The sequence below is a fragment of the Streptococcus sp. 151470009-6 genome, from assembly GCF_053628175.1.
The window spans coordinates 1-57,671 of sequence record NZ_JBSEZF010000003.1; the positions used below are offsets into that span (position 1 = coordinate 1).

The 57,671-nt window shown below is 43.5% G+C and carries 43 protein-coding genes (1 of these 43 running past the window's edge); 35 read left to right on the forward strand and 8 right to left on the reverse strand.

Annotated elements, in window-relative coordinates:
- The 13 genes from ACUW6H_RS05105 to ACUW6H_RS05165 all read left to right on the forward strand — a co-directional run.
- A partial coding sequence (locus ACUW6H_RS05105; protein WP_454362107.1) for an SIALI-17 repeat-containing surface protein occupies window positions 1-1,248 on the forward strand: 1,248 nt, incomplete at its 5' end.
- Window positions 1,249-1,376: 128 nt separating this feature from the next.
- Entirely contained in the window at window positions 1,377-4,010 is a 2,634-nt protein-coding gene (gene polA, locus ACUW6H_RS05110; RefSeq protein ID WP_454362109.1) for a DNA polymerase I, read from the forward strand.
- Between the two features lie 276 nt (window positions 4,011-4,286).
- The gene (locus ACUW6H_RS05115) at window positions 4,287-4,577 is read left to right on the forward strand and encodes a thiamine-binding protein (protein WP_000647687.1); all 291 of its coding nucleotides are present in this window, start codon (window positions 4,287-4,289) and stop codon (window positions 4,575-4,577) included.
- Window positions 4,540-5,298 (forward strand): ABC transporter permease, encoded by a 759-nt coding sequence (locus ACUW6H_RS05120; RefSeq protein WP_001245135.1) that lies wholly within the window; start codon window positions 4,540-4,542, stop codon window positions 5,296-5,298. Before ACUW6H_RS05115 ends, ACUW6H_RS05120 begins: the two co-directional genes overlap by 38 nt.
- Before the next feature lie 38 nt (window positions 5,299-5,336).
- Window positions 5,337-6,344 carry an ABC transporter substrate-binding protein gene (locus ACUW6H_RS05125; protein WP_084944249.1) on the forward strand — a complete coding sequence of 336 codons (1,008 nt, stop codon included), beginning with the start codon at window positions 5,337-5,339 and terminating at the stop codon, window positions 6,342-6,344.
- The gene (locus ACUW6H_RS05130; RefSeq protein ID WP_454362113.1) at window positions 6,344-7,072 is read left to right on the forward strand and encodes an ABC transporter ATP-binding protein; all 729 of its coding nucleotides are present in this window, start codon (window positions 6,344-6,346) and stop codon (window positions 7,070-7,072) included. Before ACUW6H_RS05125 ends, ACUW6H_RS05130 begins: the two co-directional genes overlap by 1 nt.
- Before the next feature lie 203 nt (window positions 7,073-7,275).
- Window positions 7,276-11,085, forward strand: coding sequence for a Spy0128 family protein (locus ACUW6H_RS05135; protein ID WP_454363034.1), 3,810 nt, complete (start codon window positions 7,276-7,278; stop codon window positions 11,083-11,085).
- A gap of 172 nt (window positions 11,086-11,257) precedes the next feature.
- Window positions 11,258-11,716, forward strand: a complete 459-nt coding sequence (locus ACUW6H_RS05140; protein WP_001211258.1) for a CtsR family transcriptional regulator — start codon at window positions 11,258-11,260, stop codon at window positions 11,714-11,716.
- Between the two features lies 1 nt (window position 11,717).
- Window positions 11,718-14,150 carry an ATP-dependent Clp protease ATP-binding subunit gene (locus ACUW6H_RS05145; RefSeq protein ID WP_454362116.1) on the forward strand — a complete coding sequence of 811 codons (2,433 nt, stop codon included), beginning with the start codon at window positions 11,718-11,720 and terminating at the stop codon, window positions 14,148-14,150.
- Window positions 14,151-14,295: 145 nt separating this feature from the next.
- Window positions 14,296-15,354: an AAA family ATPase gene (locus tag ACUW6H_RS05150; RefSeq protein ID WP_454362118.1), complete on the forward strand. Its 1,059-nt coding sequence runs from the start codon at window positions 14,296-14,298 to the stop codon at window positions 15,352-15,354.
- A gap of 9 nt (window positions 15,355-15,363) precedes the next feature.
- Complete coding sequence (pnuC, locus tag ACUW6H_RS05155; protein ID WP_454362120.1) at window positions 15,364-16,143, forward strand: nicotinamide riboside transporter PnuC; 780 nt, start codon at window positions 15,364-15,366, stop codon at window positions 16,141-16,143.
- Between the two features lies 1 nt (window position 16,144).
- Window positions 16,145-16,918 (forward strand): NUDIX domain-containing protein, encoded by a 774-nt coding sequence (locus ACUW6H_RS05160; protein WP_454362122.1) that lies wholly within the window; start codon window positions 16,145-16,147, stop codon window positions 16,916-16,918.
- Between the two features lie 292 nt (window positions 16,919-17,210).
- Window positions 17,211-17,894, forward strand: a complete 684-nt coding sequence (locus ACUW6H_RS05165) for a hypothetical protein (protein ID WP_278275841.1) — start codon at window positions 17,211-17,213, stop codon at window positions 17,892-17,894.
- Window positions 17,895-17,960: 66 nt separating this feature from the next.
- Here ACUW6H_RS05165 and dusB read toward each other — a convergent pair whose 3' ends face one another.
- Together dusB and hslO are read right to left on the reverse strand one after the other, a co-directional pair.
- Window positions 17,961-18,941 carry a tRNA dihydrouridine synthase DusB gene (dusB, locus tag ACUW6H_RS05170; protein WP_000183317.1) on the reverse strand — a complete coding sequence of 327 codons (981 nt, stop codon included), beginning with the start codon at window positions 18,939-18,941 and terminating at the stop codon, window positions 17,961-17,963.
- Window positions 18,928-19,800 carry an Hsp33 family molecular chaperone HslO gene (gene hslO / locus ACUW6H_RS05175; protein ID WP_096408673.1) on the reverse strand — a complete coding sequence of 291 codons (873 nt, stop codon included), beginning with the start codon at window positions 19,798-19,800 and terminating at the stop codon, window positions 18,928-18,930. Before hslO ends, dusB begins: the two co-directional genes overlap by 14 nt.
- A 164-nt stretch (window positions 19,801-19,964) precedes the next feature.
- Here hslO and ACUW6H_RS05180 point away from each other — a divergent pair, with 164 nt between their 5' ends.
- From ACUW6H_RS05180 to ACUW6H_RS05245, 14 genes are all read left to right on the forward strand, one after another.
- Window positions 19,965-21,392, forward strand: a complete 1,428-nt coding sequence (locus tag ACUW6H_RS05180; protein WP_454362127.1) for a helix-turn-helix domain-containing protein — start codon at window positions 19,965-19,967, stop codon at window positions 21,390-21,392.
- A 156-nt stretch (window positions 21,393-21,548) separates the two neighbouring features.
- Entirely contained in the window at window positions 21,549-23,057 is a 1,509-nt protein-coding gene (gene glpK / locus ACUW6H_RS05185; protein ID WP_454362129.1) for a glycerol kinase GlpK, read from the forward strand.
- A gap of 63 nt (window positions 23,058-23,120) precedes the next feature.
- Complete coding sequence (gene glpO / locus ACUW6H_RS05190) at window positions 23,121-24,947, forward strand: type 1 glycerol-3-phosphate oxidase (protein WP_454362131.1); 1,827 nt, start codon at window positions 23,121-23,123, stop codon at window positions 24,945-24,947.
- Between the two features lie 70 nt (window positions 24,948-25,017).
- The gene (locus ACUW6H_RS05195) at window positions 25,018-25,722 is read left to right on the forward strand and encodes an MIP/aquaporin family protein (RefSeq protein ID WP_061407651.1); all 705 of its coding nucleotides are present in this window, start codon (window positions 25,018-25,020) and stop codon (window positions 25,720-25,722) included.
- Between the two features lie 226 nt (window positions 25,723-25,948).
- Window positions 25,949-26,080, forward strand: a complete 132-nt coding sequence (locus ACUW6H_RS05200; RefSeq protein WP_000730286.1) for a teichoic acid D-Ala incorporation-associated protein DltX — start codon at window positions 25,949-25,951, stop codon at window positions 26,078-26,080.
- Between the two features lie 20 nt (window positions 26,081-26,100).
- Window positions 26,101-27,651: a D-alanine--poly(phosphoribitol) ligase subunit DltA gene (dltA, locus tag ACUW6H_RS05205; protein WP_454362135.1), complete on the forward strand. Its 1,551-nt coding sequence runs from the start codon at window positions 26,101-26,103 to the stop codon at window positions 27,649-27,651.
- Window positions 27,648-28,892, forward strand: a complete 1,245-nt coding sequence (gene dltB, locus ACUW6H_RS05210; RefSeq protein ID WP_454362137.1) for a D-alanyl-lipoteichoic acid biosynthesis protein DltB — start codon at window positions 27,648-27,650, stop codon at window positions 28,890-28,892. The genes dltA and dltB overlap by 4 nt, the downstream gene beginning before the upstream one ends.
- 13 nt (window positions 28,893-28,905) lie before the next feature.
- The gene (gene dltC, locus ACUW6H_RS05215; RefSeq protein WP_061853292.1) at window positions 28,906-29,145 is read left to right on the forward strand and encodes a D-alanine--poly(phosphoribitol) ligase subunit DltC; all 240 of its coding nucleotides are present in this window, start codon (window positions 28,906-28,908) and stop codon (window positions 29,143-29,145) included.
- Window positions 29,138-30,406, forward strand: coding sequence for a D-alanyl-lipoteichoic acid biosynthesis protein DltD (gene dltD, locus ACUW6H_RS05220; protein ID WP_454362140.1), 1,269 nt, complete (start codon window positions 29,138-29,140; stop codon window positions 30,404-30,406). Before dltC ends, dltD begins: the two co-directional genes overlap by 8 nt.
- Before the next feature lie 141 nt (window positions 30,407-30,547).
- Window positions 30,548-32,584, forward strand: a complete 2,037-nt coding sequence (gene nt5e, locus ACUW6H_RS05225) for a cell surface ecto-5'-nucleotidase Nt5e (RefSeq protein WP_454362142.1) — start codon at window positions 30,548-30,550, stop codon at window positions 32,582-32,584.
- Between the two features lie 149 nt (window positions 32,585-32,733).
- Entirely contained in the window at window positions 32,734-33,174 is a 441-nt protein-coding gene (gene adcR / locus ACUW6H_RS05230) for a zinc-dependent transcriptional regulator AdcR (protein ID WP_001249325.1), read from the forward strand.
- The gene (locus ACUW6H_RS05235; RefSeq protein WP_001269480.1) at window positions 33,174-33,878 is read left to right on the forward strand and encodes a metal ABC transporter ATP-binding protein; all 705 of its coding nucleotides are present in this window, start codon (window positions 33,174-33,176) and stop codon (window positions 33,876-33,878) included. Before adcR ends, ACUW6H_RS05235 begins: the two co-directional genes overlap by 1 nt.
- The gene (locus ACUW6H_RS05240) at window positions 33,871-34,677 is read left to right on the forward strand and encodes a metal ABC transporter permease (protein WP_061407629.1); all 807 of its coding nucleotides are present in this window, start codon (window positions 33,871-33,873) and stop codon (window positions 34,675-34,677) included. Before ACUW6H_RS05235 ends, ACUW6H_RS05240 begins: the two co-directional genes overlap by 8 nt.
- 9 nt (window positions 34,678-34,686) lie before the next feature.
- On the forward strand, window positions 34,687-36,192 hold the full coding sequence (locus ACUW6H_RS05245) for a zinc ABC transporter substrate-binding protein AdcA (RefSeq protein ID WP_454362146.1): 1,506 nt from the start codon (window positions 34,687-34,689) through the stop codon (window positions 36,190-36,192).
- Between the two features lie 55 nt (window positions 36,193-36,247).
- Here the strand turns inward: ACUW6H_RS05245 and ACUW6H_RS05250 are convergent, their stop codons facing one another.
- The 5 genes from ACUW6H_RS05250 to arcA all read right to left on the reverse strand — a co-directional run bounded on the left by ACUW6H_RS05250 (window position 36,248) and on the right by arcA (window position 42,779).
- Window positions 36,248-37,576, reverse strand: a complete 1,329-nt coding sequence (locus ACUW6H_RS05250; protein WP_454362148.1) for a dipeptidase — start codon at window positions 37,574-37,576, stop codon at window positions 36,248-36,250.
- Between the two features lie 20 nt (window positions 37,577-37,596).
- Window positions 37,597-39,108 carry a YfcC family protein gene (locus ACUW6H_RS05255; RefSeq protein ID WP_049538025.1) on the reverse strand — a complete coding sequence of 504 codons (1,512 nt, stop codon included), beginning with the start codon at window positions 39,106-39,108 and terminating at the stop codon, window positions 37,597-37,599.
- A 90-nt stretch (window positions 39,109-39,198) separates the two neighbouring features.
- Entirely contained in the window at window positions 39,199-40,146 is a 948-nt protein-coding gene (gene arcC / locus ACUW6H_RS05260) for a carbamate kinase (RefSeq protein ID WP_096408642.1), read from the reverse strand.
- 312 nt (window positions 40,147-40,458) lie between these two features.
- Window positions 40,459-41,475: an ornithine carbamoyltransferase gene (gene argF / locus ACUW6H_RS05265; protein ID WP_049538027.1), complete on the reverse strand. Its 1,017-nt coding sequence runs from the start codon at window positions 41,473-41,475 to the stop codon at window positions 40,459-40,461.
- Window positions 41,476-41,552: 77 nt separating this feature from the next.
- A complete protein-coding gene (gene arcA / locus ACUW6H_RS05270; RefSeq protein ID WP_000094628.1) occupies window positions 41,553-42,779 on the reverse strand; it encodes an arginine deiminase in 1,227 nt (408 codons plus the stop codon).
- A gap of 752 nt (window positions 42,780-43,531) precedes the next feature.
- Here arcA and ACUW6H_RS05275 point away from each other — a divergent pair.
- Window positions 43,532-45,211 (forward strand): alpha-L-fucosidase, encoded by a 1,680-nt coding sequence (locus tag ACUW6H_RS05275; protein WP_454363036.1) that lies wholly within the window; start codon window positions 43,532-43,534, stop codon window positions 45,209-45,211.
- A 39-nt stretch (window positions 45,212-45,250) separates the two neighbouring features.
- On the opposite strand, the gene ACUW6H_RS05280 is transcribed toward ACUW6H_RS05275, so the two are convergent.
- Window positions 45,251-47,335, reverse strand: coding sequence for a GH92 family glycosyl hydrolase (locus tag ACUW6H_RS05280; RefSeq protein ID WP_454362152.1), 2,085 nt, complete (start codon window positions 47,333-47,335; stop codon window positions 45,251-45,253).
- A gap of 170 nt (window positions 47,336-47,505) precedes the next feature.
- Between ACUW6H_RS05280 and ACUW6H_RS05285 the strand changes: the two genes are divergently transcribed.
- From ACUW6H_RS05285 to ACUW6H_RS05315, 7 genes are all read left to right on the forward strand, one after another.
- Entirely contained in the window at window positions 47,506-48,786 is a 1,281-nt protein-coding gene (locus ACUW6H_RS05285) for a glycoside hydrolase family 125 protein (RefSeq protein ID WP_454362154.1), read from the forward strand.
- Between the two features lie 56 nt (window positions 48,787-48,842).
- Complete coding sequence (locus ACUW6H_RS05290) at window positions 48,843-51,488, forward strand: alpha-mannosidase (RefSeq protein ID WP_454362156.1); 2,646 nt, start codon at window positions 48,843-48,845, stop codon at window positions 51,486-51,488.
- A 99-nt stretch (window positions 51,489-51,587) separates the two neighbouring features.
- The gene (locus ACUW6H_RS05295; RefSeq protein ID WP_454362158.1) at window positions 51,588-52,457 is read left to right on the forward strand and encodes an ROK family protein; all 870 of its coding nucleotides are present in this window, start codon (window positions 51,588-51,590) and stop codon (window positions 52,455-52,457) included.
- Window positions 52,451-54,331 (forward strand): beta-N-acetylhexosaminidase, encoded by a 1,881-nt coding sequence (locus ACUW6H_RS05300; RefSeq protein WP_454362160.1) that lies wholly within the window; start codon window positions 52,451-52,453, stop codon window positions 54,329-54,331. Before ACUW6H_RS05295 ends, ACUW6H_RS05300 begins: the two co-directional genes overlap by 7 nt.
- 402 nt (window positions 54,332-54,733) lie before the next feature.
- A complete protein-coding gene (locus tag ACUW6H_RS05305) occupies window positions 54,734-55,663 on the forward strand; it encodes an ABC transporter permease (RefSeq protein WP_000714574.1) in 930 nt (309 codons plus the stop codon).
- Window positions 55,664-55,676: 13 nt separating this feature from the next.
- A complete protein-coding gene (locus tag ACUW6H_RS05310; protein ID WP_000818291.1) occupies window positions 55,677-56,597 on the forward strand; it encodes a carbohydrate ABC transporter permease in 921 nt (306 codons plus the stop codon).
- 107 nt (window positions 56,598-56,704) lie between these two features.
- A protein-coding gene (locus ACUW6H_RS05315; protein ID WP_454362163.1) for an ABC transporter substrate-binding protein crosses the window boundary here: on the forward strand, window positions 56,705-57,671 show its 5' portion. It continues 518 nt past the right edge of the window; 967 of the gene's 1,485 nt are visible here — the first part of the coding sequence; the start codon lies at window positions 56,705-56,707; its stop codon lies beyond the right edge, outside the window.

Genomic DNA, 57,671 nt, shown 5'->3' on the forward strand with positions numbered 1-57,671 from the left:
CATTCTCAACTTTCTAGCCAAGACCAAGCTACACTTGCTGCAGCGGACAAGGAAGCAGCCGAGGAAGCTAAGAAAGAGGAAGAAGCTAAGAAGGCGGCAGAAGCCAAAGCCCACAGCGAATTGTTGACAACCCTTGAGAGTATCGAACAATCAACAATCGAAGACATCAACAAAGACGCCTCTATTACTGACAAAGAAGCTGCGATTAAGGCAGCTAAAGAATTGATTGGCAAGGACGCTATCTTGAAAGCCATTGAAGATGGCGATATCGAAGCGTCAGACTTGTTAGCTGACTTCTTGGCAGAAGAGAGCGATCAGGTAACCCCAGCTGAAGCGAAGACTCATTCTCAACTTTCTAGCCAAGACCAAGCTACACTTGCTGCAGCGGACAAGGAAGCAGCCGAGGAAGCTAAGAAAGAGGAAGAAGCTAAGAAGGCAGAGGAGGCTAAGCGTCCAGAAACAAATACCAAGAAACAAGAACTTTTGAAATTAGAGAAAAAAGTTATTAAAATTAAAGAACAAATCTCTATTTCAAAAATGAATGGTGTTGAAAATAATCAAGTAAAAGAATTGCAACAAGCATTGGCAGACTATGAGGATGCCATTAAGACTCTAAGTAGTGTCATGTCGGCTGTTCTTGAAATTGAAGACTTTAAAGGTGGAGTGAATGCAGTTGAAGCTGCGACTACAGAATTGCCAGAATACAAGCAAGGTGTAAACGCGGTAGAAGCTGCAGTAAATGAACTCCCAGTCTATGCAGAAAGCGGTGCTCCAGCAGTAGCGAATGTTCCAGTCTATGCAGAAAGCGGTGCTCCAGCAGTAGCGAATGTTCCAGTTTATCCAGAAAGCGGTGCTCCAGCAGTAACGAATGTCCCAGTTTATGCAGAAAGTGGTGCTCCAGCAGTAGCGAATGTCCCAGTTTATGCAGAAAGTGGTGCTCCAGCAGTAGTGAATGTCCCAGTTTATGCAGAAAGCGGTGCTCCAGCAGTAGCCAATATTCCAGCCTATGCTGAAAAGATTGAACCAGCAGTAAACGACGTTCCAGAATATACTGGCAGTGCGGTTCCTTTGGATACAAATTCTACTCTCGGTACGAAACAAGATCGTACCTACAAAGCCCCTGCAGCAACGGATGAGCAGCTCCTTCCAAATACTGGAAGCCAGGACACCTCAGCAGTCGGATCGCTCGGATTTATCGGTCTCCTTCTTGGTTTGCTACCATTTGCAAAGAGAAGATTGAACAAATAAATTGCCTAACATTGATACAAGAAAAGGATTCGTAGGATCCTTTTCTTTTTATGGAGAAATAGGGACAAGTCCAAGTTTTTCAGCTCTTTCCGATGGTATTTTTCCTCGCTTTCCTTTATAATGGGTGTATGGACAAGAAAAAATTATTATTAATTGATGGATCTTCTGTTGCCTTTCGAGCTTTTTTTGCGCTTTATCAGCAACTAGATCGGTTTAAAAATGCTAATGGTCTTCATACCAATGCAATTTACGGTTTTCAACTCATGTTGAATCATGTCTTAGAGCGGGTTGAGCCTAGTCATGTTTTGGTAGCCTTTGATGCAGGTAAGACGACTTTCCGAACAGAGATGTATGCAGACTACAAGGGTGGTCGCGCGAAAACTCCAGATGAGTTTCGTGAGCAATTTCCCTTCATTCGTGAGTTGCTAGACCATCTTGGAATTCGCCATTATGAGTTGCCACAGTATGAAGCGGATGATATCATCGGGACTCTAGGCCGTTTGGCTGAGAAAGATTCTTTTGATGTGACAATCGTCAGCGGAGATAAGGATTTGATCCAGTTGACGGATGAGCATACGGTGGTTGAGATTTCCAAGAAAGGTGTGGCTGAGTTTGAGGCCTTTACGCCGGACTATCTTATGGAAAAGATGGGTCTCACGCCAGCTCAGTTCATTGATCTTAAGGCCCTCATGGGGGATAAGTCTGATAATATCCCTGGTGTCACGAAAATCGGTGAAAAGACGGGTATCAAGCTCTTGCTGGAACATGGTTCGCTTGAGGGTATTTATGAACATATCGATGGGATGAAGGCTTCTAAGATGAAGGAAAATCTCATCAAAGACAAGGAACAGGCCTTTTTATCGAAAATACTAGCGACCATTGAGACTCAGGCACCGATTGAGATTGGCCTTGATGATTTGGTCTATAGTGGACCAGATGTGGAAAATCTCGGAAAATTCTATGATGAGATGGGCTTCAAACAACTCAAGCAAGCTTTAAATGTTTCATCAACGGATGCGCCTGAGAGCTTGGATTTCACTATTGTTGACCAAGTCAGTCAAGACATGCTGAGTGCCGACTCTATCTTCCACTTTGAACTCTTTGGTGAAAATTACCATACAGATGATTTGGTTGGTTTTGCCTGGTCCTGTGGGGATAAACTTTACACTACAGATAAACTTGAGCTCTTGCAGGAGCCGATTCTCAAGGATTTTCTAGAAAAAACACCTCTGAAAGTGTATGACTTTAAGAAAGCGAAGGTTCTTTTAAATCGCTTGGGTTTGAACCTCCAGGCACCTGCTTTTGACAGTCGTTTGGCAAAATACTTACTCTCAACAGTCGAGAACAATGAAATCTCAACTATTGCGAGTCTCTATGGCCAGACTTATCTGACTGATGATGAGACTTTCTACGGTAAGGGGGTCAAGAAAGCCATCCCTGAGAGAGAGAAATTCTTGGAGCATTTGGCTCGCAAGGTTGCTGTATTGGTTGAGACGGAACCGGTTTTACTTGAAAAACTCAGTGAACATGGGCAGTTAGACCTTCTCTATGACATGGAGCAACCTCTGGCTTTTGTCCTTGCCAAGATGGAAATCGCTGGAATTACAGTCAAGAAAGAGACCTTGCTTGAGATGCAGGCTGAAAATGAACTTGTCATTGAAAAATTAACTCAGGAGATTTATGAACTGGCTGGTGAGGAGTTTAATATCAATTCCCCTAAGCAGTTGGGCGTGCTTCTCTTTGAAAAGCTCGGTCTTCCTCTGGAATATACCAAGAAAACCAAGACAGGTTACTCGACAGCTGTGGATGTGCTAGAGCGTCTAGCTCCCATTGCTCCGATTGTTAAAAAAATCCTAGACTACCGTCAGATTGCTAAGATTCAATCTACCTATGTGATTGGTTTGCAAGACTGGATTTTGGATGATGGCAAGATCCACACGCGCTATGTGCAGGATTTGACTCAGACTGGGCGTCTGTCTAGTGTAGATCCAAACTTGCAAAATATTCCTGTGCGTTTGGAGCAAGGCCGTCTCATTCGTAAGGCTTTTGTGCCTGAGTGGGAGGATAGCGTTCTTCTTAGCTCGGATTATTCGCAGATTGAGTTGCGCGTCTTGGCGCATATCTCTAAGGATGAGCACTTAATTAAGGCCTTCCAAGAGGGGGCTGATATCCATACCTCGACGGCCATGCGGGTCTTTGGTATTGAACGTCCTGAAGATGTGACTCCAAACGACCGTCGTAATGCCAAGGCGGTAAACTTTGGAGTGGTTTACGGGATTTCAGACTTTGGTTTGTCTAATAATCTGGGCATCAGCCGTAAAGAGGCTAAAGCCTACATCGACACTTACTTTGAACGCTTCCCAGGTATTAAAAACTACATGGATGAAGTGGTGCGTGAGGCGCGTGATAAGGGTTATGTAGAGACTCTCTTCAAGCGTCGTCGTGAGTTACCAGATATTAATTCGCGCAACTTTAACATTCGTGGTTTTGCAGAGCGGACAGCTATCAACTCTCCTATCCAGGGATCTGCAGCAGATATTCTCAAGATTGCAATGATCCAGCTAGACAAAGCTCTAGTGGAAGGTGGCTATCAGACCAAGATGCTCTTGCAAGTGCATGATGAAATCGTCCTCGAGGTTCCGAAATCAGAACTAGCAGCCGTCAAAGCTCTAGTGAAACAAACCATGGAAGAAGCCATCCAGCTCAGTGTTCCCCTTATCGCAGATGAAAATGAAGGAGCAACCTGGTACGAGGCTAAATAAGAAAGTTATGAAAGAGTTTGAAGCGCGTGCCTTCAAACTCTTTTTCATAGTTTTCTGTAAGCAGTTTCCTTGACTTTTCCTAGTATTTGCGTTACTATATTTCCATATAAGATATGGGAGTCTGTGTACAGTCTGAGAGGAAGTGTTAAACTTCGACCGCACCTGATCTGGGTAATGCCAGCGTAGGGAACGATACTTAGCCGAATTCTGCACCTTTTCCATATATGGAAGAGGTTTTCTTTTTGTCAAAGGGAAACCTGAGAAAAGGAGGTTTTTATGAAAGCAAGCATTGCCTTGCAAGTCTTGCCCCTATCACAGGGGATTAATCGAATTGCTATTATCGATCAGGTTATTGCTTATCTGCAGGCGCAGTCCGTGACCATGGTGGTGACACCTTTTGAAACGGTCTTGGAAGGGGAGTTTGATGAGCTCATGCGTATTCTCAAAGACGCGCTAGAAGTGGCAGGGCAGGAAGCAGATAATGTCTTTGCCAATGTCAAAATAAATGTAGGAGAAATTTTAAGTATTGATGAGAAACTTGAAAAGTATACTGAGACGACATATTAGTCTATTGGGTTTTCTAGGAGTCTTGTCAATCTGGCAGTTAGCAGGAATATTCAAACTTTTACCCAAGTTTATCCTACCAACTCCCTTTGAAATTCTCCAGGCCTTTGTTCGTGACAGAGAATTTCTCTGGCACCATAGCTGGGCGACCTTGAGAGTGGCTTTGCTAGGTCTAGTCTTGGGAGTCTTGATTGCCTGTATCATGGCGGTGCTTATGGACAGTCTGACTTGGCTCAATGATCTTATCTACCCTATGATGGTGGTTGTTCAGACCATTCCGACCATTGCTATAGCCCCTATCCTGGTCTTGTGGCTAGGCTATGGAATTTTGCCCAAGATTGTCTTGATTATCCTGACGACAACCTTCCCTATCATCGTCAGTATTTTGGATGGATTTAGGCATTGTGACAAGGATATGCTGACCTTGTTTAGTCTGATGCGAGCCAAGCCCTGGCAAATCCTGTGGCATTTTAAAATCCCGGTCAGCCTGCCTTACTTTTATGCAGGTCTGAGGGTCAGTGTCTCCTACGCCTTTATCACAACCGTGGTGTCCGAGTGGCTAGGAGGTTTTGAAGGTCTTGGTGTTTATATGATTCAGTCTAAAAAACTGTTTCAGTATGATACCATGTTTGCCATTATTATTCTGGTGTCGATTATCAGCCTTTTGGGTATGAAGTTGGTCGATATTAGTGAAAAATATGTGATTAAATGGAAACGTCCCTAAGATAAGGATGTTTTAGAAAAAGAAAAGAGGAAATGAAAATGAAGAAAACATGGAAAGTGTTTTTAACGCTTGTGACAGCTCTTGTAGCTGTCGTGCTGGTGGCTTGTGGTCAAGGGACTGCTTCTAAGGACAATAAAGAAGCAGAACTCAAGAAGATTGACTTTATCCTAGACTGGACGCCAAATACTAACCACACAGGGCTATACGTTGCCAAGGAAAAAGGTTATTTCAAAGAAGCTGGAGTGGATGTTGATTTGAAATTGCCACCAGAAGAAAGCTCGTCTGACTTGGTGATCAATGGCAAGGCACCATTTGCTATCTATTTCCAAGACTACATGGCTAAGAAATTAGAAAAAGGAGCAGGGATTACTGCCGTTGCCGCTATCGTAGAACACAATACATCAGGAATCATCTCACGTAAATCGGACAATGTCAGCAGTCCAAAGGACTTGGTTGGTAAGAAATACGGAACTTGGAATGACCCAACGGAACTAGCTATGTTGAAAACCTTGGTAGAATCTCAAGGTGGAGACTTTGAGAAGGTCGAAAAAGTACCAAACAACGACTCAAACTCGATTACACCAATTGCCAATGGTGTCTTTGATACTGCTTGGATCTACTACGGTTGGGACGGTATCCTTGCCAAATCTCAAGGTGTAGACGCCAACTTCATGTACTTGAAAGACTATGTGAAAGAGTTTGACTACTACTCACCAGTTATCATCGCAAACAACGACTATCTCAAAGACAATAAAGAAGAAGCTCGTAAAGTCATCCAAGCCATCAAAAAAGGCTACCAATATGCCATGGAACATCCAGAAGAAGCTGCGGATATTCTCATCAAGAATGCACCTGAACTCAAGGAAAAACGTGACTTTGTCATCGAATCTCAAAAATACTTGTCAAAAGAATACGCAAGTGACAAGGAAAAATGGGGACAATTTGACGCAGCTCGCTGGAATGCCTTCTACAAATGGGACCAAGAAAATGGTATCCTTAAAGAAGACTTGACAGACAAAGGCTTCACTAATGAATTTGTAAAGTAATGACAGAAATTAGACTAGAACACGTAAGCTATGCCTATGGCGATGAAAAGATTTTAGAGGACATCAACCTGCAGGTGACTTCAGGTGAAGTAGTTTCTATCCTAGGTCCAAGTGGTGTTGGAAAGACCACCCTCTTTAATCTGATTGCAGGAATTTTAGAAGTCCAGTCGGGAAGAATTGTTCTTGATGGCGAGGAAAATCCCAAGGGGCGCGTGAGTTATATGTTGCAAAAGGATCTCCTCTTGGAGCACAAGACGGTGCTTGGCAATATCATCCTGCCCCTCTTGATTCAAAAGGTGGATAAGGCAGAAGCCGTTGCCCGAGCGGATGACATCCTTGCGACCTTCCAGTTGACAGCTGTACGGGACAAGTATCCTCACGAACTCAGTGGAGGGATGCGTCAGCGTGTAGCCTTGCTTCGTACCCACCTTTTCGGGCACAAGCTCTTTCTCTTGGATGAGGCCTTTAGTGCCTTGGATGAGATGACAAAGATGGAACTCCACGCTTGGTATCTGGAGATTCACAAGCAGTTGCAGCTGACGACCTTGATCATCACGCATAGTATCGAAGAGGCCCTCAATCTCAGTGACCGCATCTATATCCTAAAAAATCGGCCTGGGCAGATTGTTTCAGAAGTTAAACTAGATTGGTCCCAGAGCGAAGACAAGGAAGTTCAAAAAATTGCCTATAAACGTCAAATATTAGCAGAATTGGGATTAAATACGTAGCCTTTTAAGAAATTAGTATATATTAAATACAAGCGAAATCCTTGCTTGTATTTTTTGTTTCAAAGCTGATGAACATGCATGATTAGGCTTATTATTTAAAGAAATGGTAAGTTAATATAAAAATAATTAAATTTTAGTTGACATTTTGTAATGGAACTGTATAATATAATTGAACCATTATAGACAATAAGGAGGATAATGTGGTGAAAAAGAGAACTAGCAAACTCTTTCATGGCTTGATGGCCTTGCTACTAGTAGTGTCGGTCTTTGTACCTTTGCTAAGATTGAATAGCGTTGTTAGTGCTGCCGAAAAAACTGAATCAGAGTACACTTTGACTACAGAGCCGACGATTAATACAAACCGATTAGTCGATCATGCCAAATATGGTGAAGGTAAGTTCTATCTTAAAACAACTTACGCATTCCCAGACAATGTAACTCTGAAAAACGGTGATTTCATGGTTTATCACGTTCCAAATGAGTTTAAAATCGAAGTAGATTCTACTACAGATTTGAAAGCTCCGAACGGTGAAACGATTGCAACACTGACAACTGAGAAAGCAACCAATACTGCTAAGATTACAGTAACAAACGAAGAGTACTTTAAGAAGTTTAATGAGAACAAGCAAATTGTTGCATCATTTACTGTAGTGTGGGCAGACCATGTTGAAAAGAATAGGGAATATGAAATCAACATTCCTGGTGCAGGAGTTTATCATTTGACTCGTATCGTTCCAGACGTTGACCCAACTGGATTTACTAAATGGGGAGTTCAAGACTCAGACGATCCTAATTATGTAAACTGGCGTATCCGTGTTAACCGCTATGCAAAATCTTACACTGGAGTTAATATCCAAGATACTATTCCAGATGGGCAAGTTCTTGCAAGTGACATTACAGGATACTACTTCCCAGATTGGGAAAATGGTTATGGAAGAACAAAATTGGATAAGGCTCATGTACAAGTAACCGATAAAAATCATTTTACAATTACACCTAATGGTGATGGAACCTTAGATCATAAAGGGCTTTATATCATGTATCGTACTCGTTTGACTAAACCAGTCAATCCAGTTACTAAACGTGTATTGAACAATGTAACTGTCACTACAAACGAGGAAGCCCAACCAATAGAATTTGAAGGTTTTGCACCAATTACAACTACTGACGGTATTGGTGTAGGTACCAAATCGGATGAGGTTGCTCTAGAAGTGACTAAGAAACTTAATGGTAAAACTCTTGAAAAAGATGCATTTAGTTTCCAACTGCTAGATGATCAGGGGAATGTTTTACAAACTGTCAAAAATGATGAAAATGGTAAAGTGAAGTTTGAGGCAATCAAATACAAAGAAGCAGGAACTTTTAAATATACCATTAAAGAAGTTAATGATAACAAACCTGGATACACTTATGATGCGAACGTCCTTAAAGCGACTGTAACAGTAGAAGATGTTTTGGGTGAAAAATTAGCGAGCGTCAAATTTGAAGATTCTAAGAAAGAATTTACCAACACATACGCTGTTAAAGAAGCAAAACTTCAACTTGAAGCCAATAAAGTCTTGAAGGGTAAAGCTATTGAGGCTGGCCAATTTGAATTTGAGTTGAAAGAAAAAGAAAACGGAGCAGTTCTCCACACTGTTTCAAACGATGCAAACGGTAAGATTCAATTTCCAAAACTTACGTTCACAAAAGAAGAAACTCGTACATTCACTATCTCTGAAAAAGCAGGTGATGTAGCCGGAGTTGAATACGATCCAAATGCTTATGAAGTAACAGTAGTCGTTAAAGATAACGGCCAAGGTCAACTCGTTGCAACTCCAACAGGTGCTGAAAACCTTACTTTCACAAACGTTTATAAAGCTAAACCAGCTAAAGAAACTATCACAGCTACTAAAGTCTTGAACGGTAAAGCGCTTGAAGCAGATAAATACGAGTTCGAACTTAAAGAAGGTGACAAAGTCGTTGACACAGCTACAAATGCTGCAGACGGTACTGTGACTTTCAAAGAAATTGAGTTCAAAACAGCAGGTGACTACACTTACACTATCACTGAAAAAGCAGGTAGTGAAGGGGGTGTGACATACGACACTGCTAAACACGAAGTTAAGGTAAAAGTTACAGATAACGGTCAAGGCCAACTTGTTGCAGCTGTTACAGGTGACAACCCAACCTTCACCAACACTTATAAAGCAGCTACAACAAGTGCTACTATCACGGCTACTAAAGTCTTGAATGGTAAAGCCCTTGAAGCAGGTAAATATGAGTTTGAACTTAAAGAAGGTGACAAAGTAATCGGAACAGCGACAAACGCAGCAGACGGTACTGTTACTTTCGAAGATATCAAGTACGCAGCAGCAGGCAACCACACATACACTATCACTGAAAAAGCAGGTAGTGAAAAAGGTGTGACATATGACACTGCTAAACACGAAGTTAAGGTAGCAGTTACAGATAACGGTGCAGGCCAACTTGTTGCGACTGTAACTGATAACAACCCAACTTTCACCAATACTTATAAAGCAGCTACAACAAGTGCAACTATTACAGCTAAGAAAGTCTTGGATGGTAAAGCTCTAGAAGCTGACAAATATGAGTTTGAACTTAAAGAAGGTGACGAAGTCGTCGCAACAGCTAAAAATGCTGCAGACGGTACGGTTACTTTCAAAGATATTGAGTACAAAGAAGCAGGCGACCACACATACACTATCACTGAAAAAGCAGGTAGCGAAGCAGGTGTGACATACTCAACAGAATCTCACACAGTTAAAGTGACTGTAGTAGATAACGGTCAAGGTCAATTGGTTGCGACTGTAGAAAATGCGGATGCAGAACGTGTCTTCACTAACACTTATAAAGCAGCTTCAACAAGCGCGACAATCAAAGCTAAGAAAGTCTTGAATGGTAAAGAACTTGTAGCTGATGCATATACTTTCGAATTGAAAGAAAAAGATGCAGTTGTAGCTACGGCTAAGAATACTGCTTCAGGCGAAGTTGCCTTTAAGGTTGACTACACAGAAGCAGGCGAGCACACTTACACTATCACTGAAAAATCAGGAACAGAAGCAGGTGTGACTTACTCAACTGAATCTTACACAGTTAAAGTGAATGTAGTAGATAACGGTCGAGGTCAATTGGTTGCGACTGTAGAAAATGCGGATGCAGAACGTCCATTCACAAACGTTTATAAAGCCGCTGAAACAGATGCTGTAATCAAAGCAACTAAGAAGATTACAGGTAAAGAACTTGTAGCTGATGCTTATACTTTCGAATTGAAAGAAAACGATGCAGTTGTAGCTACGGCTACGAATACTGCTTCAGGAGAAGTTGCCTTTAAGGTTACCTATACAGAAGCAGGAGAGCACACTTACACTATCACTGAAAAAGAAGGTAGCGAAGCAGGTGTGACATACGATACTGCTACACATAAAGTGACAGTTGAAGTTGTTGATAACGGTGCAGGCAAACTTGTTGCGACTGTAACTGACAACAACCCAACCTTCACAAACACTTATGTTGCGTCTTCAACACAAGTAACTTTCACAGCTAAGAAAGTCTTGAACGGTAAAGGTAAAGAACTTGCAGCAGGTCAGTTTAAGTTTGAACTTAAACAAGGTGACACAGTCGTTGAGACAGCTACAAATGCTGCAGACGGTACTGTTACTTTCAAAGCAATTGATTTCGCAACAGCAGGAGAGCACACTTACACTATTACTGAAGTAAAAGGTGACGATACGAATATCAAATATGATGAAAATTCTTACAAAGTGACAGTAACAGTGACAGATAATGGTGCAGGTCAACTTGTAACAGAAGTTACAGGTAACAACCCAACAATCACTAACACGTATACTGAACCGAAAAAAGAAGAACCTAAGGAAGAACCTAAGGGTGAACAACCTAAGGGAGATTTGCCAAACACTGGTGGAGCAGACTTTACAGCATTCTCTACTATTCTTGGTCTAGTTCTTGCAGCTTTGGCAGGACTTGTATACCGTGCTAAAAAAGTTGACTAATCTTAACTTTGAATAAAGCAAAATGATGGTGACCGTTTTACGGTCCCATCTTTTTGTTTTTGGATATTTTATAATAATCTTCGCAACTTGCTCCCTTTTCCTTTAAAAAAATCAAAAATTTCGGTATAATAGTCAAAGATAGTCAAGGTTCAAAGAAGGAGTTTGATTTACTATGAGATTTAAAAATACATCAGATCATATCGAAGCCTATATCAAGGCAATTTTAGACCAATCTGGTATCGTGGAATTGCAGCGGAGTCAGTTGGCGGATACCTTTCAGGTTGTGCCGAGTCAGATCAACTATGTCATCAAGACACGTTTTACTGAAAGCAGAGGATACTTGGTTGAGAGTAAGCGTGGTGGCGGAGGCTACATTCGCATAGGACGGATTGAGTTTTCCAATCATCATGAGATGCTCCGCGATTTGCTGTACTCGATTGGTGAGCGAGTTAGTCAGGAGATTTATGAGGATATTCTCCAGCTTTTGGTGGAGCAGGACTTGATGACCAAGCAGGAGATGACCTTGCTGACTTCTGTAGCAACGGATCGTGTCCTAGGGGAAGAATCCTCAGTTGTCCGTGCCAATATGCTCCGACAGCTATTACAAGAGGTAGATAGAAAAGAGAAGTAAGATGAACTATTCAAAAGCATTGAATGAATGTATCGAGAGTGCCTACATGGTTGCGGGCCATTTTGGAGCTCGTTACCTAGAGTCTTGGCATCTATTGATTGCCATGTCTAATCACAGTTACAGTGTGGCAGGGGCGACTCTAAATGATTATCCTTATGAAATGGACCGTTTAGAAGAGGTTGCTTTAGAACTGACTGAAACGGACTATAGCCAAGACGAAACCTTTACGGAATTGCCCTTTTCCCATCGTTTGGAGGTTCTCTTTGCAGAAGCAGAGTATGTGGCCTCAGTGGTCCATGCTAAGGTGCTAGGGACAGAGCATGTCCTCTATGCGATTTTGCATGATGGCAATGCCTTGGCAACTCGCATTTTGGAGAGAGCAGGCTTTTCTTATGAAGACCAGAAAGATCAGGTCAGAATTGCTGCTCTTCGTCGCAATTTAGAGGAACGTGCAGGTTGGACAAGAGAAGACCTTAAGGCTTTGCGTCAACGCCATCGCACGGTAGCAGACAAGCAAAATTCCATGGCCAATATGATGGGCATGCCTCAGAATCCAAGTGGCGGTCTAGAGGACTACACGCATGACCTGACGGAGCAAGCGCGCTCTGGCAAGTTAGAGCCAGTTATCGGTCGTGACAAGGAAATCTCACGTATGATTCAGATTTTGAGTCGGAAGACCAAGAACAATCCTGTCTTGGTTGGAGATGCTGGTGTCGGAAAAACAGCTCTGGCCCTTGGCCTTGCCCAGCGTATTGCTAGTGGGGATGTACCTGCGGAAATGGCCAAGATGCGCGTTTTGGAGCTTGATTTGATGAATGTTGTTGCGGGGACACGTTTCCGTGGAGATTTTGAAGAGCGCATGAACAATATCATCAAGGATATCGAAGAAGATGGTAAAGTAATCCTCTTTATTGATGAACTTCACACCATCATGGGTTCTGGTAGCGGTATTGATTCGACTCTAGATGCGGCCAATATCTTGAAGCCAGCCTTGGCACGTGGAACTTTGAGAACGGTTGGTGCAACTACTCAGGAAGAATACCAAAAACACATCGAAAAGGATGCTGCCCTTTCTCGTCGTTTTGCCAAAGTGACGATTGATGAGCCAAGTCTAGCTGATAGCATGACTATTTTGCAAGGTTTGAAGGCTACCTATGAGAAACACCACCGTGTGAAAATCACAGATGAAGCTGTCGAAACAGCTGTTAAGATGGCACATCGTTACCTGACCAGTCGTCACTTGCCAGACTCTGCTATCGACCTCTTGGATGAGGCAGCAGCAACTGTGCAAAACAAATCCAAGCATGTGATAATGGACGAATCCGACTTGAGTCCAGCTGACAAGGCCTTGATGGATGGCAAGTGGAAACAAGCAGGCCAGCTAATCGCAAAAGAGCAGGAAGTCCCTGTCTATAAAGACTTGGTAACAGAATCTGATATTTTAACCACTTTGAGCCGTTTGTCAGGAATTCCAGTTCAAAAACTGACACAAACGGATGCCAAGAAATACCTGAATTTGGAAGCGGAACTGCACAAACGTGTCATCGGTCAAGATCAAGCTGTTTCAAGTATTAGCCGTGCCATTCGCCGCAATCAGTCTGGTATTCGCAGTCACAAGCGTCCGATTGGTTCCTTTATGTTCCTAGGGCCGACAGGAGTCGGCAAGACCGAATTGGCAAAGGCTCTGGCAGAAGTTCTCTTTGATGACGAATCAGCCCTTATCCGCTTTGATATGAGTGAGTATATGGAGAAATTTGCGGCCAGCCGTCTCAATGGAGCTCCTCCAGGCTATGTGGGCTACGAAGAAGGTGGGGAGTTGACTGAGAAGGTTCGCAACAAACCATACTCCGTTCTCCTCTTTGATGAGGTAGAGAAGGCCCACCCAGACATCTTTAATGTCCTCTTGCAGGTTCTGGACGACGGTGTCTTGACAGATAGCAAGGGACGCAAGGTGGACTTTTCAAATACTATTATCATCATGACGTCAAACCTTGGTGCGACGGCTCTTCGTGATGACAAGACTGTTGGCTTTGGCGCTAAAGACATTCGTTTTGACCAGGAAAATATGGAAAAACGAATCTTTGAAGAGTTGAAAAAAGCTTATCGACCAGAGTTTATTAACCGTATTGATGAAAAGGTGGTCTTCCACAGCTTAGATAGCAAACACATGCAAGAAATTGTCAAGATTATGGTTAAACCATTGATTGCTAGCCTAGCAGAGAAAGGCATCGACTTGAAACTGCAAGCTTCAGCGTTGAAGTTACTGGCAAGCCAAGGTTATAATCCAGAAATGGGAGCTCGCCCACTTCGCAGAACACTGCAAACAGAGGTGGAAGACAAGCTAGCTGAGCTCCTCCTCAAGGGAGAACTGGTAGCAGGCAAGACTCTCAAGATTGGTGTCAAAGCTGGTCAATTAAAATTTGATATTGCTTAAAACTAGAGAATCAGGAGGAATCCTGATTCTTTTTTGCTACTTTTTTATAAAAAATGATAAAAAACTATTGACAAAACAAAAATATAGTATATAATAAAAACATAGAAAACAAAAATATCAAAAAGTATAAAAAGGTAAAACGTTTATGAAAAAGAAAACAGCAGTGGTATTTGGGACCTTTGCCCCTCTCCATCAAGGGCATATCGATCTGATCCATCGAGCGAAGCGTCAGTGTGACCAGGTCTGGGTAGTCGTTTCAGGCTACGAGGGAGACCGAGGGGAGCAGGTAGGTTTAAGTCTTCAAAAACGATTTCGCTATATCAGAGAGGCTTTTCGTGACGATGAGTTGACCTCTGTCTGCAAACTGGATGAGACCAACCTTCCCCGTTACCCTATGGGCTGGCAGGAGTGGTTGGACCAGATGTTAGTGGAGATTTCCTATGATGAAACCCAGCAAGAACTGACTTTCTTTGTGGGAGAACGTGACTACCAGCAAGAATTATCTAATCATGGCTTTGAGACCGTTTTGCAAGAAAGAAAGTTTGTTATCTCAGCGACTATGATTCGAAAAAATCCAAGCAAATATTGGAAATATATTGCTCAACCCTTCCGCCGTCAATTTACAAAGAAAGTGTTGATTATGGGAAGTGCCAGCAATGGGAAGACCACTCTGGCCAAGGATTTGGCAAGGTATTACGATGCGCCGGTCAGCCTGGAATACGCACGTGAGTACCAGATCAAAAACAATATCCGCGACGATGAATTGACTCCAAAGGATTACTACTATCTCCTTTTAGGGCAGTATGACCAGACCTCTAAGTTAATTGACAGTAATGCCAATCGAGGCCTAGTGATAGCTGACACAAACTCTTTAGTAACCAAGGGCTACTATGACTATTACATGGAGGCTGAGGATCAAGAGGATTTATCAGGAGAAACCTTTGACAATCTCTTTGTTTCGATCTTGGCTAAGGAAAAATGGGACTTGATTCTCTTTGTGCAACCTGTCGGCTCCTATGTCAATGACGGGTTTAGAGATATGACCATGGCGGAAGACCATATTCGTCACAGTTTTTCCCAGCATTTGGATCAGATGAGAGAGCGATATTTAACCACCATTCCACTAGTTTATCTAGCTGAGGATTACCTAGGAAATTATGAAGCAGCCAAAGTGGCTATCGATACTATTTACCAAGCAGATTAGGAGAAAATGATGAAAACAGTAACTAAAAAAATCACACAATTTATCGAAAACTTTAAAAATGTCCATGCAGAAGCCCGCAAGATCGGTTTTGTAGGAATCATGCGCCTGCTCTGGAAAGATCTCTTTGTCGGTCGTAGTCTTTTCCAGTGGTTGTATCTCATCGCCTTGTCGAGTGTTCCCTTGATCTTAGAGTTCACGCAAAATACAGAAAGCCATGACTGGTTGAGCTTGTTTGCATCCTGGACTGGGATTGTCTGTGTTATCTTGGTAGCAGAAGGGCGTGCAAGCAATTATCTCTTTGGGGCTATTAACTCGGCTATCTACTTGATCTTGGCAATGAATGCGACTTTTTATGGCGAAGTCTTGACGACCGTTTACTTCTTTGTCATGCAGCCGATTGGTCTCTATGCTTGGTTGTCCAATCGTATCAATGACCAAGGAAAACCAGAAGAATCCCACTTTGAAGCTAAGAAATTATCTGTTCTTGACTGGCTCAAGTACTTGGTCTTGACTGCTATTATCTGGATTGGCATGGGCTTGGCTTATCAAAGTATCCATAGTGCTCGACCTTTCCGTGATAGTGTAACCGATGCGACCAATGGTGTTGGTCAGCTCTTGATGACACGTCTTTACCGCGAGCAATGGATTTTCTGGATTGCAACCAATCTCTTTAGTATCTACCTCTGGTGGGGTGAAAATATCCACATTCAAGGAATGTACTGGGTTTACACACTGAACAGTCTAGTGGGATGGTACCAATGGACCAAGGCAGTTCGAAAGGAGGCTTAAAATGGTAGACACGAAGATTCCAGCGGGGATGACGGAAAAAGAATATTATGAAATTCATGCCAGTCAGGAGGAGTTTTTAGACTGGTACTACAGGCAGGAACTCCCTCAATATGAAAAACCAAGTGTGACAGTAGATATGGTGGCCTACTGCTTTGTCGAAGGAAAAATCAAGCTCTTACTGATCCGTCGCAAGGCCCACCCTTATCAAAACTGTTTGGCTCTGGTTGGAGGCTTTATGGACAAGGGAGAAGATGCTGCACATGCCTGTCAGCGCGAAGTGAGAGAAGAAGTCAATCTGGATCTTCCTTTGGAAAAAATCGAGCAATTGATGACCGTATCGACTCCTGGTCGTGATCCACGTGGCTGGACGGTGACCATTGCCCACTTGGTGTACCTACCTAGTCGTGCCTTAGATCTCGTTCAGGCTGGAGATGATGCTAAGGATGTGGTTTTTGTAGATGTCGATTTCCAGACAGGCAAATGCTACCTTGAGGGAGTCGAGCTGGACGAGAGTGCCTTCGCCTTTGACCATTATGCCATTATCCAAGAATCCATCAAACGAATCCAAGGCCGTCTCGACTGGAATCCGACTTTCCTTTATCTGCTGGAGGAGGAGTTCACTGTCTACGAAGGAACCGAACTAGTCAATCTCATCAATCCCGGTCGCCCAATCGTCAGCAATAACTTTCTCGTAAAATACGGCGAATATGTAGAAGAAGTCGGACTCAAACGAGTTCCTAAAAAGAAACCAAGAAAAACCTATCGATTGAAATAAAGAGGCCGGGATCAAAATCCCGACCTCTTTGTTTGTCCTTATTAGGTTACTTTGCTGTTGCGACTGTTTTTATTTTAGAACAATGCAAGCGACTATATAAAGTAGGATGTAAAAAAATAGTTCTAATCTAGGAAATTTTCCTATTTTTTCGTTTCGATTACGAATAGAGATAGTGGAGAGAAATTTTTTAAAATAGTTTCTCTAAATAGTTGACAGATTTAAAGCTCAATGTTACAATTATATTACAAAAAGATTTCTTAACATTTCAAAAATGTTACAAAGGAGTAGAAAAATGAAAAAGAAAACCTATATCAAATTGATGGCAGCGACTGTATTGGCTTCTACCTTGCTACTAGGAGCTTGTGGAAATAAAAACGAAACCACTCAAACTAGCAGCTCTGCAAAGACAAGCCAATCATCAAGTTCTAAAGCAGCTTCTTCTAACAAAGAAAGCAAGACTCAAAAATCTTCAAGCTCAGCTTCATCTGAAAAAGCTCAAGCATCTTCTGATCAGTCTTCTACAACGGCAGATCAGTCACAAGCGAAACCAGCACCTGAATCAAGACAAGAACAAGCAACTCCTAGTCAGCCAGCCCCTTCTCAGGCTCCGTCAACTCAGCAAGGTTCTCAAGCCCAGTCTAACCAGTCAACTTATGATCCAACAACTGACCGCAAACTTCAGGACAAGCAAGCTGAACACAACAAACGCTATAAGGGAGTTTTAACCATGGTGGATGGTGACTTCTCAGCTGCAGCAGGCAACTGGAAGGGAGCGAATGGTGAAACCATTACAGTTTCATCAGGGGGCCAATTTACAGTAGAAACTGCAGATGGAAAGAAAGAAAACTATTCTATCAGAGGCTACTCTTACACTCTTGATGATGGTAAGTATAATGCCAAAATCGGTGGAGGAAAAATCATCCAAATTACAACAGGTGCGGATGGTAAAGTTTCAAGCGTTGCCTTGATTCAATAATAGTATCTAGGTTTTCCTAGAATCTAAAAAACCGTAAACTCCAAGCGAGTTACGGTTTTTTGTGTATTAAGCTTTATCTAATTGCAATAGAGCTTCAATCTCTGCCAGGGTGCTAGCTTGGGAAATGGCTCCACGAAGTTTGGCAGCGCCAGATGTTCCTCGGAGATAGTGAGGAGCGAGGCCGCGGAATTCACGAACGGCTACGTTTTCCCCTTTGAGGTTAATCAAGCGTTTCAAATGTTCGTAGGCGATTTTCATCTTGTCTTCAAATGTCAAGTCAGGGAGAATTTCTCCTGTTTCAAAGTAGTGATTGATCTGATTGAAGAGGTAGGGATTTCCCATGGCTGCACGGCCAATCATAACAGCGTCAGCCCCGACTTCTTCGATACGCTGTTTGGCTTCTTGGACCGTACGGATATCACCGTTGGCGATGAATGGAATCTTGGTCAAAGCTTGAGCAACCTTGTGAAGGGTCTCGAGGTCTGCGTGACCTGTGTACATTTGTTCACGGGTACGGCCATGCATAGCGAGGGCAGAGACACCTGCAGCCTCTGCAGCGAGGGCATTTTCCACGGCTAGGGATGGATCAGACCAGCCAGTGCGCATTTTGACAGTGAGGGGGATATCAAGGACAGATTGGACCTTGTTGATAATAGAGTAGATCTTGTCTGGATCCTTGAGCCACATAGCGCCAGCTTCGTTTTTCACGATTTTGTTAACTGGGCAGCCCATGTTGATATCGACGATATCAGTCTTGGTGTTTTCTTGGATGAATTCTGCTGCGCGTGCGAGGCTGTCTTCGTCGCTACCAAAGAGTTGGATAGAAACGGGGTTTTCGCCTTCATCGATATGAAGCATATGTAGGGTTTTTTCGTTGTTGTATTGGATACCCTTGTCAGAGACCATTTCCATGACAACGAGTCCAGCTCCGAGCTCTTTTGCGATGGTACGAAAGGCTGAGTTGGTGACACCAGCCATGGGTGCTAAAACAGTACGATTGGGAATCTCAACATTGCCAATCATAAAAGGTGTATTAAGATTTGTCACGAATGAGTTCCTCCAGGTCGTTTTCATCAAAGTTATAAGTTGTTTGGCAGAATTGACAAGTGATTTCTGCCCCGTGGTCTTCCTCTTTCATTTCTTCAAGATCTGAATTTGGAAGGCTGGCAAGAGCGTTCATAAAACGGTCTTTGCTACAGTCACATTGGAAACGAATTTCTTCTTCAGATAGGCGTTTGTAGGATTCGTCACCATAGATGGCCTTGAGAAGGGCTTCGATATGGTCGTCGCTTTCAAGAAGGGTTGAGATGGCTGGCATTTCTTGGATGCGTTTCTCAAAGCGGGCAATCTCTTCTTCCTTGGCCCCTGGCAATACTTGGAGAAGGAAACCTCCGGCAACTTTGACCTTGTCATCTTTATCCAAAAGAACATTGAGGCCGACTGCTGAAGGAGTTTGTTGGCTTTCAGTCAGGTAGTAGGCCAAGTCTTCACCGATTTCCCCAGAGATGAGAGGTGTCATGGAGTTGTAAGGATTTCCAGTACCGTAGTCTGTGATAACGAGAAATTGACCATTGCCGACAAAAGGTCCAACAAGGACTTCACCCGTTGCAGTCTTTTTGATGTCAACACCTGGATTTTGAACGTAGCCTTTGACGTTACCCTTGGTATCTGCAACTGTGATGATGGCGCCAAGAGAGCTGGTTCCCAGAACTTTAACTGTTAGTTTGGTATTTCCTTTTTCATTGGCTGCAAGAATTTGGCTAGCGATAAGGGTACGGCCAAGTGCGACAGTTGAACTGGCTTGAGTTTGATGTTTTTCTTGAGCAGTGCGGACAGTTTCCGTGCTATCAAGGACGAAAGCACGAAAAGAACCGCTTTCTGATATAGTTTTAATAATTTTATCCATAGCTACTATTTTAGCATAAAAATGCCCAAAGGGGGAGTCGTGTGTTTGCTGTTTCTGTGGAATAAGGACGAGGAAATCGGCTTTAAAATAAAATGAGAAACAGATTATTTCCGCATTTCTAAGATTTATGCTATTCTTGAAGAAGAAAATGAAAGGGGTAACAAATGTATTTAGGTGATTTGATGGAAAAAGCCGAATCTGGTCAATTTTTAGTCCTTTCCTTTCTGTTACAAGATTCGCAGACAACCGTCAAGGAAGCCATGGAAGAAACAGGCTTTTCAAAGGCGACTCTAACCAAGTACATCTCTCTGATTAACGAAAATGCCTTGGAAAGAGGGTTAGAGCTGACCATCCACTTGGATGATGAAAGTCTGCGTCTGTCTGTCGGTACTGCCACAAAGGGGAGAGAGATTCGGAGCTTGTTTTTAGACAATGCCATTAAGTACCAAATTTTGGTTTACCTTCTCTATCACCAACAGTTCCTAGCCCATCAACTGGCTCAAGAATTGATGATTAGCGAAGCCACGCTTGGTCGCCATTTGTCTAGCTTGAATCATATTTTGTCAGAGTTTGACTTATCCATCCAAAATGGTCGTTGGCGAGGTCCAGAGCATCAGATTCGTTACTTTTATTTCTGCCTTTTCCGCAAGGTCTGGTCCAGTCAGGAGTGGGAAAGTCATATGCAGAAAGCGGAGAGAAAGCAGGATATTGCTACCCTAGAAGAAATCTGCGGTGCTAGCTTGTCTTCGGGTCAGAAATTAGACTTGGTTCTCTGGACTCATATCAGTCAACAGCGCCTTCGGGTTAACGCCTGTCAATTTCAGGTTATAGAAGAAAAAATGCGAGGGTATTTTGACAATATTTTCTATCTTCGTTTGCTTAGAAAGACTCCTTCTTTTTTTGGTGGGCAGCACACTCCTCTAGGAACTGAGGATGGGGAGATGATGATTTTCTTCTCTTTCCTCTTGTCTCATCGCATTTTGCCCCTTCATACCATGGAGTACATCCTCGGTTTTGGGGGAGAACTTGCAGCTTTACTGACACAAATGATCCAGGAAATGAAGAAGGAGCAGTTGCTGGGGGATTATACAGAGGACCATGTCACCTATGAACTGAGTCAACTTTGTAGCCAAGTTTATCTATACAAGGGCTATATTTTACAAGATCGATACAAGTATCAGATAGAGCATCGGCACCCTTATTTGCTGATGGAGCATGACTTTCGAGATATTGCTCAGAAAATTTTCGCCTCCTTGCCAGCCTTTCATCAGGGGACGGATCTGGATAAAAAAATTCTATGGGAATGGCTTCAGTTGATGGAGTATATGGCAGAAAATATAGGAAAACATCTGAGAATAGGGCTAGATCTAACAGCAGGCTTCCTTGTTTTTTCGAGAATGTCGGCCCTTTTAAAACGATATTTGGAGTACAATCGCTTCATTAGCATCGAAGCCTATGACCGTACTCGTCATTATGACTTGCTAGTTACCAATAACCCTATCCATAAGAAAGAACAAACACCCGTCTACTATTTGAAAAATGATTTGGATATGGAAGATTTAGCTACGATTCGTCAGATGCTATTTACCTAAAGACCTGAATTTTCAGGTCTTTTTTGTGAAATTCGCACAATCTCCTCACATTTTTTTAAAAATTTAAAAAAATTGATAAACAAGAAAGCGCTTTATTTTGTATACTAGTTACTGTAAAGAGGGAACCCCCTCAAGATTTTATCAGGAGGACAGCACATGTCACAAGAAAAATACATCATGGCCATTGACCAAGGAACAACCAGTTCTCGTGCCATCATTTTTAACAAAAAAGGAGAAAAGGTCAGCTCTAGCCAAAAAGAGTTCACTCAGATTTTCCCTCAAGCAGGTTGGGTTGAGCACAATGCCAATGAAATTTGGAACTCTGTTCAGTCAGTTATTGCGGGTGCTTTCATCGAAAGCGGTGTGAAACCAAATCAAATTGAGGCAATCGGAATTACTAACCAACGTGAAACAACTGTCGTCTGGGATAAGAAAACAGGGCTCCCTATCTACAATGCTATCGTTTGGCAATCACGCCAAACTGCTCCTCTAGCTGAACAACTGAAAAGTCAAGGTTATGTGGAAAAATTCCATGAAAAGACTGGTTTAATCATCGATGCTTACTTCTCTGCTACCAAGGTTCGCTGGATTTTGGACCATGTAGAAGGCGCTCAAGAGCGAGCTGAAAAGGGTGAATTGCTCTTTGGTACTATCGATACTTGGTTGGTTTGGAAATTGACTGACGGTGCGGCTCACGTGACGGACTACTCAAATGCGGCTCGTACCATGCTCTATAACATTAAACAACTAAAGTGGGATGATGAGATTTTGGAAATCCTCAACATTCCTAAGGCTATGCTTCCAGAAGTTCGTTCTAATTCTGAAATCTATGGCAAGACAGCTCCATTCCATTTCTACGGTGGAGAAGTACCAATTTCAGGTATGGCTGGGGACCAACAGGCAGCCCTCTTCGGTCAGTTGGCCTTTGAACCAGGTATGGTCAAAAATACTTATGGAACAGGTTCTTTCATCATTATGAACACTGGGGAAGAGATGCAGTTGTCTGAAAACAACCTTTTAACAACGATTGGTTACGGAATCAACGGCAAGGTTTACTATGCCTTGGAAGGTTCTATCTTTATCGCAGGAAGTGCCATTCAGTGGCTTCGTGATGGACTTCGCATGGTTGAAAATTCACCAGAGTCTGAAAAATATGCTCTCAATTCTCACAACAATGACGAAGTTTATGTCGTACCTGCCTTTACAGGTCTAGGTGCTCCATATTGGAACCAAAATGCTCGTGGTTCGGTCTTTGGCTTAACTCGTGGAACAAGCAAAGAAGACTTTATCAAGGCAACCTTGCAATCTATCGCTTATCAAGTACGTGACATCATTGACACCATGCAAGTGGATGCGCAGACAGCTATCCAAGTCTTGAAGGTAGATGGTGGTGCAGCCATGAACAACTTCCTCATGCAGTTCCAGGCTGACATTTTGGGAATCGATATTGCCCGTGCTAAAAACTTGGAAACAACTGCCCTAGGTGCAGCCTTCCTAGCTGGTTTGGCAGTGGGTTACTGGAAGGATTTGGACGAGTTGAAGCTCTTGAACGAGACAGGAGAACTCTTTGAGCCATCCATGAACGAATCGCGCAAGGAACAACTCTACAAGGGCTGGAAGAAGGCTGTGAAAGCAACGCAAGTCTTTGCGGAAATCGACGATTAATACTGTTTCTTGATGCAATGATTAGTTTAAGAAAGAAACGACTCAGTTAGAAAGTGTGTAAATATGGAATTTTCAAAGAAAACACGTGAATTGTCAATTAAAAAAATGCAGGAACGCACCTTAGATCTCTTGATTATTGGTGGAGGGATTACAGGAGCTGGTGTAGCTTTGCAGGCAGCAGCCAGTGGTCTTGATACTGGTTTGATTGAAATGCAGGACTTCGCAGAAGGAACATCTAGCCGTTCAACAAAATTGGTCCACGGAGGTCTACGTTACCTCAAACAATTCGACGTGGAAGTAGTGTCAGATACAGTTTCTGAACGTGCGGTAGTTCAACAAATCGCTCCACACATTCCAAAACCAGACCCAATGCTCTTGCCAGTTTACGATGAGGATGGAGCGACATTTAGCCTTTTCCGTCTGAAAGTAGCCATGGACTTGTACGACCTTTTGGCAGGCGTTAGCAACACGCCAGCTGCTAATAAGGTCTTGAGTAAGGAAGAAGTCTTGGAGCGCCAGCCAAACTTGAAGAAAGAAGGCTTGGTAGGAGGCGGGGTTTACCTTGACTTCCGTAACAACGATGCGCGTCTCGTGATTGAAAACATCAAACGTGCCAACCAAGACGGTGCCCTCATTGCCAACCACGTTAAGGCAGAAGGCTTCCTCTTTGACGAAAGTGGCAAGATTACAGGTGTTGTAGCTCGTGATTTGTTGACAGACCAAGTCTTTGAAATCAAGGCCCGTCTGGTTATCAACACGACAGGTCCTTGGAGCGACAAGGTACGTAATTTATCTAATAAGGGAACGCAATTCTCACAAATGCGTCCAACTAAGGGAGTTCACTTGGTGGTTGACTCTAGTAAGATCAAGGTTTCACAGCCAGTTTACTTTGACACAGGTTTGGGAGATGGTCGTATGGTCTTTGTTCTCCCACGTGAAAACAAGACCTACTTTGGGACAACCGATACAGACTACACAGGCGATTTGGAACATCCAAAAGTGACGCAGGAAGATGTGGATTATCTACTTGGCATTGTCAACAACCGCTTCCCAGAAGCCAACATCACCATTGATGATATCGAAAGTAGCTGGGCTGGTCTTCGTCCATTGATCGCAGGCAATAGTGCTTCTGACTACAATGGCGGAAATAACGGAACCATTAGCGACGAGAGCTTCAATAGCTTGATTGTGACTGTCGAGGCTTATCTATCGAAAGAAAAAACGCGTGAAGATGTTGAGTCTGCTGTCAGCAAGCTTGAAAGCAGCACATCTGAGAAACATTTGGACCCATCTGCAGTTTCTCGTGGTTCGAGCTTGGACCGTGATGACAATGGCCTCTTGACCCTTGCTGGTGGTAAAATTACAGATTACCGTAAGATGGCAGAAGGGGCTATGGAGCGCGTGGTTGAAATTCTTAAAGCAGAATTTGACCGTAGCTTTAAACTCATCAACTCTAAGACTTACCCTGTTTCAGGTGGAGAATTGAACCCAGCAAATGTGGACTCAGAAATTGAAGCCTTTGCTCAACTGGGAGTGTCACGTGGCTTGGATAGCAAGGAAGCTCACTATCTCGCAAATCTTTACGGTTCAAATGCACCGAAGGTCTTTGCCCTTGCTCACAGCTTGGAGCAAGCGCCAGGACTCAGCTTGGCAGACACTTTGTCACTTCACTATGCAATGCGCAATGAGTTGGCTCTGAGCCCAGTTGACTTCCTCCTTCGCCGTACCAACCACATGCTCTTTATGCGTGATAGTTTGGATAGCATTGTGGAGCCAGTTCTGGATGAAATGGGACGATTCTATGATTGGTCAGAAGAAGAAAAAGCAGCCTACCGTGCGGATGTTGAAGCAGCCCTTGCTAACAACGATTTAGCGGCATTAAAAAATTAAGAAAAACTAGAAGAGAGGGAGGTAGGCCTTCCTTGCCTTCTCTCTCCTTCTTTTAAATGGAGACAACGATATGATGAAAGAATTATTTGGAGAATTTTTGGGGACTTTAATCCTTATCCTCCTAGGAAATGGTGTTGTAGCAGGTGTGGTTCTTCCTAAAACCAAGAGTAACAATTCAGGATGGATCGTCATCACGATGGGATGGGGGATCGCCGTTGCGGTTGCCGTCTTTGTATCTGGCAAACTTAGTCCTGCACACTTAAACCCAGCTGTGACGCTTGGTGTAGCCTTAAAAGGTGACTTGCCTTGGGCTTCGGTATTCCCATATATCCTAGCTCAGTTCGCTGGAGCGATGCTTGCTCAAATTTTAGTTTGGTTGCAATTCAAACCACACTATGATGCAGAAGAAAATGCAGGCAATATCCTAGCGACCTTTAGTACTGGACCAGCAATCAAGAACACAGTATCCAACTTGGTTAGTGAAATCCTTGGAACCTTTGTTTTGCTCTTGACAATCTTTGCCTTGGGGCTCTATGACCTTCAGGCAGGATTAGGAACCTTTGCAGTGGGAACCTTGATTGTCGGTATCGGTCTTTCACTAGGTGGGACAACGGGTTATGCCTTGAACCCAGCTCGTGACCTTGGACCTCGTATCATGCACAGTATCCTTCCGATTTCAAATAAGGGAGATGGGGACTGGTCTTATGCTTGGATTCCAGTTGTGGGACCTATCATTGGTGCAGCCTTGGCAGTCCTCGTATTTTCACTTTTCTAAGATAAAAGAGCTTTTTGCAACAGAGTTTGAGATGGAAGTCTCAGGCTCTTTTTTGATGGCCAAAAAATTAATATCTTAACTTGTCTTAAAATAAGCTAAAACCAACTTTTAAGTTATGGTAAACAGTTGAAAAAAAGGTTGATAAAGTGGTAAAATGTTAGGAAGATAAGATAGTAATTGCTGATTTGCATAGCTTTTCTGAAAATTTACAAAAAAGAAGTAGAATATGAAAAAAAAGAGAACATTTTATATTTTTTGTGCTCAAACATTTCTGTATTTCGTTATTTTGCTTGGTTTGCTTTATTTTTTTAGTTACCTTGGACAGGGGCAAGGTGGCTTTATCTATAACGAATTTTAACTCAAAGGAGAAAACCTATTGTGTCAAATAAACCCATAGTTGATATGATTGAAACGATTGAGCGCTTTGCTCAGACACAAGCTAGTTATCCTGTTTACAATGTTTTGGGGCAAGAGCATACTTATGGTGATCTGAAGGCTGATTCGGATAGTTTGGCTGCAGCCATTGATCAGTTGAATTTGCCAGAAAAATCTCCTGTTGTCGTCTATGGCGGACAGGAGTATGAGATGTTGGCTACCTTTGTGGCCCTGACCAAGTCAGGTCATGCCTATATTCCCATCGATAGCCATTCAGCCTTAGAACGGGTAGCTGCTATCGTAGAAGTAGCAGAACCGAGCTTGATTATTGCTATTTCAGATTTTCCATTAGAGCAGACAAGTATACCAATGCTGAATTTAGAGCAAGTCCATGAAGCCTTTTCTAGACGTTCCAGCTATACCATCACGCATCCAGTAAAAGGAGATGACAACTACTACATCATCTTTACTTCTGGTACGACTGGTAAGCCTAAGGGAGTGCAGATCTCCCATGATAATCTCCTCAGCTTTACCAACTGGATGATTACAGATAAAGAGTTTGCGACGCCAAGTCGTCCACAAATGCTGGCCCAGCCACCTTATTCTTTTGACCTGTCTGTTATGTACTGGGCGCCAACCTTGGCACTAGGTGGTACGCTTTTCGCTCTTCCTTCAGCCATTACTCAGGACTTCAAAAAACTCTTTGCGACCATCTTTTCCTTGCCCATCGCTATCTGGACTTCGACGCCTTCCTTTGCAGATATGGCTATGTTGTCAGAAGACTTTAATAGTGAGAAAATGCCAGGAATCACGCATTTCTACTTTGATGGTGAAGAATTGACGGTCAAAACAGCTCGAAAACTGCGTGAGCGTTTCCCAAATGCCCGTATCATCAATGCCTACGGACCAACAGAAGCGACAGTAGCCCTATCAGCAGTTGCCGTGACAGATGAGATGTTGGCGACTCTCAAACGCCTGCCAATCGGCTATACCAAGGCGGATTCTCCAACCTTTATCATTGACGAGGAAGGGAAGAAAGTTCCTAATGGTGAACAGGGAGAAATCATTGTTTCTGGACCAGCTGTTTCAAAAGGCTATATGAATAATCCTGAAAAAACGGCAGAAGCTTTCTTTGAGTTCGAAGGTCTTCCAGCTTACCACACAGGAGATGTGGGAACTATGACAGATGAGGGCTTGCTTCTCTACGGTGGACGGATGGACTTCCAGATTAAGTTTAATGGTTATCGTATTGAGCTTGAAGATGTCTCTCAAAACCTCAACAAGTCTCGCTATATCGAGTCGGCTGTTGCTGTCCCACGTTATAACAAGGACCACAAGGTACAGAATCTACTGGCCTATGTGATCCTAAAGGACGGTGTCCGTCAGCAGTTTGAACGTGATATCGATATTACCAAGGCTATCAAGGGAGACTTGGCAGATATCATGATGTCCTATATGATGCCGTCTAAATTCCTTTATCGGGACAGCCTCCCACTGACTCCTAATGGTAAGATTGACATCAAGGGCTTGATTAACGAGGTAAACAGCCGATGATGGAATTTTTCAAACAATTTCCTCATTTGGAACCTTATGGGAATCCACAGTATTTTCTATATATCATCGGTGCGACCTTGCCCATCTTTATCGGCCTCTTTTTCAAGAAACGTTTTGCCTTGTATGAGGTGCTCGTTAGTCTCTTCTTTATCCTAGCCATGTTGACAGGTGGGAAGACGGATCAAATCAGTGCTCTCCTTCTTTATGTCGTTTGGCAATTGCTACTTATTTTTTCCTACAAAAGATACAGAAAAAAGCGGGATAGTCAGTGGGTGTTTTATCTAGTTAGCTTTTTATCTCTATTGCCGATTATCTTTGTGAAAGTAGCTCCTGCTATTCATGCTCCCCAGTCCTTGCTTGGCTTTTTGGGAATCTCTTACCTGACCTTTCGTTCGGTTGGGATGATCATCGAGCTGAGAGATGGGGTGATTAGGGATTTCACCTTGTGGGAATTTCTCCGACTTCTCCTCTTCATGCCGACTTTCTCGAGTGGTCCTATCGATCGCTTTAAACGTTTCAATGAAAATTACGAGACCATTCCTGAGCGAGAAGAGTTGATGGATATGCTAGAAGAGGCTGTCAAGTATATCATGCTAGGCTTTCTCTACAAGTTTATCTTGGCCCATATTCTAGGAGAGATTTTGCTACCTCCTTTAAAGAACTTGGCCCTGCAGACTGGTGGCTTCTTTAACCATTATGCCCTAGCGGTCATGTACACCTTTGGTTTGGAATTGTTCTTTGATTTTGCAGGCTATTCTATGTTTGCCTTAGCCATTTCAAACTTAATGGGGATTCGTAGCCCTATCAACTTTAACAAGCCCTTTTTGTCAAGGGATTTAAAGGAGTTTTGGAATCGTTGGCACATGAGCCTGTCTTTTTGGTTCCGTGACTTTGTCTTTATGCGGATGGTGATGGTGTTGACCAGAAAGAAGGTCTTTAAGAATCGCAATGTGACTTCAAGTGTCGCCTATATTGTAAATATGCTGATTATGGGATTTTGGCACGGAGTGACCTGGTACTACATCGCCTACGGACTCTTTCATGGGATTGGACTGGTCATCAATGACGCTTGGGTTCGCAAGAAAAAAGCACTCAATAAAGAACGCAAAAAAGCTGGGAAGGCTGCCTTACCTGACAATCGCTGGATTCAGTTGCTTGGCATGGTTGTTACCTTCCATGTCGTCATGTTTTCATTCTTGATCTTTTCTGGATTCTTGAATGATTTGTGGTTTAAAAAATAAAAGGAAATAAAATATGGATATCAAATCAGAAGTTATCGAAATTATTGATGAGTTGTTTATGGAAGATGTTTCTGACATGATGGATGAGGACCTCTTTGATGCAGGTGTCTTGGATAGCATGGGAACGGTTGAATTGATTGTTGAGATTGAAAATCGTTTTGACATTCGTGTCCCAGTGACGGAGTTCGGTCGCGACGACTGGAATACAGCCAATAAAATCGTAGCAGGCATTAGGGAGTTGCAGAATGCTTAAGCGTTTGTGGCTAATCTTTGGCCCTCTGCTTCTTGCTAGTTTTCTTGTTTTCTTACTAATCTTTTTCTATCCAAACAATCCGAGTCATAATTTGACTGAAGAAAAATATTCTGCAGCAGCGATTAGTTCGGAGAGCTTTAAAGAGAGAAGTCAAAAAGTGAGAGCCTTTACGGAACCAAATATGCGCTTTATTCCCTTTTTTGGCTCAAGTGAGTGGATTCGTTTTGATAGCATGCACCCAGCGGTCTTGGCGGAGAAGTATAGCCGTCCCTATCGTCCTTACTTTTTGGGGCAAGCAGGAGCAGCTTCTCTCAATCAGTATTTCGGTATGCAGCAAATCTTGCCAGAAATCGAGGAAAAGCAGGCAGTATTTGTCATTTCGCCTCAGTGGTTTACAGAGGAGGACTATGAACCAGCATTCTTCCAAAACTACTTTAACAACGATCAGTTGACAGCCTTTCTAGAAAATCAATCGGGAGATATAGCAGCCAAACATGCAGCTAAACGTCTCTTAAAGCAAAATCCTGGAGTCTCTATGAAGGGGATCGTTGAGAAGCTGTCAAAGGGTGAGGAATTATCAGAGATCGACCATGCTATTATCAAGGCTTTTGCGCGTTTTAATGAGCGTCAGGCCTCTCTATTTGGACAATTTTCCATTCGAGGAAAACTCAAGTACAAGGAACACGTGGAGAACTATTTAAAAGATCTTCCGGATCAATTTTCTTATGAAGAGTTAGAAAAAATTGCTCGAAAGGATGCAGAAGCCAATACCAATAATAACGATATGGGAATTGAAAATCAATTTTATAAGACTCAGGTGAAAGACTACCTCGAGAAGTATAAGGGCTATCAAAAAAATTACAATTTCCTCAAATCGTCTGAATACAATGATTTGCAGTTGGTTCTCAATCAATTTGCCAAATCAAAGGTCAATGTCCTTTTTGTGATCCAGCCTGTCAATAAAAAATGGATGACCCATACAGGGCTCAGCGAGGAAATGTACCAACATGCTGTTGAAAAAATTCGTTACCAGTTAGAAAGTCAAGGTTTCACCAACATTGCTGACTTTTCTAAAAAAGGCGGAGATCCCTACTTTGTCAAGGATACGATTCACATTGGTTGGTTGGGTTGGCTAGCTTTTGATAAGGTTGTCAATCCCTTCTTAACGGATCCGACCCCAGCTCCAGACTATAAAATGAATGACCGCTTCTTCAGCAAGGACTGGGCGACCTATGATGGAAAGATCAAAGATTTTCAATAGATCAAGAAAAAACTTGAACTTTTTGGTTCAGGTTTTTTTGTTAAATAGCGAATATTTGAGAGAGAAATAGGTCAAAAGTTTAAATTTTTTCAGAAATAGCGTATAATGTAATAGAAAAGAAGAAAAGAAAGGGATTTTAAAATGAACAAACGTTCTTTGTTACCTGTCTTGTCGACAGCCCTGTTAGCTCCAGCCTTCTTAGCTGGACAAGTCTATGCTGAAGAAGCAACTGCCCCTGCAGAAAGCCCTGCAGTTGTAGCAAATCCAGTAACTTCAGAAACTCCTGCAGCTCCAACAACTGAGGCGGCAAGTCCCACAAGTGCTGAATCGGCGGAAGCAAAGGAAGCTCCTGCTGAATCTACTAAAGGCGAAGAAAAGGACACCGTTATCTTACACACCAATGATGTCCATGGTCGTATCGTAGAGGAAAAGGGAGTTATTGGAGATGCTAAGTTAGCGACTGTCATCGAGCAGGAACGCGCGAAATCAAATCAAACGACTCTCGTCGTAGATGCTGGAGACGCCTTCCAAGGTTTACCGATTTCCAACTCTACAAAGGGTGAAGCACGCGCCGAAATTCTCAATAAGATGCAGTATGATGCCATGGCAGTAGGAAACCATGAGTTTGACTTTGGTTTGGACGAAGCTAAGAAATACAAGGAAATCTTGAAATTCCCATTACTTAGTTCAAATACCTATGTCAATGGTGCTCGTCTCTTTGAAGCTTCTACAATCGTTGATAAAGATAAGACTGTGGATGGTGATGAGTTTGTTGTAATCGGCGTGACAACACCTGAAACAGCTACCAAAACTCACCCTAAAAATGTCAAAGGGGTAACCTTTACAGATCCAATCTCCGAGGTGAATAAGGTTATCGAAGAAGTCCAAGCCAAGGCTCGTGCAGAAGGCAAGGACTACAAACACTATGTTGTGCTGGCTCACTTGGGTGTGGATACCACAACCCCAGTCGAATGGCGTGGTTCAACTTTAGCAGAAGCCTTGTCTAAAAATCCTCGTTTGAAAGGGAAACGCGTAACAATAATCGATGGTCACTCTCATACAGTAGAATCAACGACCTATGGAGACAATGTTACCTATAACCAGACAGGAAGCTACCTTCATAATGTAGGAAAAATCACCTACAAATCACGTCAGCTTTTGGGCAATCCAACTCAGATTCCGGCTGCTGATGCTAAAAAATTACCAGCCAATCCAACAGTTGAAAAACTAGTCAAAGACATTAAACAAAAATACGATGCTGAAAATGCTGTTGAAGTCGTTTCAAACAGCCCTGTAGAACTCAACGGAGATCGTGAAAATGTTCGGGTTCGTGAAACCAACCTCGGAAACGTCGTAGCGGACTCCCTCTATCAGTATGGTCAAACAGGATTTAGCCATCCTACTGACATCGCTGTGACAAATGGTGGTGGCTTGCGTGAAACTATTGCAAAAGGCAAACCGATCACTAAAGGAAATGTCATTGCTGTTCTTCCATTTGGAAATACCATCTCACAAATCCAAGTGACTGGGCAACAAGTATTGGATATGTTTGAAAAATCACTCGGATCTATCTTGCAGGTCGATAAGGATGGCAAGAAGGTCTTGGATGAGAACGGACAACCATTGCTAGAACCAAGTGGTGGCTTCTTGCAAGTTTCAGGTGTGAAGGTCTACTATGATACCAATCTACCATCAGGTAAACGTGTCTTGGCCATCCAGGTCAAAAACCGCACAACTGGTCGTTATGATCTCCTAGACCTCGCAAAAACCTACTATCTTGCAACTAATGATTTCTTAGCTGCAGGTGGCGATGGCTACACGATGTTAGGTGGTACGCGAGAAGAAGGTCCTTCTATGGATGCAGCCTTTGAAGAGTATCTGAAAACAGCTGATTTGACCCAGTATGAAAAGATCAATCCGAACTCACGGACGATTTCTGTGGATTCTAAAAACTTTAGTCTACCAGCAGAAACGCCTCAAACGAATGCAGCTGCAAGCAATGCGACTACGAATGTGCCACTTACTTATGAGGTGGCAGGTCAATTTAGCAAGAAGGCAGTTGTCTCAGAAAAAGCTCTCCCAAATACAGGAAGTGAACAATCCATCTTCTTGCTCTTGATGGGAATGGTAGCTGGTCTGGCAGGTATCTTATCGAGCAGAAAACCAAAGCTAAAATAGGTTAAATTTCACATCTAGAAGAGTTTAGGGAAACGTTTTTACGCCTTTTTCCCTTGACTCTTTTTTGGTTTATGATATAATTAACCAGTAAAGAATCGGTGGCTATCTAAGTTTTTTTATGAAAAAGATAGCTAGGGAAGGAGTAACACATGAGACAGCTTGCACAGGAAATCGATAACTTTTTAAACGAGGTGATCTTGAGATCTGAGAACCAGCATGAAATTCTGATCGGGCATTGCACAAGTGACGTAGCCTTGACCAATACTCAGGAACACATCCTCATGCTCTTGTCGGAAGAATCCCTAACCAACTCGGAGTTGGCCCGTCGTCTTAACGTCAGTCAGGCGGCAGTGACCAAGGCTATCAAGTCTTTGGTCAAAGAGGGCATGTTAGAGACATCCAGAGATCCCAAGGATGCGCGTGTGATTTTTTATCAACTGACCGAGCTAGCTCGACCAGTAGCGGCAGAACACCACCATCATCATGAGCACACGCTCTCAGCCTATGAGCAAGTAGCAAATCAGTTTACTCCAAATGAACAAGAAGTCATCCAGCGGTTTTTAACTGCTTTAGTAGGAGAAATCAAATAATGCGGTATATTACAGTAGAGGACTTGTCTTTCTATTATGACAAAGAACCTGTCCTCGAGCACATCAACTACAGTGTTGATAGTGGGGAGTTTGTCACCCTGACTGGTGAAAATGGGGCTGCCAAGACGACGCTGATCAAGGCTAGTCTAGGCATCTTGCAACCGAGATTTGGCAAGGTAACCATCTCAAAGACAAACACTCATGGGAAAAAGCTTAGGATAGCTTATCTTCCCCAGCAGATTGCCAGTTTTAATGCTGGTTTTCCAAGTACAGTTTATGAATTTGTCAAGTCGGGTCGCTATCCGCGAAAGGGCTGGTTCCGTCGTTTGAACGCCCACGATGAGGAGCATATCAAGGCTAGTCTAGACTCAGTTGGTATGTGGGAACACCGTGATAAACGGATTGGTTCCCTCTCTGGTGGGCAAAAGCAACGGGCGGTTATTGCACGGATGTTTGCTTCTGACCCAGATATCTTTGTCTTGGATGAGCCGACGACAGGGATGGATGCAGGGAGCAAAAATGAATTTTACGAACTCATGCACCACAGTGCTCACCATCATGGTAAGGCCGTTTTGATGATTACGCATGACCCTGAGGAGGTCAAGGCCTACGCAGACCGCAATATTCATCTAGTCCGTAATCAAGACTCGCCGTGGCGTTGTTTTAACGTTCACGAGAGTGACCAGGAGGTGGACCATGCTTAGTTTGTTATCATATGACTTTATGCAGCGAGCCTTCTTGGCTGTCATTGCCATGAGCCTCTTTTCACCAGTTCTTGGGACCTTCCTTATCTTACGTCGTCAGAGTCTCATGAGTGATACTCTTAGTCACGTTTCCTTGTCAGGGGTTGCCTTTGGTCTGGTTTTGGGGATTTCTCCAACTATTTCGACCATTGTCATTGTCTTGATAGCTGCGGTCTTTCTAGAGTATCTCCGTACGGTTTACAAGAACTTTATGGAAATCGGGACTGCCATCCTCATGTCGACAGGGCTTGCAGTCTCCCTTATCGTGATGAGTAAGGGGAAAAGTTCGAGTTCCATGAGTCTGGATCAATACCTCTTTGGTTCGATTGTGACTATCAGTGAGGAGCAGGTCCTTGCCCTCTTTGTCATTGCTGCAGTCGTTTTGCTCTTGACTTTCTTGTTCTTACGTCCTATGTACATCCTGACCTTTGATGAGGACACGGCTTTTGTAGATGGGCTACCTGTCCGCACTATGTCTATCCTCTTTAACATGGTGACAGGGGTGGCCATTGCCCTCATGATTCCAGCTGCAGGAGCTTTGTTGGTGTCAACCATTATGGTCTTGCCAGCTAGTATTGCCCTTCGTCTGGGGAAAAACTTTAAATCTGTTATGTTACTGGCTAGTGCGATTGGCTTTTTGGGAATGGTAGCGGGGCTTTACATCTCCTATTATGCGGAGACTCCTGCTAGTGCAAGTATCACCATTATCTTTGTAGTTGTCTTTTTATTAGTCAGTCTACTCAAGCGTTATATCAAATAGGAGACGAAAATGAAAAAACTTAGCTTCCTTTTGGCAAGTCTTGTGACAGTATTCTTAGTAGCTTGTTCCAATCAAAAACAGGCAGATGGGAAATTAAATATCGTGACAACCTTTTACCCTGTCTACGAATTTACCAAGCAAGTCGCGGGAGATACCGCAAATGTAGAACTTCTAATCGGTGCTGGGACAGAACCCCACGACTACGAACCTTCCGCCAAGGCAGTTGCCAAAATCCAAGACGCAGATGCCTTTGTCTATGAAAATGAAAACATGGAGACCTGGGTTCCCAAATTGCTAGAATCCTTGGATAAGAAAAAAGTCAAGACTATCAAGGCGACAGGCAATATGCTGCTCTTACCAGGAGCTGAGGAAGAAGAGGAAGGTCATGATCACGGGGGTGAAGGTCACCATCATGACTACGATCCCCATGTATGGCTCTCACCAGCACGTGCTATCAAACTGGTAGAGCATATCCGTGATAGCTTGTCAGCAGATTATCCTGATAAAAAAGAGGCTTTTGAAAAGAATGCCGCTGCCTATATTGAAAAGTTACAAGCCTTGGACAAGTCCTATACAGATGGCTTGTCTCAAGCTAAACAAAAAAGTTTCGTGACCCAGCACGCAGCCTTCCGATACTTGGCTTTGGACTACGGTCTCAAGCAAGTATCAATCTCAGGTCTTTCACCAGACGCAGAACCATCAGCAGCTCGTTTAGCAGAGTTGACAGAGTATATCAAGAAAAACAAGATTTCTTATATCTACTTTGAAGAGAATGCCTCTCAAGCCCTTGCCAATACCCTTTCCAAAGAAACGGGTGTCAAACTAGATGTGCTCAATCCGCTAGAAAGTCTGACAGAAGAAGCAACCAAGGCCGGTGAGAACTATATCTCCGTGATGGAGAAAAACCTAAAGGCTTTGAAACAAACAACGGACCAAGAAGGGCCAGAAATCGAGCCAGAGAAGGAAGAAAACACCAAGACAGTTCACAATGGTTACTTTGAGGACGCAGATGTCAAAGACCGCACCTTGAGTGACTATGCAGGTAACTGGCAATCAGTTTATCCTTTCCTTGAGGATGGGACCTTCGATCAAGTTTTTGATTACAAGGCTAAATTGACTGGCAAGATGACAAAGGATGAGTACAAGGCCTACTATAGAAAAGGCTATCAGACAGATGTGACTAAGATCAACATCACGGACAATACCATGGAGTTTGTTCAAGGTGGACAAAGTAAGAAATTCACTTACAAGTATGTCGGCAAGAAAATCTTGACTTATAAGAAAGGCAATCGTGGGGTGCGCTTCCTCTTTGAAGCGACCGATGCAGATGCTGGACAATTCAAGTATGTTCAGTTTAGCGACCACAATATCGCCCCAGTCAAGGCAGAACATTTCCATATCTTCTTTGGGGGCACCAGTCAAGAAGCTCTCTTTGAGGAGATGGATAATTGGCCAACCTACTATCCAGATAAGCTATCTGGTCAAGAAATCGCCCAAGAAATGTTGGCGCATTGATGTAAGAAAAAATCCCGCAAATCTGCGGGATTTTTTTGGTAGAAACTTTATCTGGTTAGGTTGCGAGACGGTAAACCGCCTCTGCGTAGATGTCCATAGCGCGATAAAGATCGTCTAGGACAGCTGCTTCATTTGCTTGATGTTCAGTTTGTTGTGCTCCTGGAAAAAGAGCGCCAAAGGCTACACAGTTTGGCATAGTGCGGGCAAAGGTAGCACCACCTGATGAGAGAGGAGGAGTTTTATCTCCGGTTTTTTCTTGGTAGACTTGCATAAGGGTAGTAACAAGTTGGCTATCTCTTGCGACATAGAGGGGTGCTAGATAGTCAAATTCTTGGTAGTCAAGTTGGTAGTCTTTGGCGCACTGAGTGAGCTGTGCCACCAGTTTCTCCTTATCTGCTAGCACAGGTATGCGTATATCGATCCGAATCTCGGAGCTATCGGGATTGATAGTCAAGCCCGCAACATTAAAGGAAAGGGAACCGGACGGTTCATCAGCGACCTCCCCAAATATTTTCAGCCCTTTGCCGTCCTGCCCGGCTTTGTCGCTTAGAAAATGGAGAGTAGGATGTGAGTGAAGGTTTGCGAGTACACTGGCTAGTCGAATGACGGCATTTATACCCTGACTAGCGTCTTTGGCATGTTTGGGCAAACCGATAACAGTCACTGTTTGGTCTGCAGTTTGGTAATCATAACCAGCTTCTGTTAAACCTCTACAAACCGCTTCATAAAGAGGACCTTGGTAACTTGCCTTGTCTGGTACGACATTAAAGGCACCTCCGATATCGAGCTTGAGTTGATCAGAGCCGGGGCCATGAAGCTTGACTTGAAGGAGCCCCTTTTCAGCGTATGTCAAAGGAAATGACGAATCAGGGGCGAATCCCATACTGGCTGTTTCTTCGAGGGCATTGTAGCGTGCCATACATCTCCAAAGGGTTTCTTCATCCGTACCAAAGATAAAACGCACGCGCTTCTTAAATTGGATGCCTTGGTCAAGCAAGCTTTTCACTGCGTAGAGAGCTGCCAGTGAAGGACCTTTATCGTCCTGTGCCCCTCTTCCGTAGAGGATTCCTTCTTTAATGCTTGCTTCAAATGGTGGCGTCTGCCAATCTGATAGATCTCCTGCAGGTACAACATCCAAGTGACAGAGGATGGCAAGGAGCTCTCCCTCGCCAACCTCGGCATAGCCATAATAGCCCTTGGGATCAATATAGGTTCGAAAGCCAAGTTCATGGCAGATTTCCAGCGTCTTTTCTAGGACGTCTTGAATAGCTTGTCCAAAAGGTGTCCCCTGCTCCCCTTCGTGAAGAACAGATGGATAAGAAATCAAGATTTGTAGGCTCTTTACAAAGCTTTGTTTAATAGAATCAGTGATGTAGACGGTCATTCGTTTTACCTCGCACTATTTTATAGGAATGGCAGGAAGGTGCCTAGGATAAGCAGAAGCATGCTCACAATCACGATAGTGATAATGAGTTTCGCAACAAATTTCCACCAAGTTCCTAAGCTGATACGACCGAGTGCGAGAGCTCCCATCACAATACCAGAAGTAGGAGTGATGAGGTTAAGTACACCAGATGCAGATTGGTAGGCAGTGATGATGAGGCTTGCCTTGACATTGACAAACTCACCGAGTGGTGCCATGATACCCATTGTAGCACTAGCTAAACCTGATGAAGATGGGATAAGGAAGGACATAGGGAGGTAGAAGAGGTAGGTCAAGACGATAAAGACTTGAGGTGAGAGACCTTGAAGGCCGACTTCGCCCCAGTGAAGGATTGTCGCAGTGATCATACCGTCATTCATGATAACTTGGATACCACGGGCTACCGCACAAATCAAGGCTACTGTGAGAAGATCTGCTGCACCATTCATAAAGGTAGAGATGATTTTACTTTCCTTGAGGCCGTATACGATACCGATGAGGATCCCCATGACGGCAAAGAGCATAGCCCCTTCAGGGAAGTACCAACTACCAAAAGGTTGAGCAGATGAGCCGATCACTCCACCGACAACAGGAAGACCGATCAACCAGTTCTTCATATCTTCAAACAAGGTGATATGCAAGTCTACCCAAGGGATAAAGCTGGCGATCATGATGATAAAGGTCAAGATGAACAAGGCAAGTACATGTTTTTGTTTCTTGCTCAAGACAGATGGAGCATCATCATTGTCAGTGACTTTGAAATGTTTGAGGTCTTCTTCTCTTTGAGAATAAACGAGTGATTTTGTAGGATCTTTTTGAATTTTTTCTGCATAGCGGTAAACGAAGTAGGTACTCATACCCGTCATCACAATCCAGAAAATAATCCGGAGAATGACACCGTCCATAGAAGATACGCCTGCCGTATCAGAAGCGATAACAGTTGCGAATGGATTGAGTGTAGAGGCGAGACAGCCAACTTGAGAACCGAGTAGGATAATGGCAACAGCAGTAATGCTATCGAAACCAACAGCCATCATCACAGGGACGAGGAGTGGGTAAAATGCCATGGTTTCTTCACCCATACCATAAGTTGTTCCTCCTAGTGCAAAGAGGGGCATGAGGATGAGGATCAGCATTTTTTCGCGTCCCTTGTATTTCTTAACAATAGAGGCAATACCAACATCTAGTGTGCCAGTTGCATTGACAACGCCAAGGAATCCCCCAACCATGAGGATAAAGAAGGCAACGTCAATAGCGGCTTTTGTAGGTTCGTGACCGAGCATAGCCCGAATCGGAGCCATTAAAACATCGTAAATCCCTTGGGGATTAGAGGTAACGGTTTGATAGGTACCTGCAATGAGGTTACCTGCTTCGTCTGTATCATACTTACCTGCCGGGATGATCCAAGTCAAGATTGCCATAATAGCAATGATAATGATCAAAACAGTGTAAGATGACGGCATTTGGAACCTTTTTTTTGTATTTTCACTCATTTGTTTTTCCTCCTAAACTATGTCACAAAGTATAAAACGAATGATGTTGGTCTGCCTGTGTACTCCTAATCAAGCTTGTTTAAAAATCGACTAGTCTTTCACAATAATTGTTCCACTTTCGGATTCAATCAGGGCACCGAGATTGCTGAGTGAGGTGATAACAGCCTTACCAGCAGGGTGGTGGGTGACAAAGTCAATGGCAGCTTCGACCTTGGGTAGCATGCTACCTGGAGCAAATTGTCCTTGTTTGATGTATTCTTGAAGTTGACTAACGGTAACGCGTTCCAGCCTTTCTTGATTTGGTTTATTGTAGTTGATGTAGACGTAGTCTACGCCAGTGAGCACGATAAAAACATCTGCCTCAACCAATTCTGCCAGCAGTTGAGAAGCAAAGTCTTTGTCTATAACGGCTTCAACACCGTCCAAGTAACCGTTTTCATTTTCAATGACAGGAATGCCTCCACCGCCAGCAGCGATGACGATTTGTCCGTCATTGAGTAAAGTACGGATGCTATTGATTTCTTTGATGCCAATTGGTTTAGGTGAAGCGACTACCTTACGCCATCCCCGACCAGCATCTTCCTTAAAGGTAGCACCTGTCTTTTCACTTTCTGCTTTTGCTTCTTCTTCGCTATAGAAAGGACCGATTGGTTTGCTTGGATCAGCGAATGCTGGGTCGTCCTTGTCGACGATGACTTGAGTGACTACAGAGGCGACGTTCTTTTCGATGTTAGCGTCTACTAGGGCATTTTCCAAGGCGTTTTGGAGCCAAAAACCGATACTGCCCTCGGTCATAGCGACTAGAGAATCCAGTGGAAAGGCAGGATTTTTTTCAGAATTAGCCTTCAAGTGTTGGAGCAGGAGATTTCCAACCTGAGGGCCGTTGCCATGGGTGATGATGAGTTCATCCCCGTTTTGAATCAGTTTGACCAGATAACGAGCTGTTTCTACCAGAGCAGCTTCCTGAGCCTGGGCAGAGGGATCTGTGGAGAGGATGGCATTTCCGCCTAAGGCGACGACGATTTTCCGATGAGACATGATCTCTCCTTTCACTAAGATACAAACCTATCAGACCTCAAAGAAAAGATTGAAAGCAAGACCAAGGTTGGATGCTTGGAGCAAGCACTATTCTGATGAGGTGAGAGGTAGATGCATTGAGGTAATCTGGACGAAGGGAGTTCAAAAATGGATAAGAGTGGGTTAAACCACCAAAGGGACTAGACTAGTGATAAAAGGATGATAGGAAGGTTTGTTTAGAGGTGGCAATTGATTAAACGAACTTCTTATTTCTAGAAATATGGATTGTAATGCTTACTAGCCGGAGTCCCTAAGGTGCTTGGTTACTAAATGTTAGACTTTGGGAATATAGAGATTTCCAAGAGTCGCTGCCATGACAGCTTTGATGGTATGCATCCGATTTTCTGCTTGATCAAAGTGTCGTGCGTATTGACTGCGGAAGACTTCGTCCGTTACTTCCATTTCTTCTACGCCAAATTTTTCAGCTACTTGTTTACCGTAAATGGTATTGGTGTCGTGGAAGGCTGGCAAGCAGTGAAGGAAAATCAACTTGTCGTTTCCAGCTTTCTTCACCAACTCCATGTTGACTTGGTAAGGTTTGAGTAGGGCAACCCGCTCAGCAAATTTGTCTTCTTCACCCATAGATACCCAAACGTCAGTGTAGAGGACGTCAGCTCCTTTGACAGCCTCATCAGCATCTTCTGTAATCAGGATGTGGGCGCCGCTTTCTTTTGCATATCCTTTTGCCAATTCTACGACAGATTGGTCAGGGAAGAGTTCTTTTGGAGAAAAGACATGTACGTTGACTCCGAGAATCGCTCCCGTCACAAGGAGACTATTGGCAACGTTGTTACGACCATCTCCACAGTAGACCAAGGTCAATCCTTCTAGATGACCAAAGTTTTCTTGTACTGTGAGGTAGTCGGCCAACATTTGAGTTGGGTGCCATTTGTCAGTCAAGCCGTTCCAAACAGGAACGCCAGAATACTGAGCCAATTCTTCTACCATATCCTGGCTAAAACCACGAAATTCAATTCCGTCGAACATGCGGCCGAGAACTTTAGCGGTATCTTCAGTTGATTCTTTCTTGCCAAGTTGGATATCGTTGGCACCTAGGTATTCAGGATGTGCACCTAGGTCAATGGCTGCTGTTGTAAAAGCAGCCCGGGTTCTAGTAGAAGTCTTTTCAAACAAGAGAGCAATGTTTTTGCCTGCTAGATAGCGGTGTTCGATATTACGTTTTTTGAGGTCTTTCAAGTGAGCTGAAAGACCGATAAGGTATTCGAGCTCTGCTCGGCTAAAATCTTTTTCTGCTAGAAAACTACGTCCTTGAAATAGGGAATGTGTCATGATAACCTCTTTCTAATACTTCGTCCTAAGGGACTTGGCCAAGTATAATCTGTCTATCTATCAGAAGGGTGAGGAAGTCAAATTTCTTCGCGTTCAAACGGCATAGACATGCAACGAGGTCCACCACGGCCACGTACCAATTCCCTTCCGCGAATCTTAATGAGGCGAAGACCGTATTCTTCCAGTTTCTTATTGGTAACGGTATTGCGTTCATAAACAACTACCACACCTGGTGCGATTGCAAGGGTGTTAGAACCGTCATTCCATTGTTCACGAGCAGCAGCAACGATGTTTCCGTCCCCACATGGGATGAGGGTTACCTTCTCAACACCGAGGTTTTGGGCAAGGAGTTCTGCTAGATCGCCTTTTTCTTCGACGATTTGCAATTCTTCATTTTCATAGGTCACAGAGAAGACTCGGAGGTTGCCTTGGATTTCTGGGTGGATAGTAAATTTATCGTAGTCCACCATAGTAAAGACAGTATCCAAGTGCATGAACTTACGGCTGTTTGAGAATTCAAAGGCCAATACTTTTTTGAAGCCAACATTTTTTTTGAAGATGTTGACAAGTAGTTTTTCTATAGATGCCGCATCCGTCCGTTGAGAAATACCTACAGCTAGAACATCTTTAGAGAGAACAAGTTCATCGCCTCCTTCGATGCGTGTCGTTTCTTCACGATTGTAAATCAAATCAAGGCCACCGTAAACGGGGTGGTATTTAAAAATGTATTTACCGTAGAGGGTCTCGCGGTTACGGGTGTCGGCATACATATGGTTGAGCGATACAGCATGCCCAATTGTGGCAAACGGATCGCGAGTGAAGTAGAGGTTGGGCATAGGATCGATAGCAAATGGATAATCTGACTCAACTAAGTCGGTTAATCCTTTTGCTGATTCAGGGATTTCAGGGAGTTCTGTTTTTTGAACCCCAGCCATGGTTTTTTCGATTAATTCGAGATTGTCTTCTATGTCTTGGAGGAGCTTGCGAATTGCAATCTTAGTTTGACGGCCACGGATGTTGGCTTCGTCTAAATATTCCTCGATGAATTGATTTCGGATTTCTGGAGTAGTCAATGATTCAGCAGCCAGTTGCTCTAGGTAAAGGACTTCGACTCCTTCGTCACGAAGTGCCTGAGCAAAAGCGTCGTGCTCACTCTGGGCGTCCGCTAAAAATGGGATGTCATCAAAGAGTAGCCTCTCGAGGTGGTCCGGCATTAAGTTTTCCAACTCTTTGCCCGGACGATGCAACATAACTTTTTTCAGTTTCCCAATTTCTGAGAATACCTGAATTGGATGTGAAGACATGTGGTTTCCTCCTTTAAAATTTTGCTTTGATACCTTTTTGATACCGCTTACATGTTCGTTATAACACAAACAATAATGCTTGTCAAGGACGAAAATATAGAGAAAATTTCGACAAAACATGGTTTTTATAGTGTTTTATGTTAATATGCAGTAGGGGATAGAAAACAAAGATAAAATGGATATACATACAATAAAACGAATAGAAAAAATTTTAAAATTTTATATTAAATTTTATGATTTGAGATGAAAAAATTACTTTCATGCATAGAATTAATAAGGGATTCGGCTGAGGTTGTAATTGAAAGAATGATGGTAAATTATATGAAATCTATCTGAAAAGTCTTTCTTCCGGAAAGCATAAAATGTATATTGTACAAATTATAGAATCTTTTCTGAGTATTTAAGGAGACAGTCTTATCTTATTGACGCTACCTAGATTTTTTGTTATAGTCAACGAGATAACAACTAGGAAGAATGGTTTATTCACAAGTTGTGGATAAGTCTGGGGAGAGCAGGACATTCAGCTAGTAGCCTAGAAGTATCTTGAGAATAGTATCGGCAACTAGTAACGAGCTAGTTTTCTAGTAGAAATCGTATCGCAGTGGGGATTTGAGCAGGCTGCCTGAGGGTGACACTTTCAAAGTCTAAGAGCTGGAGTTTGGGAAAGCTAATTTTTAGGCAGGTTTTCTTATCCACAACCTGTGGATAACTTTGGGAACAAGAAAAATAATCAGAGAAAGAGATGTGAGATGATGACAAAAATAAAACCGCATGGACCATTACCAAGTCAGGCCCAGCTAGCTTATCTGGGAGATGAGCTAGCAGCCTTCATCCATTTTGGCCCCGATACCTTTTATGACCAGGAATGGGGAACAGGTCAGGAGGAGCCTGAACGCTTTAACCCGACCAAGTTGGATGCGCGTGAGTGGGTTCGGGTGCTCAAAGAAACAGGTTTTAAAAAACTGATTTTGGTGGTTAAGCACCATGATGGTTTTGTGCTCTACCCGACAGCACATACAGACTATTCGGTCAAGGCTAGTCCTTGGAGGAAAGGAGCGGGGGACTTGCTCCTTGAAGTTTCCCAAGCTGCAACTGAGTTTGACATGGACATGGGAGTTTATTTATCTCCTTGGGATGCCCATAGTCCCCTCTATCATGTGGACCGAGAAGCAGACTACAATGCCTATTATCTGGCACAGCTGGAGGAAATCTTATCAAATTCTAACTATGGAAATGGAGGGAAATTTGCTGAGGTCTGGATGGATGGTGCTCGAGGGGAAGGGGCTCAGCAGGTCAACTATGAGTTTGAGAATTGGTTTGAAACCATTCGTGACTTGCAGGGCGATTGTTTGATTTTCTCAACTGAGGGAACTAGTATTCGCTGGATTGGCAATGAACGGGGCTATGCAGGGGATCCCTTGTGGCAAAAAGTCAAGCCCGATCAGTTGGGGACAGAGGCTGCATTAGATTATTTACAGCACGGTGATCCCTCGGGTACGTTGTTTTCAATCGGTGAGGCGGATGTATCCCTTCGGCCGGGTTGGTTTTACCATGAGGATCAGGATCCCAAGTCTCTTGAGGAATTGGTCGAAATCTACTTTCACTCAGTGGGGCGGGGAACCCCTCTCTTGCTCAATATTCCTCCTAATAAAGATGGTCTCTTTGATGAAAGGGATATCCAGCGATTGTATGAATTTAGGGCCTACCGTGACGAACTCTATAAAGAAGATTTGGCTCTGGGAAGCAAGGTATCTGGTCCTACTCTCTCCGCAGACTTTGCCTGTCATCATCTGACAGATGGACTGGAGACTAGTTCTTGGGCAAGTGATGCAGAACTGCCAATTCAGTTAGAGCTCGATTTAGAGTCACCTAAAACTTTTGATGTAATTGAGTTAAGAGAAGATTTGAAGCTAGGGCAACGAATCGCTGCTTTCCATGTTCAGGTAGAGTTGGATGGTGTCTGGCAGGAGTTTGGATCAGGATTTACAGTAGGCTATAAACGCCTTTTGCGCGGATCCATGGTAGAGGCTCAGAAGATTCGTGTGACCATTACAGAGGCACAGGATTTGCCAGTATTAACTAAGATTTCACTTTATAAAACACCTAGCTTGTCAAAAAAAGAAGCTGTTCAGCAACTGGAGTTTTCAGAAAACAGTCTCGCTGTGACCAAGGGAGAAAATGCCTATTTTACAGTTAAGCGCAGAGAATGTAGTGGTCCTTTAGAAGCTAAGATTTCGATTCAACCAGGGACGGGTGTGCATGGTGTCGCTTATCAGGATGAGATTCAAGTCCTTGCGTTTCAAGCTGGCGAGACTGAAAAAAGGTTGACGCTACCAACCTTGTATTTCGCAGGAGATAAAACCTTAGATTTCTATCTGAATCTAATGGTGGGTGGTCAGCTTGTGGATCAACTTCAAGTCCAAGTTTCATAAAAGAAGAACCTTTGCGCGATGCAAAGGTTCTTTTGGTTATTAGTGATTTGGTAGCCAGCTGAGGGTGAAGGTCAGTTGCTCAGTTTTCAAGAGGTCTTGGTGTTGGATGCTAGATACAGGGGTCTTGTCCAATCGACACTCTTTGACAAAGTTAAAATGGCTGTAGTTTTGTTCAGCATAGATATCCAACCATTTATTTTCTTTAGCCAGGTAGACACGGAGATGATCAAAGAGGGGGATTCCGAGATCGTAGCTTGGTTTTCCTGGACAGGTCGGGTAGAATCCAAGAGCCGACCAGATGTACCAAGCAGAGAGACTGCCATTATCCTCATCGCCAGGATAGGCTTGCCAACTTGGGTGAAAGGCTTTCTGACGTATCGATTTGATGAGAAGAGCAGTGTAGTCAGGGTAGTCACTGTAGCGGAAGAGATAAGGGATGTGGAAACTAGGTTGGTTGGAAATGGCGACTTGTCCAAAAGGAGCAGTAGCCATCTCGCTCATCTCGTGAATCTCATAACCATAGCCAGTCGTTTCAAAGAGAGGAGCATCCTGACAGGCTTTCAAAAGGTAGTGGCTAAAGGTTTCTTTTCCACCCATCAGTTGGATTAAGCCAGGGATGTCGTGTAGAACGCCCAAAGTCGCTTGAATGGCAGAACATTCGGCGTAGTCTCGTCCCCAACTGTAAGGAGAGAAGTCAGGTCGGAAGTTGCCTTGACGATCTCGCGCACGCATATAGCCTGTCTCAGAGTCAAAGAGATGACGGAAATTCTGCGATGCGACCTTATAAGTCTGGGCGATGTCATTCTGACCTTGTTTTTCGGCACAGCTGGCGATGCAAAAATCACTATAGGCGTAGTCTAGGGTGTGGCTGACGCTTTCGTGGTGGTCAGTAGAGAGATAGCCTAACTCTTGGTATTGGGTTAGTCCATGGCGACCATTGATGCCGAGAGGGTCGGACTTGGTGGCTGTCTCCAGCATGGCTTGGAGGAGTTCTTCTTCCAAGTCGGGAGCCATTTCCTTGCAGGCGTTATCTGCGATAATGCCGTCCAATAGGGTACCAGGCATCATGCCACGTTCATCTGGAGCCAGCCATTTTGGAAGGAACCCAGTATCCCGGTAGCTATTGAGAAAGCCTTCTAAAAAGAGACGATAATGCTCTGGTATGACAAGGGCAAAGAGGGGGAAGGTGGTGCGGAAGGTATCCCAGAAGCCATTGTTGCTAAAGAGGACGCCGGGCTTGACAGTACCAGTAGCCAGATCCATGTGGATGGCTTGCCCTGATTCATCAACCTCATAAAAAGTCTGCGGGAAGAGGAAGAGTCTGTAGAGGCAGTGATCAAAGAAGGTCCTGTCAGTCTCTCCTGTCTCTAGTATGTCAAAACGATGGAGGAGGTCTTCCCAGTCTGCTTTCGCACTTTCTTTACAGCTATCAAAGTCCTTTTGAGGTAGATTAAGCAGAGCTTGAGAAGGCGATATGAAAGAAGTCGCTAGTTGAATCTCGGCATGGCTATCTGCGAAGTCAATCCGCCAGTCTCCGCTTTCTTGGTTGACAGCAAGAATATCCGTATTTATTTGTAGGGCGGTGAAGAGTATCAGTGGATTTTTATTGGTCTCTGTTTTGCCTTCTTGTCTGAGGGCTAGAGTCCGCTTATCTACCTGCTCAATTGTTAAATCATCTGCAGCGTGAAGGTAGAGGGAGAGGGATTTGCCTTGCTTTTGCTTGAAACGAATAGAAGCGCCATAGCATGTCGGTGTGAGCTGGGTTTCAATCTGATAGCGCAGAGAAAAGAGTTTCAAATAGTGAGGCTGGAAGCAAGCTTTATCTATATCATAAGAAGACTGACGGTGAAATAGGCTATCTCCCCCAAGCTGGCCGGTGACAGGTGTCAGAAGCAGCCAAGAGTAGTCGCCAATCCAAGGACTGGGTTGGTGGGTTAATCGAATCCCTTGAAAGATGGGAAGATGCGGATCGAAAAACCAAGCACCCTCCTGGTCACTGGTCTGGAGAACAAAATAATTCATCCCAAAAGGAACGCCCGTGTAGGGCAGGATATTTCCTCGAGAAAAGGCATGTTTGCTAGCAGTCCCAAAGCGGGTATCGATGGTTTCAAGTAGTGGTTTCATGGTATTTCCTTTAGCTGTTTTTCTACATTATATCAGAAAAATGAGACCTTTAGATATGGGGTTCGAAAGTAAGCAATTTTGTAGAAAAATGACTATCATTTGTGTATGTATTTTCTGTCTCAAAAACTATATACTGAACATGAAACTTGTTTGAAAGAGGAAATTGCACGATGATTTATTCGAAAGAAATTGTTAGAAAATGGCTAGACGAAGTAGCAGAGCGGGCTAAGGGCCATCCGGAGTGGGTAGATGTCTTCGAGCGTTGCTATACAGACACCTTGGACAATACAGTTGAAATCTTAGAAGATGGCTCAACTTTTGTCTTGACTGGGGATATTCCTGCCATGTGGCTTCGGGATTCGACAGCACAACTTAGACCCTACCTTCATGTGGCTAAAAGAGATCCTCTCTTGCGTCAGACCATTGCAGGTTTGGTCAAGCGTCAGATGACCTTGATCCTCAAGGATCCCTATGCCAACTCCTTCAATATTGAGGAAAACTGGAAGGGTCACCATGAGACTGACCACACCGACCTTAACGGTTGGATTTGGGAACGCAAGTATGAGGTGGACTCGCTTTGCTATCCTTTGCAGTTGGCTTATCTTCTCTGGAAAGATACTGGCGAGACTAGTCAGTTTGATGAGACTTTTGTCATAGCGACCAAGGAAATTCTTCATCTCTGGACAGTGGAACAAGACCACAAGAACTCTCCTTATCGTTTTGTTAGGGATACGGACCGCAAAGAAGACACCTTAGTAAATGATGGCTTTGGACCTGATTTTGCAGTGACTGGTATGACTTGGTCAGCCTTCCGTCCAAGTGATGACTGCTGTCAGTATAGCTATTTGATTCCGTCCAATATGTTTGCTGTAGTTGTCTTGGGGTACGTGCAAGAAATCTTTACAGAACTAGACCTAGCTGATAGCCAAAACATCGTGGCAGACGCTAAACGTCTGCAAGCAGAGATCCAAGAAGGTATCGAAAACTACGCTTATACCACCAATAGTAAGGGCGAAAAGATTTACGCTTTTGAAGTGGATGGTTTAGGCAATGCTAGTATTATGGATGATCCAAACGTACCGAGTCTGCTGGCGGCGCCTTATCTGGGCTATTGCGACATTGAAGACGAAGTGTATCAAGCCACACGCCGTACCATTCTCAGCCCTGAAAATCCATATTTCTACCAAGGAGAATACGCTAGTGGGCTCGGAAGTTCTCATACCTTCTATCGCTATATCTGGCCCATTGCCCTATCTATCCAAGGTTTGACAACAAGAGATAAGGCAGAGAAAAAATACTTGCTGGATCAGCTGGTTGCCTGCGATGGTGGCACAGGAGTCATGCACGAAAGCTTCCATGTAGATGATCCAACGCTTTACTCACGTGAATGGTTTTCTTGGGCCAACATGATGTTTTGTGAATTGGTTTTGGATTATCTAGATATTCGCTAGTCAGTTCTTTAGTTAGATAGAAATAAAAATTTAAGTTTAGAATGAGGTTTTACTTCATGGAAAATGTTGTTGTACATATTATCTCACATAGTCACTGGGACCGTGAGTGGTACTTGCCTTTTGAAAGCCACCGGATGCAGTTGGTGGAGTTGTTTGACAATCTTTTTGATCTCTTTGAAAATGACCCTGAGTTCAAGAGTTTCCACTTAGATGGCCAAACCATTGTCCTGGATGACTACTTGGAAATTCGCCCTGAAAATCGCGACAAAGTCCAAGGTTACATCGACCAAGGCAAACTCAAAATTGGTCCCTTTTACATCTTGCAGGATGATTACTTAATTTCCAGCGAAGCCAATGTCCGCAACACCTTGATTGGTCAAGCAGAATGTGCAAAATGGGGCAAATCAACCCAGATTGGTTACTTCCCAGATACCTTTGGAAATATGGGACAAGCTCCTCAAATCCTTCAAAAATCAGGCATTCACGTGGCAGCCTTTGGCCGTGGTGTCAAGCCGATTGGCTTTGACAACCAAGTCCTCGAAGATGAGCAGTTTACTTCCCAGTTTTCAGAAATGTACTGGCAGGGTGCGGACGGAAGTCGTGTTCTCGGTATCCTCTTTGCCAACTGGTATAGTAATGGGAATGAAATCCCAGTTGATAAGGATGAAGCCTTGGCCTTTTGGAAACAAAAACTGTCAGATGTGCGTGACTACGCCTCGACCAACCAATGGTTGATGATGAACGGATGTGACCACCAGCCTGTACAGCGAAATCTGAGCGAAGCCATTCGTGTGGCAAATGAACTCTTCCCAGATGTGACCTTTGTGCATAGTTCCTTTGATGACTATATCCACGCAGTAGAAAGTGCTCTGCCTGAGCAACTATCTACGGTTACAGGTGAGTTGACCAGCCAGGAAACAGATGGCTGGTACACACTTGCCAACACTTCTTCTTCACGTGTTTACCTCAAACAAGCTTTCCAAGAAAATAGCAACCTGCTAGAACAAGTCGTGGAACCATTGACTGTCATCACTGGTGGACATAACCACAAGGACCAGTTGACCTATGCTTGGAAAGTCCTTCTACAAAATGCGCCCCATGATAGTATCTGTGGCTGTAGTATTGACGAAGTTCACCGTGAGATGGAAACACGTTTTGCCAAGGTCAACCAAGTCGGAAATTTTGTTAAGAGCAACCTTCTCAACGAGTGGAAGGGTAAAATTGCAACTCAGGAAGCTCAAAGCGACCATCTCTTTACCGTTATCAACACAGGCTTGCATGACAAGGTTGATACTGTCAGCACAGTGATTGATGTGGCGACTTGTGATTTTAAAGAATTGCACCCAACAGAAGGCTATAAGAAAATGGCAGCCTTGACCTTGCCAAACTACCGTGTCGAAGACTTGGAAGGCCATGCTGTAGAAGCGAAAATCGAAGATCTGGGAGCTAATTTTGAGTATGATTTGCCAAAAGACAAGTTCCGTCAGGCTCGTATCGCTCGACAAGTGCGCGTGACAGTCCCTGTTCATCTAGCACCTCTCTCTTGGACAACCTTCCAATTGCTTGAAGGAGAACAAGAACACCGTGACGGTATTTACCAAAATGGAGTGATTGATACGCCATTTGTAACGGTCAGTGTGGATGAAAACATCACGGTCTACGACAAGACAACTCATGAAGCTTATGAAGATGTTGTTCGCTTTGAAGACCGTGGTGACATCGGAAATGAGTACATCTATTTCCAACCAAAAGGAACAGAGCCTATCTACGCGGAGCTAAAAGGCTATGAGGTCTTGGAAAATACAGCTCGTTTTGTCAAGGTTTTACTCAAGCATGAATTGACAATTCCAGTAAGTGCAGACGAAAAACTGGATGCGGAACAAAGAGGTATCATCGAGTTTATGACGCGTGAAGCTGGGCGCTCAGAAGAATTGACAACCCTTCCTCTGGAAACAGAGATGACCGTCTTTGTTGACAATCCACAAATTCGCTTCAAGACTCGCTTTACTAACACAGCCAAGGACCACCGTATCCGTCTCTTGGTTAAAACTCATAACACTCGTCCAAGCAATGATTCGGAAAGCATTTATGAGGTAGTGACACGACCAAATAAACCAGCGGCTTCATGGGAAAATCCTGAAAATCCTCAACACCAACAAGCCTTTGTCAGTCTGTATGACGATGAAAAAGGGGTGACGGTGGCCAATAAAGGATTGCACGAGTATGAAATCCTTGGAGACGATACCATTGCCGTGACCATTCTTCGTGCCTCAGGTGAGCTAGGTGACTGGGGTTACTTCCCGACACCAGAGGCCCAGTGCTTGCGTGAGTTTGAAGTTGAATATGCTCTTGAATGCCACCAAGCACAAGAACGCTTCTCAGCCTTCCGTCGTGCCAAAGCCTTCCAAACACCATTCACTAGTCTTCAGGTTGCTAAACAAGAAGGAAGTGTTGCAGCGACTGGTAGCCTCTTGAGTCATGCGGCACTCAGCTTACCACAAGTTTGCCCAACAGCCTTTAAAGTGGCGGAAAATGAAGAAGGATATGTCCTCCGTTACTACAATATGAGCCAAGAAAATGTTCGCATATCAGAACACCAACAAACCATTTTGGACTTACTTGAGCGACCATATCCCGTTCATTCAGGACTCTTAGCACCACAAGAAATTCGTACAGAATTGATCAAAAAAGAAGACATTTAACAGTTTTAAAGTGTTTGATAACTAATACTATGAGATAGAAAGGAGGGGCGAAAGAGTAAGGGCTAACTGCTGATTCGCCCCTTTTTACGGTAAAGAACAATGACCATTGCAACTATTGATATCGGAGGGACTGGGATTAAGTTTGCCAGTCTGACTCCTGATGGAAAGATACTAGATAAGACAAGTACTCCGACGCCAGAAAGTTTGGAGGATTTACTAGATTGGCTAGACCAACGCTTGGCAGAACAAGATTATAAGGGTATTGCTATGAGTGTTCCAGGCGCGGTCAATCAAGAAACAGGTGTGATTGAGGGCATCAGTGCCGTCCCTTACATCCATGGCTTTTCTTGGTATGAAACTCTTGCTCATCATCAACTCCCTGTCCATCTAGAAAATGATGCCAACTGTGTTGGACTTAGTGAACTGCTGGCTCACCCAGAAATTGAAAATGCAGCCTGTGTCGTGATTGGGACTGGAATCGGTGGTGCCATGATTATCAATGGCAAACTTCACCGTGGTCGCCACGGCTTAGGTGGTGAGTTTGGCTATATGACAACCATTGAACCAGCTGAAAAACTCAACAACTGGTCGCTACTAGCCTCTACAGGAAACATGGTTCGATATGTGATTGAAAAATCTGGTCAGACTGATTGGGACGGACGCAAGATTTACCAAGAGGCGGCAGCCGGCAATGCTCTTTGTCAAGAAGCGATTGAGCGCATGAATCGTAATCTGGCGCAAGGTTTGCTCAATATTCAGTATCTCATCGACCCAGATGTCATTAGTCTGGGAGGCTCCATCAGTCAGAATCCAGACTTTATCCAAGGTGTCAAGAAGGCTGTCGATAACTTTGTCGAAACCTACGAAGAATACACGGTCGCACCAGTTATCCAGGCCTGCACCTATCATGCAGAAGCCAATCTCTACGGTGCCCTTGTCAACTGGTTACAGGAGGAAAACCAATGGTAACATTTACAGGACTTAGTCCCAAACAAACTCAGGCAATCGACTTGCTGACAAAGCGTATCTATTTACCAGATGTTGAAGTTGCAGTCACTCAGTCTGACCAAGCCTCTATCTCTATCAAGGGTGAGGGAGGCCACTATCAACTAACCTATCGCAAACCTCACCAACTCTACCGCGCCTTGTCCTTGTTAGCAGCAGCTCTAGCAGAAGGTGACAAAGTAGAGATTGAGGAACAGGCAGCTTATGAGGATTTGGCCTACATGGCAGACTGTTCTCGAAATGCGGTGCTGAATGTGGCTTCTGCCAAGCAGATGATTGAGGTCTTGGCTCTCATGGGTTACTCAACCTTTGAACTTTACATGGAAGACACCTATCAGATTGAGGGGCAACCTTACTTTGGTTACTTCCGTGGCGCCTATTCAGCAGAGGAGTTGCAGGAAATCGAAGCCTATGTCCAGCAGTTTGATATGACCTTTGTGCCTTGCATCCAGACCTTGGCCCACTTGTCAGCCTTCGTCAAATGGGGTGTCAAAGAAGTGCAGGAACTTCGTGATGTGGAGGACATTCTCCTTATCGGCGAAGAAAAGGTGTATGACCTGATTGATGGGATGTTTGCCACTCTATCTAAACTGCAGACACGCAAGGTCAATATCGGGATGGACGAAGCCCACTTGGTTGGCTTGGGACGCTACCTCATCTTGAATGGTGTTGTAGACCGTAGTCTCCTTATGTGCCAACACTTGGAGCGCGTACTGGATATTGCAGACAAGTATGGTTTTCACTGCCAGATGTGGAGCGATATGTTCTTTAAGCTCATGTCAGCGGATGGTCAGTACGACCGTGACGTGGAGATTCCTGAGGAAACTCGTGTCTACCTAGACCGTCTCAAAGACCGTGTGACCTTGGTTTACTGGGATTATTATCAAGACAGCGAAGAAAAGTACAATCGTAATTTCCGCAATCATCACAAGATTAGCCAAGATATTGCCTTTGCAGGTGGTGCTTGGAAGTGGATCGGTTTTACGCCCAACAACCATTTCAGCCGTCTTATTGCTATGGAGGCCAATAAAGCCTGTCGTGCTAATCAGATCAAAGAAGTCATCGTGACGGGTTGGGGGGACAATGGTGGGGAAACTGCCCAATTCTCTATTCTACCAAGTCTGCAAATCTGGGCAGAGCTCAGCTACCGCAATGACCTAGACCGTTTGTCTGCTCACTTTAAGACCAATACGGGTCTATCAGTTGAGGACTTTATTCAGATTGACCTTGCCAATCTCTTGCCAGACTTGCCAGATAATCTCAGTGGTATCAATCCCAACCGCTATGTCTTTTATCAGGATGTTCTCTGCCCTATTCTTGACAGACATATGACACCTGAACAGGACAAACCGCACTTCGCTCAGGCAGCTGCGACGCTTGCTGAAATCAAAGAAAAAGCAGGAAATTATGCTTATCTCTTTGAAACTCAGGCCCAGTTGAACCAGATTTTAAGCAGTAAAGTGGATGTGGGACGACGCATTCGTCAGGCCTACCAAGTAAACGATAAAGAAAGTCTGAGAGAAATCGCAAGACAAGAATTACCAAAACTTAGAAGCGAGATTGAAAACTTCCATGCCCTCTTTAGCCACCAATGGCTGAAAGAAAACAAGGTCTTTGGTTTGGATACGGTTGATATCCGTATGGGCGGACTCTTACAAAGAATCAAGCGAGCAGAGAGTCGCATCGAGGCTTATCTGGCAGGTCAGATTGACCGCATTGAAGAATTAGAAGTTGAAATCCTTCCATTTAATGATTTTTATGGAGACAAGGACTTTGCAGCCACAACAGCCAACCAGTGGCACACCATTGCGACCGCATCGACGATTTATACGACTTAATACTCTTCGAAAATCTCTTCAAACCACGTCAGCTACGCCTTGCCGTATAGATGTTACTGACTTCGTCAGTTTTATCTGCAACCTCAAAGCAGTGCTTTGAGCTGACTTCGTCAGTCTTATCTACAACCTCAAAACAGTGTTTTGAGCATCTTGCGGGTAGCTTCCTAGTTTGCTCTTTGATTTTCATTGAGTATAAAAACAAGAACAGTGTCCCCTGTTCAGAGTGTTTCTCGTGAAACCTATTTCTTATAAAAAACTTCTCCACATAAAATAATTTGTGGAGTTTTTTCTATAATTAGTAGTTTAAACTATTCTTAAAATAAGAGTATACTAATTATGTAATCGTTATCAAACCTAAAAATTCGATGAAATCAGTTTTTAGGAATAAAATGGGAGGAAATTATGAAAAAGTTTTCAAAGACCTTGAGAGATAACTGGATTTTTCTCTTGATGGTTTTACCAGGGGCACTTTGGTTGATTCTATTCTTCTATATCCCAGTATTTGGAAATGTGGTCGCCTTTAAAGATTACCATATGAGTGGTGAAGGATTTATCCACAGTATTATGAATAGTAAGTGGGTCGGCCTCGATAACTTTAAGTTCTTGTTTAGTTCTAAAGATGCCTTTATCATTACTCGAAATACCGTCCTTTACAACCTTGGATTCATCTTTATTGGTTTGATTGTGTCGGTTGGAATTGCTATCATCCTCAGTGAGCTTCGTTCTAAGAGAATGGTTAAAATTTTCCAAACGTCTATGTTGTTCCCATACTTCTTGTCATGGGTTATCATCAGTTTCTTTACAGATGCATTCCTCAACATTGACAAGGGTGTGATCAACCACTTCCTTTCTTCCATCGGATTGAAGGAAATTAACTTCTACGCTGACTTAGGTATTTGGCCATATCTTCTCCTTTTCCTAGGTATCTGGAAAGGATTCGGATATAGCAGTGTCATGTACTATGCGACTATCATGGGAATTGACCCTACCTACTACGAAGCAGCAACAGTGGACGGGGCTAGCAAGTGGCAACGGATTCGAAATGTAACGATTCCACAGTTGACACCGCTGATAACTGTTTTGACCATCCTTGCAGTCGGAAACATCTTCCGTGCAGACTTCGGTCTTTTCTACCAAATCCCTCACAATGCTGGTCAGCTCTACAATGTAACCAACGTACTAGACGTCTATGTCTATAATGGTTTGACTCAGACAGCGGATATTGGTATGGCATCAGCAGCTGGTCTTTATCAGTCAGTTGTCGGTTTGATTCTGGTTATCCTATCAAACTTGCTTGCAAGACGAGTCGATCCAAATTCAGCACTATTCTAGAAAGGAGGAAAGCATGGCAGAAAAAATTAAAAAAGCAAAAATTGATAATGTCGGCATTCACTCCTTTAGTAAGAAGGCAGATATCTTCTTCAGTATTATTTCTGGATTGATTGCTCTCTCTTGTATCTTACCCTTTATCTTTGTCATCATGATTTCCATCACAGATGAAAAGAGCATCCTTCAACATGGATATAGCTTTTTCCCATCACAGTTTGGATTAGATGGCTTCGAGTTTTTGGCTCAGTTTAAAGATAAGATATTACAAGCGCTCTTTATCTCAGTGTTTGTAACAGTAGTCGGAACCTTGACAAACGTCTTTATCACAACAACTTATGCCTACGCCATTTCACGGACAACCTTTAAGTACCGCAGATTCTTTACAGTTTTCGTCCTACTTAGTATGTTGTTCAACGCCGGTTTGGTTCCAGGCTATATCGTGGTAACTCGTTTGCTTCAACTTGGTGATACCGTTTGGGCCTTGATTGTTCCAATGCTTCTCTCACCATTTAACATCATCTTGATGCGTTCCTTCTTCAAGAAGACCATTCCAGAAGCCATTCTGGAGTCCGCTCGTATCGATGGTGCTAGTGAAGCCCGGATCTTCTTCCAAATCTGTTTACCATTGTCATTACCAGGTATCGCAACCATCACGCTTTTGACAGCTCTTGGTTTCTGGAACGACTGGTTTAACGCCCTTCTTTACATCAAGAGTGACAACTTGTATCCATTGCAGTATTTGCTCATGCAAATCCAACAAAATATGGACTACATCGCCAAAGCAGTCGGTCTTTCTGGTCAACTGGGAGTCGCTCTTCCAAAGGAAACAGGACGTATGGCCATGGTTGTCGTTGCAACCCTTCCGATTGCCATTCTGTATCCATTCTTCCAACGCTACTTTGTAAAAGGTTTGACAATCGGTGGTGTGAAAGAATAGCACTTACTGAGAAACACCGTTTCTCCCTTCCCAACTTCATCTTAGTGACTGAAGTTAAAATCATTAAATCGTTTATAAGTTTAAAAATAAAAAAAGGAGTTTTTATCATGAAAAACTGGAAAAAATATGCTTTTGCATCTGCTAGCGTAGTAGCTTTGGCTGCAAGTCTTGCTGCTTGTGGAAACCTTTCAGGTAACAACAAAAAAGCTGCTGACTCAGGATCAGGAGAAAAACCTGTTATTAAAATGTACCAAATCGGTGACAAACCAGACAACTTGGATGAATTGCTAGAAAATGCAAACAAAATCATCGAAGAAAAAGTTGGTGCTAAATTGGATATCCAATACCTTGGATGGGGTGACTACGGTAAGAAAATGTCAGTTATCACATCATCAGGTGAAAACTACGATATCGCTTTTGCAGATAACTATATCGTAAATGCGCAAAAAGGTGCTTATGCTGACTTGACAGAATTGTACAAGAAAGAAGGGGCAGAGCTTTATAAAGCACTTGACCCAGCTTACATCAAAGGGAACACTGTAAACGGTAAAATCTATGCAGTTCCAGTTGCGGCTAACGTTGCATCTTCACAAAACTTTGCCTTCAACGGAACTCTTCTTGAAAAATATGGTATCGACATTTCAGGTGTAAATTCATACGAAACACTTGAACCAGTCTTGAAACAAATCAAAGAAAAAGCTCCAGATGTAGTACCATTTGCAGTTACCAAGAACTTCATCCCTTCTGAAAACTTTGACTACCCAGTAGCAAACGGACTTCCATTCGTTATCGACCTTGAAGGGGATACTACTAAGATCGTAAACCGTTACGACGTTCCTCGTTTCAAAGAACACTTGAAGACTCTTCACAAATTCTACGAAGCAGGATACATTCCAAAAGACGTAGCAACAAGCGACACTTCATTTGACCTTCAACAAGACACTTGGTTCGTTCGTGAAGAAACAGTAGGACCAGCTGACTACGGTAACAGCTTGCTCTCTCGTGTAGCTAACAAAGACATCCAAATCAAACCATTCACTAACTTCATCAAGAAAAACCAAACAACCCAAGTTG

Excerpts from the sequence above, each read along its gene's own strand:
- polA (WP_454362109.1), top strand. The coding sequence starts at position 1,377 with ATGGACAAGAAAAAATTATTATTAATTGATGGATCTTCTGTTGCCTTT.
- ACUW6H_RS05115 (WP_000647687.1), top strand. The coding sequence starts at position 4,287 with ATGAAAGCAAGCATTGCCTTGCAAGTCTTGCCCCTATCACAGGGGATT.
- ACUW6H_RS05120 (WP_001245135.1), top strand. The coding sequence starts at position 4,540 with ATGAGAAACTTGAAAAGTATACTGAGACGACATATTAGTCTATTGGGT.
- ACUW6H_RS05125 (WP_084944249.1), top strand. The coding sequence starts at position 5,337 with ATGAAGAAAACATGGAAAGTGTTTTTAACGCTTGTGACAGCTCTTGTA.
- ACUW6H_RS05130 (WP_454362113.1), top strand. The coding sequence starts at position 6,344 with ATGACAGAAATTAGACTAGAACACGTAAGCTATGCCTATGGCGATGAA.
- ACUW6H_RS05140 (WP_001211258.1), top strand. The coding sequence starts at position 11,258 with ATGAGATTTAAAAATACATCAGATCATATCGAAGCCTATATCAAGGCA.
- ACUW6H_RS05145 (WP_454362116.1), top strand. The coding sequence starts at position 11,718 with ATGAACTATTCAAAAGCATTGAATGAATGTATCGAGAGTGCCTACATG.
- ACUW6H_RS05150 (WP_454362118.1), top strand. The coding sequence starts at position 14,296 with ATGAAAAAGAAAACAGCAGTGGTATTTGGGACCTTTGCCCCTCTCCAT.
- pnuC (WP_454362120.1), top strand. The coding sequence starts at position 15,364 with ATGAAAACAGTAACTAAAAAAATCACACAATTTATCGAAAACTTTAAA.
- ACUW6H_RS05160 (WP_454362122.1), top strand. The coding sequence starts at position 16,145 with ATGGTAGACACGAAGATTCCAGCGGGGATGACGGAAAAAGAATATTAT.
- ACUW6H_RS05165 (WP_278275841.1), top strand. The coding sequence starts at position 17,211 with ATGAAAAAGAAAACCTATATCAAATTGATGGCAGCGACTGTATTGGCT.
- hslO (WP_096408673.1), bottom strand. The coding sequence starts at position 19,800 with ATGGATAAAATTATTAAAACTATATCAGAAAGCGGTTCTTTTCGTGCT.
- ACUW6H_RS05180 (WP_454362127.1), top strand. The coding sequence starts at position 19,965 with ATGTATTTAGGTGATTTGATGGAAAAAGCCGAATCTGGTCAATTTTTA.
- glpK (WP_454362129.1), top strand. The coding sequence starts at position 21,549 with ATGTCACAAGAAAAATACATCATGGCCATTGACCAAGGAACAACCAGT.
- glpO (WP_454362131.1), top strand. The coding sequence starts at position 23,121 with ATGGAATTTTCAAAGAAAACACGTGAATTGTCAATTAAAAAAATGCAG.
- ACUW6H_RS05195 (WP_061407651.1), top strand. The coding sequence starts at position 25,018 with ATGATGAAAGAATTATTTGGAGAATTTTTGGGGACTTTAATCCTTATC.
- ACUW6H_RS05200 (WP_000730286.1), top strand. The coding sequence starts at position 25,949 with ATGAAAAAAAAGAGAACATTTTATATTTTTTGTGCTCAAACATTTCTG.
- dltB (WP_454362137.1), top strand. The coding sequence starts at position 27,648 with ATGATGGAATTTTTCAAACAATTTCCTCATTTGGAACCTTATGGGAAT.
- dltC (WP_061853292.1), top strand. The coding sequence starts at position 28,906 with ATGGATATCAAATCAGAAGTTATCGAAATTATTGATGAGTTGTTTATG.
- dltD (WP_454362140.1), top strand. The coding sequence starts at position 29,138 with ATGCTTAAGCGTTTGTGGCTAATCTTTGGCCCTCTGCTTCTTGCTAGT.
- nt5e (WP_454362142.1), top strand. The coding sequence starts at position 30,548 with ATGAACAAACGTTCTTTGTTACCTGTCTTGTCGACAGCCCTGTTAGCT.
- adcR (WP_001249325.1), top strand. The coding sequence starts at position 32,734 with ATGAGACAGCTTGCACAGGAAATCGATAACTTTTTAAACGAGGTGATC.
- ACUW6H_RS05235 (WP_001269480.1), top strand. The coding sequence starts at position 33,174 with ATGCGGTATATTACAGTAGAGGACTTGTCTTTCTATTATGACAAAGAA.
- ACUW6H_RS05240 (WP_061407629.1), top strand. The coding sequence starts at position 33,871 with ATGCTTAGTTTGTTATCATATGACTTTATGCAGCGAGCCTTCTTGGCT.
- ACUW6H_RS05245 (WP_454362146.1), top strand. The coding sequence starts at position 34,687 with ATGAAAAAACTTAGCTTCCTTTTGGCAAGTCTTGTGACAGTATTCTTA.
- ACUW6H_RS05250 (WP_454362148.1), bottom strand. The coding sequence starts at position 37,576 with ATGACCGTCTACATCACTGATTCTATTAAACAAAGCTTTGTAAAGAGC.
- ACUW6H_RS05255 (WP_049538025.1), bottom strand. The coding sequence starts at position 39,108 with ATGAGTGAAAATACAAAAAAAAGGTTCCAAATGCCGTCATCTTACACT.
- arcC (WP_096408642.1), bottom strand. The coding sequence starts at position 40,146 with ATGTCTCATCGGAAAATCGTCGTCGCCTTAGGCGGAAATGCCATCCTC.
- argF (WP_049538027.1), bottom strand. The coding sequence starts at position 41,475 with ATGACACATTCCCTATTTCAAGGACGTAGTTTTCTAGCAGAAAAAGAT.
- arcA (WP_000094628.1), bottom strand. The coding sequence starts at position 42,779 with ATGTCTTCACATCCAATTCAGGTATTCTCAGAAATTGGGAAACTGAAA.
- ACUW6H_RS05275 (WP_454363036.1), top strand. The coding sequence starts at position 43,532 with ATGACAAAAATAAAACCGCATGGACCATTACCAAGTCAGGCCCAGCTA.
- ACUW6H_RS05280 (WP_454362152.1), bottom strand. The coding sequence starts at position 47,335 with ATGAAACCACTACTTGAAACCATCGATACCCGCTTTGGGACTGCTAGC.
- ACUW6H_RS05285 (WP_454362154.1), top strand. The coding sequence starts at position 47,506 with ATGATTTATTCGAAAGAAATTGTTAGAAAATGGCTAGACGAAGTAGCA.
- ACUW6H_RS05290 (WP_454362156.1), top strand. The coding sequence starts at position 48,843 with ATGGAAAATGTTGTTGTACATATTATCTCACATAGTCACTGGGACCGT.
- ACUW6H_RS05295 (WP_454362158.1), top strand. The coding sequence starts at position 51,588 with ATGACCATTGCAACTATTGATATCGGAGGGACTGGGATTAAGTTTGCC.
- ACUW6H_RS05300 (WP_454362160.1), top strand. The coding sequence starts at position 52,451 with ATGGTAACATTTACAGGACTTAGTCCCAAACAAACTCAGGCAATCGAC.
- ACUW6H_RS05305 (WP_000714574.1), top strand. The coding sequence starts at position 54,734 with ATGAAAAAGTTTTCAAAGACCTTGAGAGATAACTGGATTTTTCTCTTG.
- ACUW6H_RS05310 (WP_000818291.1), top strand. The coding sequence starts at position 55,677 with ATGGCAGAAAAAATTAAAAAAGCAAAAATTGATAATGTCGGCATTCAC.